The following is a 56,788-nucleotide window of genomic DNA, read 5'->3' as shown; positions in this document are numbered from 1 at the left end:
TCCTAGGAATCTTTTACGGAAAGCACGATAGCCTCAATAACAAGCCTGCCCTGGTCGCCCGGGAGACCGGCGAGTACTTTCACGTCCTCGTTGGGAAAGATCTCTGGGAATTCGTCACCGGGGTGCGCAATGCTCACATGGAGGTCTACCGGGCAATCCGGGAAGCCCAGAGCCGCTTCGCCATCGCACACGGCGGAAAGACATTCTTCGAACACTTCATCGAGGCGCGGCTGAAGCTCTCGCAATCCTTCCGGGACGAATTTGAGCTTATGGGCACCGAAGACGATATGTGGGAGATGATTTTCCGCAAGGCATTCTGAGCCAGGCGCGGGGGGGCAGAGCGGAAATTCTTCTCAGCCCTGCCCCCCATTCGCTTAGGGGGCCGACGCTCCAGCTACATCTGCTCGCACAACCGCCTTCCCGTCCTTCCACCACTGCCGCGTTCGCACATGCGACTGGAGGTAAACGCGGCGACTCGGGGGCACTTCGGAACCCGTCGCCACAGCGCCCGACAACGCGCGAGTCAAATGCTGCGCCACCACCTCGCCTGCAACCACACCAAGTCGCACAGGAACCGCGTTTCCCACCTGCTTCATCTGCTCGGCAGGGGCACCGCAGAAAGTCCACCCATCGGGGAACTCTTGAACCCGTGAAAACTCCCCTACGGACAGGACGCGCGTCTCTTCTGGGTGGCACATGCTCGTGCTTGAGTGGTTGGGAAGTGTTGTAACCGTTGGGCACGGCAAGTCCCACGATAGGCGGCGCCACCAGCCAGATCGCCCGCCCTTAGCATAGAACGCCTTGCCCATCGACGCTTTCGCCTCGGACTCTGGTAGCGCCCGCCAGTTCCCACCCGTCGGCACCATCGAGAGATAGTACTTCTTCCGCGGTGAGAAATCGACGAGCACCGGGTTCTCTTCGGTGAAGCCCTTGATTGCATCGCCGAGCGTCGCATAGGGTTTGAGGCCACTTCCAGAAGGCCCATGCGTAGGCTTCGGAAAGTCGACCACATCACCGAAACGGTTACCAATAAACAGAACCCGCTCTCGGAGTTGCGGCGCTCCATAGTTGACGGCATTTACTTCGTACACATCGACGCGGTATGCGCCGTTGTTAATCTTGCCTAGATCGTCAATCCAGGCGGCCACCGCCGAACCAGGCTGCTCTTCCTCGGACAGCGGAGGGCCGCCCTTGTCAGGGCGCAACGCAATCGGTCGGTGACGCAACGCACCGGACAAGAGCCCCCGGACGTTCTCCATGAGGAAGTACTTCGGTTGTAGCGCCTCGACAAACTTGAGATAGTCCCAAATCAGGAGACCACGAGGATCCTGGATCGTTCCTCGGCGACCTGCTGTGCTCCAGCTCTGGCATGGTGGTCCGCCTACAAGAAGATCGAGATCGCCCGGCTTCAGGTGAAGCTCGTCCATTAACGCGTAGGGGTCGAGTTGAGAAATGTCAGCTTGAATGATCGCCGTCCGATCTGATCCGAACCGGCCAGCGTCGCGATTCTCCACTAGCGTTTCGCAAAATCGCTGCTCAATCTCTACGCACGCCAGCAATTCAAACCTGCCGGTGCGGTCCAGGCCGACATCTAGGCCACCAGCCCCGGAGAAAAGCGATAGAGCTGTAAAGCGATCGTTCGGCATGCGGCTCATTGTATGCGCTCCACCCATGGCCCGATTCCCAACACGTGCCTGCAGGCTACGCCTGGGCACCGACAACGCGGCCTGTGCCATAAGGATCGGGTCCGGCAACGTGTGACTTGACTCACGGGCAAGCAGTAGCGCAACTGAAGCGTCGGCTTGATGGCACTGCCAACGACGACTCGCGCGCCCACGTAGGGGTTACGGCTTTTGGCGTGCCCGTCCTGACGCCGACGTCCGGTCGCCGTCCGCGTTGCTGATACCACTCGGCATCGCGTGGGGTGGAGGTCGCTTATCGACGCATGCCCCTGGAGGCTGGTCTACCGCCGCTCGCTCGAGTAGCTCAGCCCGAACCCGCGCTCGAACAGCGGGTTCCTGGTGTCGTCCGGCACGTCCCCGAGCTGCTCCTCCACCTCGGCCATGCTCGACGGCAGCTCGAACGGCAGCGTCCCGCCCGGCCGCTCCTTGCCCAGGATCGTGCGCAGCAGCACGTCGTCGGACACCCCGTAGTTGGCGAGCACGGCGTCGGAGTGCTCCAGCACGTTGCCGAGGATCAGCGGCCGCGACAGCTGCGGCGACGCCACCGTCGTCGTGCCCGCCTCGTGCGCCGCGACGAGCGCCTGGTAGTCCGGCTCGTCACCCGTGAAGTCGAGGCCGGTGAGGTCGTCCCCGCCGCGCGGGTCGGCCAGCCGCACGACGGCGAGGTCGGCGTCGGCCGGGTCCTGCACGACCCGCAGGCCGAGCGCCTCCGCGGCCTCGGGCGCCACGCCGTACAGGTACACCGCCAGCCCGTGCCGGCCCACCTTCACCGGCAGCGTGCGGTCGTCGTTCTGCAGCAGCGTCAGCGAGCGCGCCTGCATCGCCTCGCCGAGGCGGTGGTGCGGCTCCGCGCCCACGACCCGGTCGGCGGCGGCCGGGTCCACGTACGGGTCCTCGAACAGCCCGAGCTCGAACTTCTGCGCCAGCACGCGCCGCGCGGCGTCATCCACCCGGTCCTCGCTGAGCAGCCCCTGCTTCACCGCCTGGACGATGTACTCCGGGTGGTCGTCGCCGCCCACGATGTCGACGCCGGCGTTGATGGTGCTGGCGAACCGCTCCGCCCGGGTCAGGTCCTCCACGCCCCACGGCATGCCCACGCCCCACGGGCCGATGAACGACGCCGGCGGCCGGTTCTCCTGGCACGCCTGCGGGCAGTCGCCGGTGATGCCCCAGTCGCTGGTGATCACGCCGTCGAACCCGTACCGGCCGCGCAGCATGCCCTGCAGCAGCTGCTCGTTGTGCCCGGCGCCCACCTGCTCGAGCGGCTCCCCGTCGAGCCGCAGGTCCTTGAGGATCGAGTAGGTCGGCATGACGCCGGCCGCGTTCGTGCGGAACGCGGCCTCGAACGGCACCAGGTGCTCGGCGAAGTTGCCGCCCGGGAACGCCGCGAACCGACCGTAGTAGTAGTGGCTGTCGTAGCCGTTGACCTGCGCGCCGTAGCCCGCGAAGTGCTTGACCACGGTGACGACGCCGTCGCGCGCCACGCCGTCGTCGTCGCCCTGCAGGCCCTCGACGTACGCGGCGACGTGCCGCGCGGCGAGCCGGCCCGTGGAGCCGAAGGTGCCGTTGATGCGCGTCCAGCGCGGCTCGGTCGCGATGTCCGCCTGGGGTGACAGCGCCTCGTGGATGCCGACGGCGCGGTACTCGCGGCGGATCACGTCGCCCATCTGCTCGGTCAGCCGCGGGGAGTCGATCGCGCCGACGCCGATCGCGTCCGGGAACGCGGTGAAGTCGCCGTTGGAGACGGTCTGGCCCTCGGTGACCGTGAAGCCGTTGCGCGGGTCGGTGCTGATCATCAGCGGGATGCCGAACGGCTGGCCCTCGGCGGCGGCCTGCAGGTCGTTGTGCTCGGCGGCGAGCTCGGCCGCGCCGGCGCTCAGCCGCGAGATGTAGGTGGTGACGTGCTGGTCGAGCAGCGCCCCGAACGCGGCGCGGTCGTAGGTGCCCGAGCCGGTGAGGCTGCCGTGGATCAGCTGGCCGGCCTTCTCCTCCAGGCTGAGGCGCCCCACCAGGTCCGCCGCGCGCTCCTGGGGGCTGAGGCGCCAGTCCTCGTACGGCGTCAGGCGGCCGTTGCGGTCCAGGTCGCGGAACCGGGCGCCGTCGACCCGCAGCACGGGCGCGGACCGGCTCTCGAGCTCCGGCTGGTGGCGGCCGTGACCGTGGGCAGGCACCGCGACCGCCCCGAGCCCGAGCGCCGAGGGCGCCGCCACCGCGAGCGTCGCGGCCATCGCCGCGCACGCCGCCCCCGCCGTCACTGCCCGCACCGCACGCGTCGACCTCGTCGTCATCGCGAACACTCCCTCGTGTCGTCGGCGTCGGGTCGACCGTAAGAACGCGATCCGGGCGTTCGCACCTCGGACCGCTCCTTGGGCCGCGGCGCGGCAATCCGCTTGCCGGTGCGTCGCAGCCGCCCCCTAGAATCGTTTCGACCGATCGCCCGCGGATCGCGGGCCGGTCGCCCCGGCCGACCGATCCGTCGCCCGACGCGGACGACCCCGCCCGCACCGCGCCCGCGCGTCGTCGCACCACCAGTCCCCACCGCCGTCGGAGGCCCCCATGAGCACGCCCACCGCACCGCGCCCGTTCGTGCCCGTGGTGGACGAGCGGCGCGCCACCGTGATCCTCGTGGCGATGGCGGTCTCCACCTTCCTGTTCGTGCTGGTGGAGAGCCTGCCCAGCGGCCTGTTGACCCTCATGGCGCCCGACCTGGGCCGCTCGACGTCCCAGATCGGCCTGCTGGTCACCGGCTACGCGTTCGTCGTGCTCGTCGCGTCCGTGCCGCTGGCGCAGTGGACCAGGCGGGTGCCGCGCCGGTGGGTGCTCTCGGCCTGCGTGGGGGTCGCCGCGCTGGCCACCCTGTGGGCCGCGTTCGCGCCCAGCTACGAGCAGATCATGGCCGCCCGCCTCATCACCGCCCTGGCCCAGGCGCTGTTCTGGGTCGCCGTGATCCCCGCGACCACCGGCCTGTTCCGCCCCCGCGTGCGTGGCCGGGTGATGGCGCGGCTCGCCGTGGGCAACTCGCTCGCGCCGGTGATCGGCGTGCCCGCCGGCACGTGGCTCGGCCAGCAGGCCGGGTGGCGCACCACCTTCTGGGCCGTGGCCGCGCTCTCGGCGGTCATCTTCGTGATCGTCATCGTGATGTTCCCGATGGTGCGCCCGGAGGAGGGCGGCGCCTCGCGCGCCCCGTTCCCCAACCGGCGGCGGTTCTGGCCGCAGCTGGTCACCACGGCGCTGGTGGTCACCGGCTCCTTCGGCCTCATCACCTTCGTCACCCAGCTCATGCAGGACGTCGCGGGCTACCAGCAGGCCGACATCTCCTGGCTCCTGCTGGTGCAGGGCGGCGCCGGCGTGCTGGGCGCGCTGCTCGTGGCGCGGTTCCTCGACCGGCACTCCACCCAGGTGCTCATCACCGGCCTGACGGTCATCGCGCTCGCCCTGCTGATGCTGTCCGCCTTCGGCGAGAACAAGGTCGGGGCAGTGGTGTGCCTGGCGCTGTTCGGCTTCGCGTTCTCCACCATCCCGCCCACGCTGTCCCACCGGATCATGCTGGTCTCCCCCGGCTCCACGGACATGGGCATGGCGATGTCGTCGTCGACGTTCAACCTCGGCATCGCCAGCGGCTCCGGCCTCGGCGCGGCGCTGACGGCGAGCGTCGGGGTCCAGGCGGTGCCGGTCGTCGGCGCCGGACTGGTGGTGCTCGCGCTGGTGAGCACGCTGATCGAGGAGCGGGTCAACCCGCCGCTGCCGCACCACGCGCCCGAGGTCGACGCGACCCTGGGCACCGAGCCGGCCGCGCTGGCCACCGACTGACCGCCGAGATTCGGATTCCCGGGGGGTATCGGCCTCTGCGTCACCCCGAAGATCCGGGTCTCGGCGATCACGGTGCCGCGGCGCGGCGCGCGAGACTAGGGGCCGTGGCCCTCACCATCGCGGACTCCGACCGCTGCCCCTGCCTGTCCGGCGACACCTACGGCGCCTGCTGCGGCCCGATCCACCGCGGCGAGCGCCTCGCCCCCACAGCCGAGGCGCTGATGCGCTCCCGCTACAGCGCGTTCGCGGTCGGCGACGCCGCGTGGCTGCTCGCCTCGTGGCACCCGCGCACCCGGCCGGCCACCGTGGACCTCGACGACGACGTCGCCTGGCGCCGCCTCGACGTGCTGGCCACCCGCGGCGGCGGCCCGTTCGACGACCAGGGCGAGGTCGAGTTCGCCGCGTTCTGGCGCGACGGCGCCTCCGGCGAGCGCGGCCGGCTGCACGAGGTCAGCCGGTTCGTGCGTGAGCCCGCCGGCCCGGGCGGGCGCTGGCTGTACGTCGACGGCGACACGCAGCCCTGAGGCGGCGGCCGGCCCGCGCGACGCGTTGCCGGCGCGTCGGTCCGCGGCCGCCGCGGCCGGCGCGTCAGCCCGCGGCCGGCGCCTCGGCCTGGGCGCGCCGCGAGACACCCTCGAGGTGGCGCGCCATCGCCGCGACCGCCCCCGCCCGGTCGTCGGCCCGGAACGCGGCCAGGACCTGCGCGTGCTCGCGCAGCGCGTCGGCGGAGTCGGTGAGGCCCACGTCCATGCTCTGGCGCATCCGGTGGACGTTGACCCCGAGGATCGAGGCCATCTGCTCGATGAAGCGGTTGCCGCACCGCCGGATGATCGCCTCGTGGAACGCCCAGTCGGCGCGGAAGTACTCGAGGATGTGCTGCTGGGTCATCTCCCCGGTCGGCGCTTCGCGGTCCAGCCCGTAGCGCTCGATCACGGCCCGGTGCTCCGCGTGCGCCGCCTCCAGGCGCTCGACGAGCCCGTCGGCGCCGACCGCGCGCTCGACGGCGGCGAGCTCGATCACCTCGCGGGCGTCGACGAGCTCGGCCATCTGGGCGGCGGTGAGCGGCGCCGTCACGGTGTACCCCCGCAGCGCGGCCCGGACGACCAGCCCGGTGTGCTCGAGCTCCACCAGCGCCTCGCGCACGGGGGTCGGGGACACCCCGAGCTCGCGCGCCAGGGAGTCGATGCTGAGCGACTGTCCCGGCGTGAGCTGCTGCGTCATGAGCATCTCGAGCAGGGCGTCGTGCACGTCGTCCCGCAGGATCTTGCGCGTGAGCGGGACCGTCTTCGTCGACATGGTCGCCATCCGTCCGAGTTTCCGACCGTACCCAAAGATCCTATAGGAAAATGGATGGACGGTTTCACCCGATCGGAGCGCGGACGTCGGATCCGTCGGTGCGGGGCGCCAGGCGCCCGCTGGGCCGGTCAGCCGCCCCGCACGCCGCCGTCGAGCAGCCCGCAGAAGGCGCCGAGCTCGAGCAGCCGCTCCGGGCTGGTCGGCAGGTGTGCCGCGAGCGTGGGCGAGTGCACCACGTACGCGCACCACTGCCCGCGCGAGACCGCCACGTTGAGCCGGTTGCGGTTGAGCAGGAACTCGACGCCGCGCGGCACGTCCTCGGCCGACGACGCCGTCATCGACACGATCACCACCGGCGCCTCCTGCCCCTGGAACTTGTCCACGGTGCCGACCCGCACGTCGTCGTACCCCGCCGCCTCCAGCGCCCGCCGCACCGTGGCGACCTGCGCGTTGTACGGGGCGACGACCAGGACGTCGTCCTGCCCGAGCGGCCGCTCGCGGCGGCCCGGGTCGCGCTCGCCCGGGTCGGTCCAGGTGCGCCCGAGGTGGGACCGCACCAGGTCGACGACGGCGTCCGCCTCGGCCGGCGAGAACGTCGCGTCGCCGGGGTGCCACACCTCCACCGGGTGCACGCCGGGCGCGACGCCCTCCAGCGACCGGTCCTTGGTGGCCGGCGCGCTGTGCAGGCGCCGCTCGTAGCTGAGCGCGGACACCGCCTCGCACAGCGCGGGGTGCATGCGCCAGGAGGTGTCGAGGAACCAGCCGTGCGAGTCCGGCAGCGTCGCGTGGCCGCCCAGCAGCCAGGACAGCGCCGAGACCTCCACGTGCTCGGCGTGCGGGGCGGCGCTGACCTGCGGCAGCTGCTGCGGGTCGCCGAGGAACAGCACGCGCCGGGCGCGGCGGGCGGCGGCCAGCGTGGGCGCGAGCGAGAACTGCCCCGCCTCGTCGACCACGAGCAGGTCCAGGTCGTCGCCGCGGGCGAACAGCCACGCGGTGCCGCCCACCACGCAGCCCGTCCCGGACGCAGCGTGCTCGCCGAGGAACGCCGACGCGTCCGCGGGCTTCGCCAGCTCGCTCCACGGCCCCTCGGGCCGGCGCGTGTCCGCGCCCGAGCGGTACCGCGCCACCTGCTGGGGCCCGAGCCCCTTGCCCGCGACCGCGCGCAGGAAGTTCGCCACCGCCTCGTGCGACTGGGCCGTCACGCCCACGCGCCAGCCGTGCTCGGCCACCAGGCGGGCCACCACCCGCGACCCGGTGTAGGTCTTGCCCGTGCCGGGCGGCCCCTGCACCCCCAGGTAGGAGTCGTCGAGCGCGAGCAGCGCCTCGACGATCTCGTCCGCGGTGTCGCCGCCGTCGCGCCGGGCGTGCACCGGGGCGCCGTCGCTCGTGCGCGGCGGGCGGCGCAGCAGCACGTCCCACGCCAGGCCGCGCGGCACGTCGGGGAAGGCCGCCTCGACGTCGGCGGCGTACTCGAGCAGCACCGCCTCGAGCGGCACGGTGTTGATGCCGAGCGCGGCGGGTGCCAGCGCGTACGGCAGCTGCGCGTGCGTCGTCACGCCGTTCCTCAGGTCGGTGGCGCCGATCCGCTCCTCCACGACGACGACGTCGCGCCCGTCGTCGGCCGCCGCGACGTCGAGCACCGTGCCCTTCTGCGTCACGCCGTGCCCGCGGTCGCCGCCCTGGCTGGCGCACGGCGGCAGCGGCGGCGCGTACATCAGCCACACGTCGGTGCCGGCCCTGAGCAGGCTGCCGGGCGCGATCTGGCCCGTGACCTCGAGCAGGCGGCCGACGCCGCGGCGTCCGCCCAGGTCGCGCCAGTCCTCCACCACGCGCACCGACTGCGCGTCGCTGGCCACCACGGTGTCGCGCGTGTCGGCCCAGTCGTCCGGGTCGTTGCTGAGCCGGTCGTGGTGACCCCACCAGAACGGCTTGGCCTCCAGCTCCCAGTACAGCAGCGAGTGCGCCACCTGGGCGGCGACCTGCTGGGCGGCGGTGCGCTCGGCCGCCGGGGCGTCGCCGGCCAGGGCCAGGAGCCGGTCGGCCGCCTCCTGCACGGCGGTGCGGTGCTCCTGGCGGCGCTGCTGCTGCGGCGTCAGCACCTCGACGTCCGACGACGGCACGTCCGCGCCGCCGGGCGTGGCGCCGTCGGGCGCGGCCGCGTCGCCGGGCGCCGCATGGGCGGCGTCGTCGGCCAGGTGGCCGACATCCGGGCCGGCACCACCAGCCGCGGCGCCGCCCGCGCCCGCACCGGCGGCCGCGACCTGCCGCAGCCACGCGTGCAGCCGCAGCGTGGAGACGCAGTCGTACTCGTTGTAGTCGAGGATCGAGCGCATCGTGCGCTCGAACTCCTCAGGCTCGGACTCCCGCACGGCGCAGGCACGCCGGTACTCGACGACCGAGTCGGCGGCGTTGGTGACGCCCTCGGCGTCGCGCAGGTCGTCGCCCATGTAGAGCGGCTCGAGCTTCTTGATCGAGTACGACTCCGCCCCGACCCGCAGGCCGGCGCGCACGGTGGCGTACAGGTCCACCAGCACGCCGTCGCGCAGCAGCTGGTCCACCTCGTCCGCGCACACCCCGTGCCGGGCCGCGAGGCGCAGCAGCGCCGTCTTCTCGTAGGGCGCGTAGTGGTAGACGTGCATGCCGGGGTATCGGCGACGGCGCTCGACGACGTACGCGACGAAGTCGACCAGCGCCTGCTTCTCCTGGGTGCGGTCGTGCGCGACGAGCGCGCGGAACGGCGGCCTCGGGTTCGCCGCGGTCGGCCGCTCGACCCAGCCGAACAGGTACTCGAGCCCGTACTCGCGCCCCCACCGGTCGGCGTCCGTCCACAGCGGGTCGCCCTCGAAGTCGAAGTAGATGTCGCCCGGGTCCGGCGTCGGGAGCGCGTGGATCGGGGCGGCGTCGACCAGCTCGAACACCGGGTGCCCGGCCTCGGCCTGGCGCACCTGGATGGCGGCCTGGGCGCGCAGGTGCTCCCAGGCACCGGAGCCCATCACCAGGCCGGCCGGCAGCTCCTTCGGCGCGGCGGCGAGGTCGTGCACCGTGGTGATGCCGACCTGCCGCAGCCGCGCCCGCTGCGCGGTGGTCAGGTGCGCGACGAGCAGCACGTCGTCGGCCGCCCGGACCTGCGGCTCGCAGACGGCGCAGCGCCCGCAGGCGGTGTAGCGCCCGTCGCCCCACGCGACCGGGACGTCGCCGGCGCGGTGGGCGTCGAGGATGGCCTCGAGCCGTGCCCGGCGGCGCCGGTAGACCGGGGCGAGGTCGTCGAGCGCGAACCGCTCGGTACGGCCCGTGCCGAGCATGAGGCCGACCTGGTCGGCGACGCGCACGCCGGCCTCGCGCAGGCGCTCGGCGTAGGCGGTGACCTGCAGCAGCGCGGTCACGCGGGCGGTGCGGGCCAGCTTGGAGTCGAGGACGGCGAACTCGGGGCCGTCGGCGTCGCCGCCCTGGCGGACGATGAAGTCGGCGTACCCGCCGAACCGCCCGTCGAACAGGTAGCCCTGGGCGACGACGTCGACGCCTCCGCGCAGCGCGGCCAGCGTCAGCGCGTCGCGGTCGCGGTGCTCGACGGCCGACCGGCTGCCGCCCAGGTGCGCCACCTCGACGACGCCGCCGCGGCCGCCCGGCTCCCAGCGGCCGTAGGACTCGACGTAGCCGGCGAGGATGTCGGCCTCCTGCTGGGCGCCGAGCGCACCGGCGGCCGCCAGCAGCCCGTCGCCGTCGTCGGGCACGGGCTCGCCGCGGCCGAGCAGCACGTCGAGGCGGCGCAGCAGCGCGTACTCGCACTCCGCGGCGTGGGCCAGGTCCGTCGCGCTGTAGACCAGCGTGCCGTCGTCGAGCAGCTGCACCGACCACCTCCTCGCCCCACAGCATGCCCGCCACCGCCCACAACGGCCCAACCCACCCGCCGTCGGACCGGCGGCCGCCTCGCGCGCCGGCCCCGCTCCGCCACGCCGGCTCGCTCCGCCACGCCGGCCTCGCTCCGCCGCGCCGGCCCCGCTCCGCCGCGCCCAGCCGGCGCCGGCCGGGCGGGACAGCCCGCCCAGCGTCGCGACCCGCCGGGCCCGGCTACGCCACGTCTGTTCGGTGATTCGTTGGCTGATCGGTGATCCGGATCGCCGATCAGCCAACGAATCACCGAACAGACGTGCCGGGCGCGTGCGGCCGCCGCCAGCGGCCGGGCGCGGGCGGCGGCCCCGCAGGCTGCGCGGCGCGGGCGCCAGTCCTGCCGACTGCGCGGCTCGTGCGAAGCGCCGGCGGCCGACGCATGCAGCCCCCTCCCGCCGCGCGCCCCCTCCGCACCCGCGCCGCGCAGGCTTCCGCCGCCGTTCGCCGTCCGGCAACCGGGCCGCCGCCGGACGGCCACCGACACCTGCCTACGGTCGCGGCGACCGCATCGACGAAGGGACCACGATGACCCTCACGCTCACGCTCGTGCGCCACGGGCAGACCCACTTCAACGCCCGCCGCCTGCTCCAGGGCAGCAGCAACTCCCCGCTGACCCGCACCGGGCAGGAAGGCGTGCGCACCACGGCTCGCCACCTGGCCGGCACCGAGTTCACCGCCGCCTACTGCTCGCCGGCCGGCCGGGCCGTCACCACGGCCGTCGAGATCCTGCGCCACCACCCCGACCTGCGCCTGCGCGTCGACAAGGACCTGCGCGAGTTCGACTTCGGCACCTTCGAGCGCAAGCCCGAGCACGAGCTCGAGGCCGTCGAGCCGTGGGCCGACCTCATCGCCGGCGTGCTCGCCGAGTCCCACCCGGGCCTGCCGCGGGGCGAGTCGGGCGCCGAGTTCATGGGCCGCACCCGTGACGTGTTCGCCCGCATCGCGCAGGCCCACCCGGAGGGCGAGGTGCTGGTCGTCGGGCACGGGCTCACGCTGGGCGCGTACCTGTGGACGCTGCAGCCGACCGGGCTGGTGCCGCTGCCGAACGCGTCGGTGTCGCGGGTGCGCGTGCACCCCGACGGCACGACGGAGGTCCTGGAGATCGGCCGCGACGTCGCCGGCCACGGGGTCGCGGCACGGGTGCCGGCCGCGATCGCGCGGACCGTCGGCGCGGCGCCGCAGCCCGAGGCCCGCGTGGTCCCGACGCCGGAGCCGGCCGCCGTCTGAGCGGCCGACGTCGGACCGCTCAGCGCTGGACCAGCCGCGGGTCAGCGCTGGACCAGCCGCGGGTCAGCGCTGGACCAGCCCCGGACCGGCCCAGGGTCAGCCGTGCACCGGGCCGGCGGCCCGGCCTCGCACCGCCGCACGCCGCCCGACGGCGGCCGCCGCACCGGCCGTCACCAGCGCGCCCAGCAACCCGCCGGCGGTGTTGAGCACGAGGTCCTGGACCGTGCTCACCCGGCCCGGGATCGCGAGCTGGGACAGCTCGATCGCCGCCGAGAACGCGCCCGCGACCACCGTCACCGGCAGCACGAGCCGCCACGCCGCACCCGCGGCGCCGGCACCCGTGTCGGCAGCCCCGGCGCCACCGCCCGCCGACCGGCGTCGGGCGCCCCACCACAGCAGCAGCACGAGCACCCCGAACGGCACGAACATCACGAGGTTCGACGCCGCCTCGAGGAACGCCACGGTCAGCGAGATCCCCACCGCGCCGGCGGCCCGGACCACGCCCACGGCCCAGGAGGGCACCGACGTCTGCTCGAGCTGCGGCCACATCGTCAGGCACAGGACGGCGGCCAGGTAGACCACCAGGGCCGTGCGCAGGGCGAGGGTCCAGCGGCGATCGAGCACGGCCGCCACCCTATGCGCCCGGGCCTAGGCTGAGCCCGTGACGTCGTCGAGCACCCCGCTTCCGCCCTTCGCCTCCGACAACTACGCCCCCGCGCACCCCGACGTGCTGGCCGCGGTGGCCGCCGCCAACGAGGGGTACGCCGTCGCGTACGGCGACGACCCGTGGACGGCGCGCCTGGCGGAGCGGGTGCGCGAGCTGTTCGGCCCGACGGCGGTGGCGTTCCCGGTGCTCAACGGCACGGGCGCGAACGTGATCTCGCTGATGTCGGTCACGCCGCGCTACGCGGGCGTGGTCGCCTCCGACCTGGCGCACATCAACACCGACGAGAACGGCGCCCCCGAGCGCGTCGGCGGCCTCAAGCTGCTCACCCGCCCCACCACCGACGCGCGGCTCAGCGTCGACGACGTCACCGCGTGGGCCGGCGAGATCGGCGCCGTGCACCGCGCCCAGCCGGCCGTGCTGTCGCTGACCCAGTCCACCGAGCTCGGCACCGTCTACCCCGTCCAGGACCTCAAGGAGCTCGCCGCCGCGGCGCACGAGCTCGGCATGGCCGTGCACATGGACGGCTCGCGCCTGGCCAACGCCGCCGCGGCGCTCGGCACGAGCCTGCGTGCCCTGACCACCGACGTCGGCGTCGACGTGCTGTCCCTCGGCGCGGCCAAGAACGGCGGCATGATCGGCGAGGCCGTGGTGGTGCTCGACGCCGAGGGCGCCGGCCCCGGCGGGGCCGCCGCGGCGCGTGCCGTGCCGTTCCTGCGCAAGGCGTCGATGCAGCTGGCGTCCAAGGCGCGGTTCGTCTCGGCGCAGCTGCTCGCGCTGTTCGGCGAGCCGGGCGCCCCGGTGGGCACCCCGGCCGGGACGGACGCCCCGTCGTCGGGCGCCCCGCTGTGGCTGCGCAACGCCGCCCACGCCAACGCGATGGCCGCGCGGCTGCGGGCGGGCGTCGAGGCGCTCGACGGCGTCACGGTCACGCGCCCGACCGAGGCCAACGCCGTCTTCGCGACGCTGCCCCGCGACGCGGCCGAGCGGCTGCGTGCCCGCGCCCGCTTCTACGACTGGGCCGACGGCGAGGCGCGCGACCGCGTCGAGGTGCGCTGGATGTGCTCGTGGGACACCTCGGAGCAGGCCGTCGACGGGTTCGTCGCGGCGCTGGCCGAGGAGCTCGCCCGGGGCTGACGGCAGGGGTCCGGGCGCCGTCGACGACGATGCCCCGGGCACCCTCGCGGGCGCGACCGGGGTCACACCGTCCGGGGCCTGGGACGCCGCGCCGATTCGGCCGCGCCGGTCTACCGTCTCTGCATGACCGACCGCCACATCGCGACCGCCACCACCTTCGTCGCCGAGCCGCCCGAGCGGGTGTGGGCCGAGCTCCACCACCCCGGGGCGCGGTGGATGCTGGGGGCCAACATCGAGTCCGACTTCCAGCCGGGTAGCCCCATCACGTTCGAGGGGCACTTCTTCGGCCGCCGCTTCCAGGACCACGGCACGGTGATCGCCTACGAGCGCCCGCACCTGGTCCACTTCACGCACTTCTCCCCGCTGTCCGGGCTCGAGGACGTGCCCGAGAACTACCACGACATCCGCATCGAGCTGGACCCCGCCGACGGCGGCACCCGGGTCACGGTGGTGCAGGAGAACATCGACACCCCCGAGCACGCCGCGAACAGCCAGCTCCAGTGGGAGCAGGCGCTCGGCACGCTGGCGCACTCGGACGGGGCACGCCGGCGCTGATGCGGCGCGGGGACGGCCGTACGCCCGGGGCCGAGCGTCCCGGGCGCGCCCGCGCACGCCGGCGGCCGACGACGGTCGCCGCGGTCGCCGGGCTGGCGCTCGTCGCGCTCGGCGGCTGCACCGGAGGCGGCACCGCCGCGCCGACGCCGGCGGGGTCCGCGTCGTCCGGGTCCGCGTCGTCGGGCCCGACGGCGGGACCCACCGCCACGCCGTCGGCGACGCCGTCCGCCACGCCGTCGAGCGCGGCCCCCTCGCCCAGCCCGTCGGCGACCCGTGACCCGCTGGCCGGCTGGACCCTCGAGGAGAAGGTGGGCCAGCTGCTCATGGTCGGCGTGAACGTGGCCCGCCCGGGCGCCGCCACCCGCGCGGCGCTCGTGGAGGACCACGTCGGCGGGCTGTTCCTGCACGGCCGGTCGCAGGCGAGCGTCGAGGCGGTGCGCGAGCTGGTGGACGGCTACCGCACCGACGCTCGGGAGGGCTCGCGGGCACCGCTGCTGGTCTCGACGGACCAGGAGGGCGGGCAGGTCCAGGTGCTCCAGGGACCAGGGTTCTCCCGGATCCCGAGCGCCGTCGCTCAGGCCGGGCTCGACCCGGCCGCGCTGCGCGCCGACGCCGCCGGGTGGGGCGGCGAGCTGCGCGCCGCGGGCGTGGACGTGAACCTCGCGCCGGTGGCGGACCTGGTGCCCGAGGGCTCCGCGGCGGCCAACCCGCCGATCGGTGCGTTCGACCGCTCCTACGGCTTCACGCCCGCCTCCGTCGTGGCCGGGGCGGGTGCGTTCGCCGGCGGCATGCTGGACGCCGGCGTGGTGCCCACGATCAAGCACTTCCCCGGCCTCGGGCGGGTGGGCGCGAACACCGACACGAGCGCCGGGGTCACCGACGAGGTCACGACGGCGGACGCGGAGTCCGTGGACGTGTTCCGCGAGCTCGTCGACGCGGCGCCGGGCGCGTGGGTGATGACGTCGACGGCGGTCTACGCCCGGATCGACGACGGGGCGCCGGCGGCGTTTTCCCCCGCCGTCGTGGACGGCCTGCTGCGCGAGAAGCTGGGGTTCGACGGCGTCGTCGTCACCGACGACCTCTCCGCGGCCGAGCAGGTGCAGGCCTGGTCGCCCGGTGAGCGGGCCGTGCGGGCGATCGCGGCGGGCAACGACGTCGTGCTCGCGTCCGCGCGGCCGGGCGTGGTCGACGAGATGGCGGACGCCCTGGTGGACCGGGCCGAGGAGGACCCGGCGTTCGCCGAGCAGGTCGACGAGGCGGCCCGCCGCGTCCTGGCGTCCAAGGCGTCCCTGCCCCGCTGACGCGCTGACCTGCTGTCCTGCTGGCCCGCTGCCGCCCGCGCCGGGAACGCCGAGATAGAGAGGCCCCGCGCCGAGATAGAGAGGCCCCGCGCCGAGCTCTCTATCTCGGCGAGGGGCCTCTCTATCTCGGCGGGAAGGTCAGTGGCCGCCCGTGACCAGGAAGGTCAGGCCCAGCGCCAGCACGCCGACGACGACGCCCAGGCACAGGGTCGCGCCGACCACCCGCGGGACGGAGCGCCGCACCGGCTGCGCGGCCCCCTCGGCGCCGTCGGCCGCACCCGCCGCCCCGGCGGCCGGCTGGGTCAGCAGCCGCAGGCCCAGGGCGAACAGCGCCGGGATCCCGGCGCCCACCACGAGGCCGGCCACGGCCACCTGGGCGAGCGCGCCCCACTCGATGAAGTCGCTCATGCGTGCACGTTCTCCTTGGTCGTAGCGGCGTCGGTCGTGGCGGCGTCGACCACGGCGGCGAAGGCCTCCGGGTCGGTGAGGGGCGCGACCGCCGGAGCGGCGGTGGCAGCACCCGCGGCGGCAGCCTCCGCGGGGGCGGCCACGGCGTCGCCCTCCCACTCGTCGTTGACGTTGGTGTGGTCCACCGGCTTGCGGCGCGAGGCGAGCCAGATCGCGGTGGACGAGGCGACGAGCACGAACGCCACGGCGAGCACGCCGGCGGTGCCGCCGAGGCCGGCCTCGAGCCAGTGGCACAGCGCGCCGACGAGACCGGCGGCCGGGAGCGTGAGCAGCCAGGCCACGACCATGCGGCCGGCCACGCCCCAGCGGACCTTGGCGCCCGGCATGCCGACGCCGGAGCCGAGCACCGAGCCGGTGGCCACGTGGGTGGTGGACAGCGAGAAGCCGAAGTGGCTGGACAGCAGGATGACGGCGGCGGAGGACGTCTCGGCGGCCATGCCCTGGCGGGTGTCGATCTCGACCAGGCCCTTGCCCAGCGTCCGGATGACGCGCCAGCCGCCGAGGTACGTGCCGACGGCCATGGCCAGGGCGCAGGAGACGATCACCCAGAACGGCACCCCGGAGTCCTCGGGCACCGCGCCGCCGGCGATGAGCGCCAGCAGGATGATGCCCATCGACTTCTGCGCGTCGTTGGTGCCGTGCGCCAGCGAGACCAGCGACGCCGAGCCCACCTGGCCCCAGCGGAAGTGCCGGCTCGTGGTGTCCTGCGGCAGCCCGCGCGTCAGGCGCGCCACGAGCCACGTGCCGGCCGCCGCCACGCCGATCGCGATGGCCGGGGCGAGCAGCGCGGGCACCAGCACCTTGGACAGCACGCCGGTCCACAGCACGCCGCTGGTGCCGACGGCGGCCAGCACGGCGCCGATGACGCCGCCCACCAGGGCGTGCGACGAGCTGGACGGCAGGCCGAGCAGCCAGGTGACGAGGTTCCAGACGATGCCGCCGACCAGGCCGGCGAACACGACGGGGAGGGTGATGACGTCCGCGTCGACCAGGCCCTTGGCGATGGTGGCCGCCACGGCCAGCGACAGGAACGCGCCCACGAGGTTGAGCACCGCGGACAGCGCGACGGCTGTCTTGGGCTTGAGCGCACGGGTGGCGATGGAGGTGGCCATCGCGTTGCCGGTGTCGTGGAACCCGTTCGTGAAGTCGAACGCGAGGGCCGTCACGACGACGAGCACCAGGAGGATCGTCTCGGTCACGAGTCACCATGGTGGGGCGGGCGCAGGTCACACCGCGCACGTTTGCCCAGGTCGCGCCCCAAGGTTCCGCGAGAGTTCACCTGTTGTTCATGTTGATGCCGACGCTCGGCCCGTCCCGCCGGGTACGCGCGCTCAGCCCTCGGCCAGCCCCAGCACGCCGAGCAGCCAGGCGTTCTCCCAGGCCACCTGCTCCCAGCGCGCGTACCGGCCGGAGACGCCGCCGTGCCCGGCCGCCATCTCGATCCGCAGCAGCACCGGCGCGCCGGCCGCGCGCAGCCGCGCCACCCACTTGGCGGGCTCGACGTACAGCACGCGGGTGTCGTGGAACGACGTCGTGGCCAGGATCTGCGGGTAGTGCGCGGCGTCGTCGGGCACGTTCTCGTACGGCGCGTACCCCTTCATCACCGCGTAGATCTCCGGGTCGTGCAGCGGGTCGCCCCACTCCTCCCACTCGGTGACCGTCAGCGGCAGCGTCGGGTCCAGCATCGAGGTCAGCGGGTCGACGAACGGCACCGCCGCGTGGACGCCGGCGAACAGGTCCGGCGCGAGGTTGACCACCGCACCCATGAGCAGGCCGCCCGCGCTGCCGCCCTCGGCGACCATGCGCCCCGGCGCCGTCCAGCCCGCCGCGACGAGGTGGCGGCCGACAGCGACGAAGTCGGTGAACGTGTGCGGCTTGGCGGCCATCTTGCCGTCGTCGTACCAGCGCCGACCCAGCTCGCCGCCGCCGCGCACGTGCGCGACGGCGAACACCACGCCGCGGTCCAGCAGCGACAGCCGCGGCACCGAGAACCACGGGTCCATCGAGTACTCGTACGAGCCGTAGCCGTACAGCAGCAGCGGCGCCGGCTCCGCACGGGTGCCCGCGCCGTCGAGCGTCACGGCGTCGCGCCGCCACACCAGCGACACCGGCACCCGCGTGCCGTCCTCGGCGGTGGCCCACTCGCGCAGCTGCACGTAGCGCTCGGGGTCGTAACCGCCCAGCACCGGCTGCCGCTTGAGCAGCGTCAGCTCGCCGGTGGCGAGGTCGAGGTCGTGCACGCCCGGCGGCGTCACGAACGACTCGGTGACCACGCGCACCGTCGGCTGGTCCCACTCGGGGCTGGCGCCGAGGCCCACGGTGAACAGCGGCTCGTCGAGCTCCAGCTCGCGCACCGGCAGCGGCTCGGGCACGTCGGTGGGCACGACGCCGGACGCCGCGTCGAGCGCGGCGGCGCCGACGGCCGCGCGGGCGAGCGCCGCGACGTCGACCACGCCGACGCGCGTCAGCGCCTCGCGCCGGTAGCCGAGCACCACGTGGGTGGCGAAGGCCTCGACCGCGTCGAGGCGGACGGCCGGGTCGTGGGACAGCACGACGACGGCGTCCGCCGGGTCGAGCGGCGCGCCCGCTCCGGGGACCGGCGTCACGACCAGCTCGAAGTTCACCGCCCCGTCGTCGTGCAGCACGAGCAGCACGTCGCGCCCGGCGCCGTCCGCGTCGCCCGGCAGCACCGCGTGCTCCACGGTGTACTCCACGCCCTCGCGCCGGGCCCAGACCACCCTCGGCTCCGCCTCGGGCTCGGCGACGTCGATCAGCCGGACCTCGCTGGTGAGCTTCGCGGCGGCCTCGATGACCACGAACCGCTCCGAGCGGGTGACCCCCACGCCCACCCAGAAGCGCTCGTCGGGCTCGTGGAACACCACGACGTCCTCGCTCACCGGGGTGCCGACGCGGTGGCGCCACACCTTGTCGGGCCGCCAGGCCTCGTCGACGGTCAGGTAGAAGACGTACGCGCCGTCCGGGGTGAACGTCGCGCCCGGTGCTGTGTCCTCGACGACGTCGGGCAGCTCCTGGCCGGTGGTCAGGTCGCGCAGGCGCAGCGTGTACCGCTCGTCGCCCTGGGTGTCGACCTGGTACAGCAGCCGGGAGCCGTCGGCGGAGACGTCCGACCCGCCGAGGGAGAAGAAGTCGTGCCCGCGCGCCTCGACGTTCTCGTCCAGCAGCACCTGCTCGCCGGCCGGGACCTCGCCGGGCTCGACGCGCGGCGGCGTCCGGTCGCCGGCCTGCGCGACGGGCACCCGCGCGTGGATCGGGTACTGCTGCCCCTCCACCGTGCGCGAGTAGTACCAGTAGCCGCCCTGCCGCACGGGCACGGACAGGTCCGTCTCGAGCGTGCGCTCCTTGATCTCGGCGAAGAGCCGCTCGCGCAGCGGCGCCAGGTGCGCCGTCTGCGCCTCGGCCCAGGCCGTCTCCGCCTCGAGGTGGGCGACGACGGCGGGGTCCTCGCCGTCGCGCAGCCACTCGTAGTCGTCGGTGAACGTGTCGCCGTGGTGGGTGCGCGTGGTGGGGCGGCGCTCCGCCACGGGGGCGGCCGCCGGGGCGGCGGGCTCGGGCTGGAGGGCGGTGTCGGCGTCGGGCACGCGGCCAGGCTACGCGGCGGCGCCGTCGCGCTCCCCCGCAGCGGCCCGCCCTGCCGGCCGGCCCGACTCACGCACGTGACATGCCCGTGTCATGCCGGTCACACAGCGTTCCTACACTCGCGCCACGCTCGCTGCGGTACATGCCCCCTTCAGACCCGCTGAACGGACCGCTGGCCGCGGGCGCAGCCCCGGGAGACCCCCGAGGCGGAGGACGACTCGACGACGGAGGACCCCGCCGATGACAGCGGACCGACCGACCTGCCGCCCACGGGCAGGCACCCGGGGGCGACGCCTCCTGATCTTCCTCGCGGCCCTGGCCGCGCCCGCGCTGCTCGCGGTCGCGCCGGCGCAGGCGGCCACGGCGGCGACGGACGCCACGACGGCGGCCGCCGCGGCCGCCGCGTGCCGGCCCGACGACGCCACCGCGTGCGTCGCCGTCCTGGTGCTCGGGGCCGAGAACGCCCGGGTGCCCGACGCGCAGGCCACGATCACCGGCCCGGGCGGGTTCACGGCGGACGTGACGACGGCTGCCGACGCCGTGGCCGCCGTCGCCGTCCCGCAGCCGGGCACGTACACGGTGGAGCTCGACCCGGCCACGCTGCCGGACGACGCCCCGCTGCCGGACGGCGCCGCGACCACCGTCGAGGTGACGGCGCAGACCGGCTCGACGGCGCGGGCCGCGTTCCGCGTCGGCGAGGCCGCCGCCGCGCCGGCGCCCTCTGCGACGGCGTCGGGCCTTGCGTCGGGCTCGGGGTCGGGCTCGGGGTCCGGCTCGGCGTCGTCCGCGGCGCCGGGCGGCACGGCCGCCGACGACGCCGGCGGCGCCGCGTCGGAGGGCGACGCCGCGACCGGCTCGATCACCCCGGCCCAGGTGTGGCAGCAGCTCGGCTCGGGCCTGCGCTTCGGCCTGCTGCTGGCCCTGGCCTCCGTGGGGCTGAGCCTCATCTACGGCACGACCGGCCTGTCGAGCTTCTCGCACGGCGAGCAGGTCACCCTCGGGGCGCTCATGGCCTTCGTGACCATCAACGCCTGGGGGCTGCACCCGGTGCTCGGCGGCATCGTCACCGTAGCCGTGTGCGCCGCGACGGGCTGGCTGCAGGACGCCGGGATCTGGCGGCCGCTGCGCAGGCGCGGCACGCCGCTGACCCAGCTGATGATCGTGACCATCGGCCTGTCGATCACCCTGCAGTTCCTCATCCAGCTGGTGATCGGCGGCGGCTCGCAGCGGATCCTCACGTCGAACCCGCGCCCGGTGACCGTGGGGCCGTTCACCCTGACCGAGGCCTCGTGGTGGGCCATGGGCATCGCCCTCGTGGTCATCCTCGGCATCGCCGCCTTCCTCACCCGCACCCGCATCGGGCGGGCCACGCGCGCCGTGTCCGACAACCCGGCGCTGGCGTCGGCCACCGGCATCGACCCGCACAGGATCGTCCGGATCGTCTGGGTGATGTCGGCCGGCCTGGCCGGCCTCGCGGGCATGCTGCTCGGCATCGTCTTCGGCTCGTTCAACTGGATGATGGGCATGCAGATGCTGCTGCTCATGTTCGCGGCGACGACGCTCGGCGGGCTGGGCACCGCCTACGGCGCGCTCGTCGGGTCGATCGTCATCGGGCTCGTCGTCGAGCTGTCCAACCTCGTCCTGCCGAGCGACCTGCGCTACGCCTCGGCCCTCGTGATCCTCATCCTCGTCCTCCTCGTGCGACCCCAGGGCATCCTCGGGCGCCGCGAGCGGATCGGCTGAAAGGGGCCTCGCCATGGAGTGGAGCCGCATCCTCACCCAGGTGCTCGGCGAGCTGGTCGCCCCGACCACCGCCGCGTACGCGCTGGCCGCCATCGGCCTCAACCTGCACTTCGGCTACACGGGCCTGCTCAACATGGGCCAGGCCGGGTTCATGCTGCTCGGTGCCTACGGGTTCGCGATCGCCTCGATGCACGGCGCGAGCGTCGTCGTCGCGCTGCTGGTCGCGATCGCCTGCGGGGCGGTCTTCGCCGCGGTCCTGGGCATCCCCACGCTCAAGCTGCGGGGCGACTACCTCGCCATCGTCACGATCTCGGCCGCGGAGATCATCCGCATGGTCGGGCGGTCCACGATGTTCGACGACTGGACCGGCGGGTCCTCCGGCCTGCGCGGGGACCAGTACACCGCGGGCTTCCAGGCGCTGTCGCCGCTGCCGGACGGGCGCACCACCATCGGCCCGCTGACCTACCTCAACAACGGCTTCGACTCCTGGTGGCTGCGGCTGGTCGCCTGGGGCGTGGTGGCCCTGGCCGTCGTGTTCGTCCTGCTCGTGACCCGCAGCCCGTGGGGCCGCGTGCTCAAGGGCATCCGCGAGGACGAGGACGCCGTGCGGGCCCTGGGCAAGAACGTGTTCGCGTACAAGATGCAGGCGCTGGTGCTCGGCGGCGTGATGGGCGCCCTGGCCGGCGTGCTGTACACGCTGCCGCGGTCCGTGCAGCCCGACGGCATGGGCCGGTCGATGACGTTCTTCGTCTGGACCGTGCTGCTGCTCGGCGGCGCCGCCACCCTGTTCGGGCCGGTGCTCGGCTCGATGCTGTTCTTCGCCCTGTACATGCTGCTGCGCGCGGGCATGCGCGTGGCCCTGCCGGACGGGTTCGTCTCGGCCACCCAGATCGAGCAGATCGGCGGCATGCTCGTCGGCGTCACGCTGATGGCGCTGGTGATCTTCCGACCACAAGGGATCCTCGGGAACCGGAAGGAGCTGGCGTTCGATGTCCGCTGAGATGTCCTCCCCGACGACGGCGGTCGAGGCCGCCGCGGCGGCCGCCGCCGACCCGGCCTCGGCCGAGGCCGTGCAGGTAGCGCGCGACCTGACGTTCGTCGAGCCGCGCGTGGGCGTGGCCAAGCCCGACGCCGTCCTGGTCGTCGACGGCGTGCAGCGCCGCTTCGGCGGCATGACCGCCGTCGACGTCGACCACCTGGAGGTCCAGCGCGGCGCCATCACCGCGCTGATCGGCCCCAACGGCGCCGGCAAGACCACCCTGTTCAACCTGCTCACCGGCTTCGACACCCCGAACCAGGGCAGCTGGACGTTCGACGGCCGGTCCCTGGCCGGCAGGTCCGGCGCCGCCGTGGCACGGGCCGGCATGGTGCGCACGTTCCAGCTCACCAAGGCGCTGTCGCGCCTGACGGTGCTGCAGAACATGCTGCTGGCCACGCCGCGGCACCCCGGCGAGCGGCTCGGGCTGTCCTGGCTGCCGTTCCTGTGGCGCGCCCGCGAGCGCGAGGCCACCGAGAAGGCGCTGGAGATCCTGGCCCGGTTCAAGCTGGACGCCAAGAAGGACGACTTCGCCGGCGCGCTGTCCGGCGGCCAGCGCAAGCTGCTGGAGATGGCCCGCGCGCTGATGACGGACCCGACCGTGATCATGCTCGACGAGCCGATGGCCGGCGTGAACCCGGCCCTGGTCCAGTCGCTGCTCGGCCACGTCCAGGCGCTGCGCGACGAGGGCATGACCGTGGTGTTCGTCGAGCACGACATGCACGCGGTGCGGCACATCTCCGACTGGGTGGTGGTCATGGCCGAGGGCCGGATCGTCGCCGAGGGGCCGCCCGGCACCGTGATGCAGGACCAGGCGGTGGTCGACGCCTACCTCGGCGCCCACCACGACACCGACCTCGGGGACGACGCCCTGCTCGACCCCGCCGTGCTGGCCCGGCTCGAGGCCGAGGCGACCGGCCGGCAGAGCGCCCCAGAGACCGACCACCAGGAGGAGCAGCGATGACCGAGACCGCCACCGCCCCGGCGTCGGGCGCCGCACGGCCCGCGGCCGAGCCGCTGCTGCGCGCCGACCGCCTCGTGGCCGGCTACGTGCCCGGCGTGAACATCCTCGACAGCTGCTCGATCGAGGTGGGCAAGGGCGAGCTCGTGGGCATCATCGGCCCCAACGGAGCCGGCAAGTCCACGCTGCTGAAGTCCCTGTTCGGGCTGGTGCGGATCCACTCCGGGTCGGTCACCCTGGGCGGGGAGGACATCACGGGGATGCGGGCCGACCAGCTCGTGGCCCGCGGCGTCGGCTTCGTGCCGCAGACCAACAACGTGTTCCCCTCGCTCACCGTCGAGGAGAACATGCGCATGGGCGTCTACCTGCGGCCCAGGGCGTTCCAGGAGCGCTGGGGGTTCATCACCGACCTGTTCCCCACCCTCGGCGAGCGCCGCGCCCAGCGGGCCGGCGCGATGTCCGGCGGCGAGCGCCAGATGGTCGCCATGGCCCGGGCGCTGATGATGAACCCGTCGGTGCTGCTGCTCGACGAGCCGTCCGCCGGACTGTCCCCCGTGCGCCAGGACGAGACGTTCCTGCGCACCCGGATGATCAACAAGGCCGGCGTCTCGGTGGTCATGGTCGAGCAGAACGCCCGCCGCTGCCTGCAGATCTGCGACCGCGGCTACGTGCTCGACCAGGGCCGCGACGCCTACACCGGGACCGGGCGGGAGCTGCAGTCCGACCCCAAGGTGATCTCGCTGTACCTCGGCACGCTGGCCGAGGACGTCGAGAGGGCCTCCGGCCCGGCCGCCTGAGCCGGGCCCGCCCGGCGCGCCACGACGACGGCGCCGCACCCCTCGCGCGGGGGGGTGCGGCGCCGTCGTCGTCCCCCCGCTTCCCCGCCCCGCCGCTCCCCCGCCCTCCGCCCCTCAGGGTTGTCAGAACCAGCGCACGCCATAGCCCACCCTCGTACTGACAACCCGAGGGAGCCGCAGCCCTGTCAGAACCAGCGCACGCCATAGCCCACCCTCGTACTGACAACCCGAGGGGGCTGCCGGCGCGTCAGGGCCGGGGCACGGCGAACGGCCCGGCCGCCCCCTCGGGGCGACCGGGCCGTTCGTCGTCAGCGAGCCGTCGTCAGCGAGCCGTCGTCAGCGACCTGTCGTCAGCGACGCGACGACGGGGTCAGCCGACGCTGCCCTCGATGGCACGCGTCCACGACACGGTGTTGTCCGCCGCGTAGGCGTAGACACCGATGAACGCCGAGGACGGGTCGTTGTCCGCGTTGAGCGGGCCGATGCCCGACTTGCCCGTGTACTGGATCTCGTCGCCCGACTCGAGCGCGTCCACGCACTCGGCGAACGTGGTGCACTCGGTGCCGCCCTCGGAGCCGGAGACGGCCTGGATGTTGTCGGAGATCGTCTGGCCGTCGGTGGCGCCGCCGCGCACCGCGGCGAGCGCCGCGAGCATCACGGCGTCGTACGACTCGGCCGCGTACGAGAAGTCGCTCAGCGGCTCGCCCTCGTTCTCCTCCCACCAGCCGGAGACGGCCTCGCGGAACTCGCCCTCGGCCTGCGCGCCCGGGATGGTGCCGACGACGCCCTCCAGCGTGCCCGGGTCGAACTGGTCGGCGTACGAGGCGGTGTTGCCGTCGCAGAAGTACGTGGTGCCGTTGAAGTCCCAGCCCTGGGCCACCAGCTCGTTGACGATCGCGACGGTCTCCTCGAACGCGACCACCACGATCGCGTCCGGCTTCTGGGCCAGCGCCGCCGTGACGATGGCGGAGAAGTTCGACTCGCCCGGCTGGAACTCCTGCCCGGCGCCGGTCGCGCCGTAGACGACGGAGCCGCCGCCGGCCTCGATCGCCTTCTGCACGTTGTCGCGCAGGCCGGTGCCGTACGACTCGTTCTGGGCCAGGATCGCCACGTTGGTGTGGCCGTCGTCGAGCACCAGCGACCCGAGCGCCGAGCCCTGCACGGTGTCCGGCGGGGCGGTGCGGCTGAACAGCGGGTTCACACCGGACAGGTCGGTGGCCGTGTTGGCCGGGGAGATCTGCATGACGCCGGCCTCGTTGAGGGTCGGCTGCACGTTCTGCGACACCGAGGACGACGCGGCGCCGATGACCACGGACACGCCCTGGCCGATGAGGTCGGTCGCGGACTGGGAGGACACCGTCATGTCGGTGCTGTCCCCGGAGTCGGCCTGCGTGAGCTCGACCTCGCTGCCGAGCACGCCGCCGGCCTCGTTGATCTCGTCGACGGCGAGGCCGACGCCGGCGATCTCCGGCGGGCCGAGGAAGGCGAGCGTGCCCGTGACGGGCAGCAGGGTGCCCACCTTCAGCGGGTCGGCGGCGGCGCTGGAGCTCGCGCCCCCGGTCCCCTCCTCGGTGGAGCTGGAGCAGGCCGCGAGGCCCAGGCTGAGGACCGCGGCGAGCGCGAGCCCCCTGGCGGCCGTGGTGCGTCGGATCATGCTGGTTCCCTTCGGCGGGGTGCCATGTCCAGGCGGCGAATGCCGCATGTAGTGGCGCTGAAGGTAGCCAGCGTGTGTGTCGCCCGTGTGTCGCCTGCGTCACGTCTGCGGTCGTGACGAGACCGTGACACGAGCGGGCCCGACGCCGGCGCACCGGCGTCGGGCCGGGGGCACGGTCAGCGGTACTGCGTGAACTCCGCCGTGCGCGGGTCGGCGCCGATGCGCCCGGCCTCGCCCTGGTCGAGCCCGTCGATGCGGGCCATCTGCTCGTCGCTCAGCTCGAACGAGAACAGGTCGATGTTGGTGGCCTGACGCTCGGACGACATCGACTTGGGGATGACCACGCGACCCTGCTGCACGTGCCAGCGCAGCACCACCTGGGCCGGCGTCACGCCCAGCTGCCCGGCGATCTCGACGATCACCGGGTCCTCGAGGTCGCCGCCCTGGCCGAGCGGCGAGTAGGCCTCGACGACGATGCCGAGCTCGCGGCAGCGCTCCTGGACCTCGCGCTGCTGGAAGGTGGGGTGCACCTCGATCTGGTTCACGGCCGGCACGACGTCGGTCTCCTCGACGAGCCGGTCGAGGTGCTCCACCAGGAAGTTCGAGACGCCGATCGAGCGCACGCGCCCGTCGGCGAGCAGCTTCTCGAACGCCTTCCAGGTCTCGACGTACTTGTCCTGCGCCGGCGACGGCCAGTGGATGAGGTACAGGTCGACGACGTCGAGGCCGAGCGCGCGGCGGGAGTCCTCGAACGCCGCCAGGGCCGAGTCGTGGCCCTGGTCGCCGTTGCGGAGCTTCGTGGTGACGAACAGGTCACCGCGGTCCAGCCCGCTCTCGGCCAGGGCCGCGCCGACGCCGGCCTCGTTGTAGTAGGCGGCCGCGGTGTCGACGTGCCGGTAGCCCAGCCCGAGGGCGGAGCGGACGTTCTCCTGCGTCTCGACGTCGGGCACCTGGAAGACGCCGAGACCGACCTGCGGGATCTGGACACCGTTGTTCAGGGTGAGGGAAGGGACGCTCATGGGTCCCAGGGTGGCCGCCGTCGGGCGTGCGCGCCAGACGGAACGCCGTGCGGCGAATCCGCTGGCAGGGAAATTCGCGCCGGGGGCTGGCGACGGTGGGTCCGGTCGCGTAGCGTTACCGCCGTTGCAGTGTCTTGCTTGTCCCGGACCGTTCTCGGTCCTGCGTCGGAGGCCGCGCCGTAGGAGCGCGCGGCGGACGGCGAACCTTGTCTGACCAAGAGTTGACGACGAACACCGTGATGGAGCGGCCCCGGAAGTCGGGGTCGTCACTCTTGAAGGAGACAGGTTCCATGGCTTTCGGAACTGTGAAGTGGTTCAACGCTGAGAAGGGCTACGGCTTCATCGCCCCCGAGGACGGCTCGGCTGACGTCTTCGCCCACTACTCGGCCATCCAGTCGAGCGGCTACCGCTCGCTCGAGGAGGGTCAGCGCGTGGAGTTCGACACCACGCAGGGCCCGAAGGGCCCGCAGGCGGAGAACGTCCGCCCGCTCTGATCCACCCCGCCGGGCTCGTCCCGGACACGGATCGTGACGACGGCCGGTCGCCCAGCAGGGCGGCCGGCCGTCGCCGTGCCCGGCCGCGTGACCGTGGCCGCGTGACCGGGCGCGCGCCCGTGGCGGCACCCGCCCGTGGCCGCGCCCGGGAACCCCTCGGGGCCCGACGGCGTTGCACCGGTATGGGATTCCTCGACCGCCTTCTCGGTCGCGAGCCTCGCGACCAGCGCTACGGCTCCGCCACCGCACCTGCCGGCGGCGGCTACCCCGGCCAGGGCTACGCCCCGGGCAAGCCCGGGTACGGCACCACCGCCGGTCAGCAGCCGGCGGGCAGCCCGGCCGCCCCGACGTCGGCCGGCACCGCGTCCGGCCGCAGCGCCGACGACGTCGCGATCGAGCGCTACCGGTACCTGCTGCGCACCGCCCCGCCGGACGCCGTCGAGCAGGCGCACGCCGAGGCCTTCGCCCAGCTGACGCCGGAGCAGCGCCGCCGCGTGCTCGCCGAGCTCGGCTCGACGCTGCCGCCGGCCGAGCGCGCGACGTCCGACGACCCGCAGTCGCTCGCCCGCATGGCGACCCGCGCGGAGATGCGCAACCCCGGCACCCTCGAGCAGACGTTCCGGGGCCGCCAGGGCGCCGGGGCGATGGGCGGCCCGAGCTTCGGCTCGATGGTCGGCTCCAGCCTGCTCGGCACCGTGGCCGGCGTCGTGATCGGCTCCGCGGTGGCCAACATGCTGTTCGGCCCGGCGTTCGGCGACCCGTCGCAGGACTTCGCCGGCGACCAGGACGCGTCGGGCGACGCCGGTGACGGCGGGGACGGCGGCGATGCCGGCGGGGACGCCGGGGACGGCGGTGGCGGTGGCGATGCCGGTGACGCCGGCACGTACGAGGCGTCCGACGCCGGGGCGGACGCCGGCGGCGACGCCGGGGGCGGGTTCTTCGGCGGCGACTTCTTCGGCGGTGGAGGCGACTTCGGCGGCGGGGACTTCGGTGGAGACTTCGGGGGCGGCGACTTCTGAGGCATCGCCGCCCTCGAGAACGGGTCAGGCCCGGGTGCGCACCGCGCACCCGGGCCTGGCTCTTTCCCCGAGATAGAGACGTGGGCCGCCCCGAGAGAAATCCCCCCCCGGGGCCCTCGCAATATCGGGGGGCCCTCTTCCCCGGTGATCGCGCGGTCGTCCGCCTGGTTCTTGCGCCCCGGCCGGGGACCTCTCTATCTCGGCGGACGACCTCTCTATCTCGGCGGAGGAGCTCTCTATCTCGGCGGGAGAGCTCTCTATCTCGGCGGGAGGGTCACAGGACGTGGGCCAGGAAGTCCTTCGTCCGCTGCTCGCGCGGGGCGTCGAGCACCTGCTGCGGCCCGCCCTCCTCGACGATCACGCCCTCGTCCATGAACACGACGTGGTCGGCGACCTCGCGGGCGAAGCCGATCTCGTGGGTCACCACGATCATGGTCATGCCGTCGCGGGCGAGGTCCTTCATCACCGCCAGCACCTCGCCGACCAGCTCGGGGTCGAGCGCCGACGTCGGCTCGTCGAAGAGCATCAGCTCGGGGTCCATCGCGAGGGCCCGGGCGATCGCCACGCGCTGCTGCTGGCCGCCGGAGAGTTGGGCCGGGTAGTGGTCCACCCGGTCGGACAGCCCCACGCGGTCGAGCAGCTCGAGCGCCCGGGTGCGGGCCGCCGCCTTGCTCAGCCCGCGCACCTGGACGGGCGCCTCCATGACGTTCTCCAGCGCCGTCATGTGCGGGAACAGGTGGAAGCGCTGGAACACCATGCCGATGCGCTCGCGCTGCTTCGCGATCACCTTCGGGTGCAGCCGGTGCACGGTGCCGCCGTCGTCGCGGCGGTAGCCCATGAGCTCGCCGTCGACGACGACCGAGCCGCCCGTGATGTCCTCGAGCTCGTTGATGCAGCGCAGCAGCGTGGACTTGCCGGAGCCGGACGGGCCGAGGATCACGGTCACCGACCCGCGGGTGACCGTGAGGTCGACGCCCTTGAGCACGTGCAGGGAGCCGAACTCCTTGTGCAGCTCGCGGATCTCGACCATCGGCCGCTGCGCCGTCGCCGCCGACCGGGCGGAGGCCGCGGAACCGGCGGGCTGGGTGCCGGCCGGCTGGGCGGGCACGTTGGGCGTCGTCACGGGGTCACCTCCGAGAAGGGGTCGGTCGTGGTGCCCGACGCCTTGATCAGGTCCTGCTTGTTCGGGCGGCGGCGCTTGCGCCCCAGCCGGCCGCCGCCGGGCGAGGTGCTGAAGCCGCGGCCGTAGTACTGCTCGAGGTAGTGCTGGCCCACCATGAGGATCGACGTGATGACCAGGTACCAGATCGCGGCGATCACCAGGAACGGCACCGGCAGGAACAGGCGGTTCCCCATCGCGTTGGTCGTGTAGTACAGGTCCATCGTGAACGGCACGGCCACCACCAGCGAGGTGGTCTTGAGCATGGAGATCGTCTCGTTGCCGGTGGGCGGCACGATGACGCGCATGGCCTGCGGCAGCACGATGCGGCGCAGGATCTTCGAGTCCTTCATGCCGAGCGCCTTGGCGGCCTCCGTCTGCCCGGTGTCCACCGAGTTCAGCCCGGCGCGCACGATCTCCGCGAGGTAGGCCGCCTCGTTGAGCGACAGGCCGATGAGCGCGAGCCAGAACGCGCTGATGACGTCCTTGGTGGAGAACGAGAAGAACTCCGGGCCGAACGGGACGCCCAGGCTCAGGCGCGGGTACAGCACCGCCAGCAGGCCCCAGAAGACCAGCTGGGTGTAGATCGGGGTGCCGCGGAAGAACCAGATGTACACCCAGCTCACCCAGCGCATCACCGGGTTGTCGCTGCGACGCATCACGGCCAGCGTCACGGCCAGGACGATGGCGACGAGCATGGAGCCTGCCGTCAGCAGCAGGGTCCAGCCGATGCCGCGGAACACGAGCACGTCGCGCAGGTACGTCCACACGATGTCCCAGCGGAAGTTGGTGTTCGTGACCAGGCCGTTGATCGCCATCGCGGCCAGCACGAGCACGACGATCGCCGAGATGATGCGGCCCGGCCGCGGCACGGGACGCGCGTGGATGCGGTTGGGGACCGGGTCCCGGTGGGACTGCGGGTCGCTCATGGCGGCCCTCCTTCGTGCTCGTCGCGCCCGGCACCGCAGGCGCCGGATCTGCTCATGGTCTGCCGACGGCGCGGTCCTCGCGCGGGCGGGCGGGCGCCCGTCCGCGCGAGGACCGCGCGGCGCGTCAGCCGACGTTCGGGTTGACCTCGGCCGTGCTCAGGCCGCCCTCGCCCTGGCCCCAGGCGTCCAGGATCTGGGTGAACGTGCCGTCGTCCATCAGCTTCTGCAGCGCCGCCTGGACCGCCGAGGCGAGCTCGGGGTCGTTCTTGGCGACCACGACGCCGTACGGGGCGGCGTCGTCGATGCCGCCAAGCTGCTCGACCTGGCCGTTGGTCTGCTCGACGGCGTAGGCCACGATCGGCGAGTCGGCGTACATGGCCTGCAGCTTGCCGCCGGCGAGGTTGGTGGTGACGTCGGCCTGCGAGTCGTACGGCAGCAGGTCGATCGCCTCGTTGCCCGCGGCCTCGCAGCTCTTCGAGACCTCCTCGAGCTGGTCCTGCTGGATGGTGCCGGTCTGGACGCCGACGGTCACGCCGCACAGGGCGTCGCCCGCCACGTCGTCGGCCTTGATGCCGTCCGGGTTGCCCTTCTGCACCGCCAGCGCCGAGCCGGCCGTGAAGTAGCTGACCATGTTGACCTGCTTGAGGCGGTCCGGGTTGATCGTGAAGGACGAGATGCCGGCCTCGTACTTGGAACCGATGGCCGGGATGATCGAGTCGAACCCGGCGTTCTCGATCTGCGCCTCGAGGCCCATGGTCCGGGCGACGGCGTTGATGATGTCGATGTCGAAGCCGACCGGGGTGCGGCCGTCGGCGGCGACGAACTCGTTCGGCGCGTACTCGAGGTTCGAGGCGACGGTGAGCGTGCCGTCCGAGGAGATCGCCTCCGGCACCATCGCGGCGACGGCGTCGTCCTTGGCGATGCTCGAGGTGTCGAAGCCCTGCGCGGACGCGCTGGCGCTGCCGGAGGCGTCGCCCGACCCGGCGTCCTGGGACGCCGAGGTGCACGCACCGAGGGCAAGGGTCATCGCCGCGAGCGCGGCGGCAGGGAGGGCGAGCTTGCGCATGTCAGTGCTCCGAGTCGGTCGTGAGGTGGTGACGCGACCGCCCGCCTGGCGCCGCCCCTGCCCGCGGGCGGGCGTGGGGTCGGCGCACCGGCACCCGCCAAATCTCTGTCGTCAGGGGAGCAGAGGACCCGACGGCGCGACAGCGCCATGCATGAGTATGCATCCGAGGTTGAACATTCTCAAATTGCGGTGCGACCCACACCTGTCAGGTGTCGCGGATCCCCGGGGCGTCGTCGTCCCGGTCGTCGTCCACGCCGCCGGCCGGGTAGTCCGTCCGCTCCGGTCGCCGGCCGATCGCCACGATGCTGACCGCGAGACCGCCCCAGACGATCACGAGCGCCAGCACCAGCAGCACCGTCGCCGCGCCGCTCATCGCCGACCCTCCTTCCCGGCGTCCGTCGCGCCGGGACGCCTCTCGTCGGCCCCGCTGGCCGCGCCACCGGTGGTCGCGCCGATCATGGGCCACGGCTCGAACACGTCGGGATCGACCCGCCAGCGGATCCGCGCGAAGACGAACGCGCCCACGACCAGCACTCCGATCATGCCCCAACCGAACACGTTGAGGTACCAGGTGGCGTAGCCCTCGTAACCCTCGGCGACGAGCGAGACGATCCGGGACACCAGCATGAAGGCGAGGACGAACGGCACCACGACCCCGACGCAGGCGTACCACCACGGGCCGACCTGCGTGGTCGAGACGGCGTTGAGGTGCGCGCGCAGCAGCGGCGCCCGGCGCAGCACCCACACCACGAGGATGCAGGTCAGCACGGCCGACGCGACGATGCCGACGTTGTTGGCCCAGTTGTCGATCGTGTCCAGGGCGACCAGCCCGGTGGTGGTGCCCATGCCCACGATCGACAGCACGGCCGCCACGATGCCGATCCGCACCGGCGCCTGGCGGCGGCTGAGGCCGAACTTCTCCTGGAAGGCGGCCGAGACCACCTGCAGGATGGAGATGAACGACGTGAACCCCGCGATCGCCAGGGAGCCGAAGAAGAGGCAGCCGAACAGCGGCCCGGCGGGCATCTGCGAGACGATCGTCGGGAACGTGACGAAGGACAGGATCGGCCCCGTGAGGCCCTCGATGTCGCCGACCGCCACGCTCTGCTGGTGGGCCAGGAACCCGAGCGCGGCGAACACACCGATGCCGGCGAGGATCTCGAAGCTGGAGTTAGCGAACGCCACCACGAGCCCCGGCGAGGTCAGGTTCGCCCGGCGCCGGCGGTACGAGGAGTAGGTGATCATGATGCCGAACGCCACGGACAGCGAGAAGAAGATCTGTGCGTAGGCGGCGATCCACACGTCCGCGTCGCCGAGGGCTGCCCAGTTCGGGGTGAACAGCGCGTCGAGACCGTCGGTCGCGCCCGGCAGGGTGAGCGAGCGGACCACGAGGATCCCGAAGCCGACCACGAGCAGCGGGATGAAGATGACGTTGGCCCGCTCCAGGCCCTTGGCCACGCCGGCGACGAGCACGCCGATGGCCACGATCCACACGAGCACGAGCGGCACCAGCACGGCGGGGACGAAGTCGAGGGAGACCCACGGGTCCGCCCCGCCGACGTCGGCGAGCTGCAGGTAGCTGCCGGTGAAGAAGCCGGCCGGGTCGTCGCCCCAGCGCAGGTCGAAGGAGTAGACGAAGAAGCTCAGCGCCCATGCCACGACCGCGGCGTAGTAGACGGCGATGACGAAGCTGATGAGCACCTGGAACCAGCCGAGCGGCTCCAGCCAGCGCGCCAGGCGCCGGAACGCCGTGGGGGCCGAGCCCCGGTAGCGGTGCCCGACCGCGTAGTCGAGCAGCAGGATCGGGATCCCTGCGGTCAGGAGCGCCACGAGGTACGGCACCAGGAACGCGCCGCCCCCGTTCTCGTACGCGACGCCGGGGAACCGCCAGATGTTCCCCAGCCCGACGGCGGACCCGATCGCGGACAGGATGAACCCCGTCTGGCCGGTCCACTGCTCGCGAGGCTTGCCCTCGATCGTCGTGCTGCTCACACGCCAGACCCTTCCGTGCTCGTCACAGCCGGCTCAACGCCTGTCCACATGCTGGACAGGCGCTGAGCGGGCTGCGACGGCGCGCCAGGGCGGTCAGCCGCGCCGCAGCTCGAGCCCCCACCACGCGGCGGCCTCCGCGGCGCGCGCGGCCAGCGCGGCCTCCTCCGCCGGCGACGGCGGCCGCGCCCACACGGTGGCGACCTCGAGCCGCCGCGGGCCGGCGCTCCACCGCCAGCGCCCGGCCACGAGCCCGTCGACGGCCAGGACGTGCAGCAGCGCGGGCCGCGCCGCGAGCGGCTCCTCGCCGGCGACGGGGTCGCGCACGACGAGGCGGGAGGGGCCGTAGCCGACGAACAGCTCGTCGTAGCCCTGCATGAGGTCCACCCCCGGGCCGGCGCCGTCGGTGGCCGCGTCCTCCCCGGCCGCGTCGACGACCTCGGCCAGCCCGTGCAGCGTCAGCCCCTCGAGCGCGCCGGTGCCGGGCGCGTCGACGACCGCGCCCGGCTCGGCCTCCCGCAGCAGGTCCAGGCCGCGGCGGAGCTCGGTCAGGGTGAGCCCCGACCACTGGGCCGCGTCCTTGACGGTGGCCCACGCCCGCCCGCGCAGGTAGCCGCGCCACAGCGTGACGAGCGCCGCGTCGCGGTCGAACCGCTCGCCGAGCGGCCCGTACCCCGGTGCCACGCGGTCGTCGAACGCCGCGTAGGTGTGCTGGCGTCCGCGCAGCGGCCCGCTGATGACGGCGCGGCGCAGCTCCGCGGTCATGAGCACCTGGCCCACCTCGAACCCTGTCGCGCCCGGGGCGAGCAGGCCGCGTGCCACGAGCCCGTCCTTCACCTCGGCCCGGGTCAGCGGGCCGGCGGCGACGAGGTCGGCGACGGCGTCGAGGCAGCGGGCCGGGTCGGCGATCCCGTGGGCGCGCTCGGTGGACGCGGTGGTGCGCAGCACCCGCGCGGCGGTGAGCTCCAGCAGCCAGCGGGCGTCGCCGGGCAGCAGCAGGTGCCAGGTGGGCCGCAGCACGTGCGTGCGCAGCACCGCCCCGGCGTCGAAGTCCGCCACCGACGCGGCGGCGTCGGGTCGGGCGGCGGGCGCGACGCGCCGGCCGGCGCCCCACAGCGCGGGGAGGAACTCCTGCCCCTGCACGGCCAGCAGGTGCCCGACGACGGCGGGCAGCGTGGGCAGGTCGGGCCGCGCGAGCCGGTGGGCGGCCAGGCGGGCGCGGCGGACGGCGTCGACGCCGAGGGCGCCGGGCGGCGTGCCCGCACCGGGCGCGCCCCCCGTCGCCGCGCCGCGGGGCACGTCAGCCCTCCGCCGCCAGCGACGCGAGGTCGACGTCCTGCGCGGCCAGGGCGATCCGCAGCCCCTCGGGCTCGGCCGCCACCGACCGCAGCGCGACGCCGGCGGGCAGGTCCAGCGGCACCGCGATCTGCCGCACCCGGTCGCCGAGCCCGCCCGGCAGGTCGTCGGGGTCCAGCCGGGCGCCGGCCACGGTGACGGACCGGACGTCGAGGGTCACCGTGGACTCGTCGGTGACGGTCGGCACCGCCGTCGCCCCGACGTCGACCGTGGCGCCCAGCACGGTGGCCGGGAAGGTGACCTCCAGCGCGCCGGCGCCGTCCTCGGCGGGCTCGGCGGCGCCGACGCTCACGTCCGCGCCGACCTGGTCGGCCAGGGCCGCCTGGACGGACGCGTAGGTGAGCACGCCGTCCGCCTGCGCCGCGGAGGCGTGGTACGGCGCGCGCGGCTCGAGGTCCGACGTCGCGAACCGGACGTCGCGCAGCTCGTACGTGCCGAACGTGCCGGACCGCATCGTCCCCGTGACGTCGTCGAGGCTGCCGGCGGCGAGCTGGGTGAGGAACGGGAAGCCGTGCACGGACACGTCGGCGCCGGTGACCCCCTCGCCGCGCGTCTCGAGCGCCTGGGCGGCCGCGTTCCCGGCGAACCACGCGGCGGCGCGGTCGGCCGCGACCAGCAGCGCGGCGAGCACCAGCAGCGTGACGAGCGCGCGCACCCATCCCCGGCGGGGACGGCTCACGGGGCGCTCTCGGCCGTGCGGGTCACCGGGATGCGCCCGCCGATCCCCACCATGTCGAGCACCTCGACGACCGCTTCGGAGGGGTCGCGCAGGCTGACCGGTGTGCCCGTCTCCTGGCCCAGGACGTAGACCTGCAGGATGAACGCGACGCCGGAGGAGTCGATGAACGTGACGTCGCGGGCGTCGACGACGACGGGGCGGCCGGACCCGTGCGCGGCCAGGGTCGCCATCGCCTCGCTCGCCGCCTCGCGCAGCGACGCGTCGACCTCGCCCCACAGCGTCACGAGCGTGCCGCCCGGCGTGGACGTGCACGTGATCCCGGACCCCGTCTCGGTCCGCTGCTCGTTCTCGTCCAGGTCCATGTGGTCAGTCCCGCTCCGTGGTCGGTGTGGCTCGCCCCGGGCGCCGGAGCCCCGGGGCGGGCCGAAGTCTTGTCGTTGACGGTGGTGGCGTCCAGGCCCGGCGAACCTGGATCGGGCTGCGGGCCCTAGGTCAGGAGGAGCCCGCCTCGTCCGTGACGTCGGCTACCTGCGCGTCGAGCACGCGCACGAGGTCGTCACCGTCGACGGTGGCCGCCACGCCGTGGCCACCCGCCCCGATCGACACGCGTCCGGCGCCGGCCACGCGCGCGTCGGCGACCACGGGCCAGGCCCGCAGCGAGCCGAACGGCGTGATCGTGCCCCGCTCGTACCCGGTGACCTCCCGCGCCACCTCCTTGTCCGGCAGCGACAGCCGGGACACGCCCAGCAGCGCCCGCAGCCGCGGCCAGGAGATCTGCCGGTCCCCCGGCACGAGCACGAAGAGGAAGTCGTCGTCGCCGCGGCGCACCACGATCGTCTTGAGCACCCGGGCCGGCGCGACTCCCCGCGCCGCGGCAGCCTCCGCCAGGGAGCGGACGGGGCCGTGACGGGTCACCTCGAAGGCGATGCCCGACTCGCGCAGGCCGTCGAGCGCACGCCGCTCGGTGGGGCTCACGTCGGTCGGGCTGGTCATGGAAGCGACCGTACCGCGCACGCCGTCAGCGTTCAGTGTGGAAGCCCCCGTGCGGGGTGTGCCGCTCGTCTCCGTGCGGGTCGGCGGGCAGGTGGGTGCCCGCGGAGTGACCTACGTCACTGCGCGCGACGTCGCGGGGGTCCTCGGGCGTGTCGTCGTGCTCGGTGCGCTCGCCGCGCCAGTAGACGGAGCCGTCGCGCGCCCGCTGCACCAGCCCGAGGTCCACGAGCGCCCGCCGCATCGCCACCGGGTCGTCGACGACGGCGGCGAGCCGCCGCGTCAGCTCCCGCTCGCCGATCGGCTCGAGCAGCTCGGGCAGCACGCTGCTGGCCACGTAGCGGGCCACCGCGACTCGGTCCCGCCAGCGCCGCGGCATCGCCGTGAGGCGCCCGTCGCGGAAGTACCGTCCGACGTCGGGCACCGTCACGACCGGCGCCCGCGGCGGCCCGACGACGTCGGGGCGGAGGAGGTGGCGGGGGTGCCGGCCGGGGCGGACCGGTCGCCGGAGGGTGCGGGGCCCGGCTCGGCACCCGGGTCATCGGTCGGCGACGCCTCCTCCTCGGGACCGGTGGACACCACCAGCCGGGTCGTCGTCCCGGCCTCGACGGTGGCGCCGGGCTCCGGGCTCGTGCTGACCACGCGACCGTCCGGGACGTCCTCGCTCGGCTCGGCGTCGGTGCGCACCCCCAGGCCGGCGTCCTCCAGGGTGGCGGCCGCCTCGTCGCCGCGCTCGCCGACGACGTCGGGGACGGTGAGCGTGGCCGGCTCGGGCGCGGGCTCCGGCGACGGCGCCCCGCTCGGCCCCGCGGTCTCGGCCCGCGCCTCGGCCGGGGTCTCGGCCGGGGTCTCGGCCGGCGGCTCGCTCGCCGTCTCGAGCTCGCTCGGCGTCTCGGGCTCGCTCGGCGTCTCGTCCGACGTCTCGCTCGGGGCCTCGGCCGGGGTCTCCGTCGGCGGCTCGCCCGGGGTCTGCGGCTCGCTCGGCGCCTCGCCCGGGGTCTCGCTCGGTGGCTCCGGGCTCGTCGACGGGTCGGCCGGCGTCCAGGGGTCGGGGCTCGGCGACGGCGTCGGTGAGGGCGTCGGTGAGGGCGTCGGTCTCGGGGCGGGCTTCGCCGACGGCGTCGGCGTCGGCTTCGGTGCGGGCTTCGTCGCGGGCTTCGCCGACGGCTTCGGTGCGGGCTCGGCGGACGCGCGGGCGCCCGCCGGCGGCGACGTCGTCGTGCCCTGCTTCCGCGGCCCCTCGCCCGACGCCGCGACCACGGGGCCCGCGGGCGGCCGGGACACGATGTCCCGCTCCGACTCGGCGCGGTGCGGCACCGGGCCGCCTGCGAAGAACTCGAAGTGCCACGGCTCGGGCTTGCTGCCGTCGAGCCGCGCCCACGCGGGGTTGTCCCAGCCGTAGTCGGGGCCGTGCAGGCGCAGCCAGCGGTACTCCGCGGAGAGGCCGGTGCTGATCGGGTACCCGAGGTCCACGGCGATCCCCCACCCGTGGTTGGAGTAACCCGGCGTGGCCGCGAGGAAGCCCTTGGTCGCCTTGAGGCGGACCTGCGCGTCGAACGAGCGGTAGGAGTCGGTCATCGGGATCGGCCGGCCGAACCGCTCCTCGAACGCCGCGTCGAGAGCGGCCAGCCGGGCCGCGGCGTCGCAGCGCAGGCGGTGGCCCGGGGCGAACGGCAGCGGGCAGAGCACGTCGAGGGGGATGCGCCCGTTGAGGTAGCCGGCCGTGGACATGCGGTAGCGCTGGAGGTCGGAGAGGGCGCCGACGCTCGTCGACCCCAGGCCGGCCGACGCCGACCACGACGACGACCACGACGTCCCGAACCGGGGCGCGAGCCGCAGGGAGACCTCGTACGACTGCGCCGGGTCGAGCAGGTCGGCCAGGCGCGTGGCGGCGAGCGCCAGGTCGTCGAACGTCACCTCGCGCGACTCGTCCGGGTGCCCCGCGCCGCGCGACGCAGCGCCTGCCCCGACCGTCGCGGGGTCCGTGCCGGCGGGGTCCGCGCCGAGCGGCTCCTCCTCGAGCGGCGCCAGGTCCGCGTCCCGCGGCAGGGTGTCCGTGCCGGCCGGCACCTCCGGGGCTGCCTCGGCGGGCCCGGGAGGCGGCGCAGGAGACGGCGCAGGAGACGGCGCGGGGGCCAGCGCGGGGGCCAGCGCGGGGGCCGGTACGGCGGGCGCCGCGGCCCCCGGGTCGCTCGCCGCGTCCCGGCCGTCGTCCCGGCCGTCGTCCCGGCCGTCGTCCCGGCCGTCGTCCCCGCGGCGGCCGTCGGCGTCCGCCGGCCCACCCTTCCCGGACGCGGCGGCACGCGCGGCGGGGACCACCCACGGGTGCTGCGCCACGTAGGTGCTCAGCAGCGCGTCGAGCTCAGCGGCCGCTCGCTCCACCTCGGCCTCGGCGGCCCCGGACTCCGGCGCCGCGGAGGCCGAGGTGGAGCGCTCGGCGCGCTCCAGCAGCGCGAAGATCTCGTCGAGCGACTCCACGCCGACGCCCGTCCCGAGCCGCCCCACCGAGACCGCCGGCGCGGCCGCGGCCTGTCGGAAGCTCTCGGCGACCGCTGCGCGCGGCCCGGGCGACGGGCCCGTGGCCGGCACGCTCGCCGACGCCGTCGACAGCAGGCCGGCGGCGAGCGCGGCGGTCAGCCCGCTCGCCCCCGCGCGCCGCAGCGCCTGTCGCCGCCGGCCGCCCACGGCAGCCTGACGGACGGGACCGGGCGGCACAGACTCCCCCATGAACCGGACCTCCGGACGCGCACGACGACCGTCCCCCCGCGGCACAGGGGTCGGCAGTGCCCCCCGTGCCCAGGGTCCGGGGGAGCCGAGCGGCTCCCCACCGTCCCACTGTCGACCTCACCCCCGCGGCGCGCCACCCTCGGCGGCCAAGTTCACCGGAGGAATCACCCGCGCTCGCCGCGCCCAGACCGCCGCGCGCTCCGCGGGGAGGATCCCGCGCCCCCTGCCGACCAGGGCGCACACTGGCGGTATGACCGCCGTCGACCTCAACAGCGACCTCGGCGAGGGGTTCGGCCGCTGGACCCTGGGCGACGACGCCGCGATGCTCGCCGTCGTGTCGTCGGCCAACGTGGCGTGCGGGTTCCACGCCGGCGACCCGGCCTCGATCCGCCGCACCGTGCGCCTCGCCGTCGCACGCGGGGTCGCGGTCGGGGCGCACGTCGGCTACCGCGACCTGGCCGGCTTCGGCCGCCGCCGCATGGACGTGCCGAGCGAGGAGCTGCAGGCCGACGTCGTCTACCAGGTCGGCGCGCTGCAGGCGCTCGCCGCCGCGGAGGGCGGCCGCGTCTCCTACGTCAAGCCGCACGGCGCGCTCTACAACACCGCGGCCGTGGACGAGCGCGTCGCCACCGACGTCGCCGCGGCCGTGGCCGCCGTCGACCCGTCCCTGGCGGTGCTCGGCCTGCCGGGGTCGCGTGCGCTGGCCGCCGCCGAGGCGGCCGGGCTGCCGACCGTCGCCGAGGCGTTCGCCGACCGCGCCTACACGCCGGCCGGGACGCTCGTCCCCCGTCGTGAGCCCGGTGCCGTGCTCGACGACCCCGACGACGTCGCGCGACGCGTGCTGCGGCTCGTCACCGAGGGGGTCGTCGAGGCGGTCGACGGGTCGCTCGTGGCGGTGCCCGCCGGCTCGGTGTGCGTGCACGGGGACACGCCCGGCGCGGCGGCGATGGCCCGGCGGGTGCGCGAGGTCCTGGACGCCGCGGGTGTGGCGGTGCGCCCCTTCACGTCCGCCGGGGCCTGAGCGTGCGGATCCTGCCGGCCCGCGACGACGCCGTGCTCGTCGAGCTGGCAGACCTGGACCAGGCCGTCGCGCTGCTCGAGTCGTTGACCGACGACCCGGTCCCGGGCGTCGGCGAGCCGGTGGCCGGGGCGCGGACCGTGCTCGTGCCGTTCCGGCCGTCGGCGATGACGGCCGCGGCGCTCGCGGCCGAGCTGCGCCGGCGGCCGCTGGTGCGCCGGCCGGTCGGCCGCAGCCGGCGCGTCGAGATCCCCACCGTGTACGACGGCGCCGACCTCGCCGCGGTGGCTGCCCTGCTCGGGTGGTCGCCGGCGGAGCTGGTGCGGCGGCACACGGCCCTCACCTGGGTGGTGGGGTACATGGGCTTCGCGCCCGGGTTCGCCTACCTCACGGCGGAGGGCGGCCCCGGCGCCGACGTGCCCGCGTGGCCCGACGTGCCGCGCCGGCCCAGCCCCCGCACCCACGTGCCGGCGGGGTCCGTGGCGCTGGCCGGCCCGCACACCGGCGTCTACCCGCGCGAGAGTCCCGGCGGGTGGCAGCTCGTCGGGCGCACCGCGGCACGGGTGTGGGACACGTCCCGCGAGCCGCCGTCGCTCTGGCGGCCGGGCGACCTGGTGCGGTTCGTCGCGGTGCGCGAGCGTGCGTCGGCGGGCGGGCGGCCACCGGCGGCGACGGCCGAAGCCCGGCCGGCCGCCCCGGCACCGGCCTCGCGTGAGCCGACCTCCGGCGAGCCGGCCGACGCGCCGCTCGCCGGCGCCCTCGTCGTCGTCTCCCCCGGCGTGCAGACGCTCGTGCAGGACCTCGGACGACCCGGCCGGGCCCACCTGGGCGTCGCCGCGTCGGGCGCCCTCGACCCGGTGAGCCTGCGCGCGGCGAACCGCGCCGTCGGCAACCCGCCCGGCGCCGCGGCGCTGGAGGTGATCGGCCCGCTGCGGCTGCGCGCCCGGGGCCCGCAGGTCGTCGCGGTGGCCGGCGCGCCCGCGCCGGTCACGGTGCTCGGCCTCGCCCCGGACGACCACCCGGCCGGCCGCCCGCGGCGCACCCCCGCGACGGCGACAGCGGCCGGCCCCGCGGCGATCGCGCTCGACGACGGCGAGGAGCTGCGGCTCGGCACGCCCAGGCGCGGGGCCCGGACGTACGTGGCGGTGCGCGGCGGCGTCGCCGTCCCGCCGGTGCTGGGCTCGCGGTCCACCGACGTGCTGGCGGGCCTCGGCCCCGCGCCGGCGGCGGCCGGGGACGTGCTGCCGGTGGGCGCCGTCGGGCCGGGGCTGCCCGCCGCGGCGCCGGGCCTGCCCGACGTGCCCGGCCGGGCCGCCGCCGATGCCGCCCACGCCGACGCCGTCGACGCCATCGCGCCCCTGCCGTCCCCCGGCGGCGACGCCGTCGTGCTGCACGTGGTGCTCGGCCCGCGCGCCGACTGGTTCGGCGACGCCGGGATCGCCGCGCTGACGGACCAGGACTGGGAGGTCACGCCGCGCAGCAACCGCGTGGGGCTGCGGCTGGCCGGCGCGCCGGTGCCTTGGGCCCGTCCCGGGGAGCTGCCCAGCGAGGGCTGCGTGGTGGGCGCGCTGCAGGTGCCGCCCGACGGCCAGCCTGTGCTGTTCCTCGCCGACCACCCCGTGACCGGCGGCTACCCCGTGGTCGGCGCCGTCGTCGCCGCGCAGGCGCCGCTGCTCGGCCAGCTGCCCGCCGGCGCGCGGGTGCGGTTCGTCCCCGTCCCCCACGCCGCCCAGGGCGAGACCCCGAACGAGACCCTGGGCGAGACCCCGAACGAGACCCGGAGCGAGGCCCCCGCATGACGCTGACCCGGATCACCAAGGTGCTCGTCGCCAACCGCGGCGAGATCGCCGTGCGGGTCGCCCGCGCCTGCCGCGACCTCGACGTCGCCTCCGTCGCCGTCTACGCCGACCCGGACCGCGACGCCCTGCACGTGCGCGCCGCCGACGAGGCGTGGGCCCTGCCGGGGCGCACCGCGGCCGAGACGTACCTGGACGCCGCCGCCCTGCTCGACGTCGCGCGCCGCTCCGGCGCCGACGCCGTCCACCCCGGCTACGGGTTCCTCGCCGAGGACGCCGGCTTCGCCCGGGCCGTGCTCGACGCCGGCCTCGCGTGGGTGGGCCCCGCGCCGGAGACGATCGAGCTGCTCGGCGACAAGGTGGCCGCCCGGGCGCTGGCGCGGTCGGTGGGCGCACCGCTCGTGCCCGGCACCGACGGGCCGGTGGCGTCGGCGGCCGAGGCCGTGGCGTTCGCCGAGGCGCACGGACTGCCCGTGGCCGTCAAGGCCGCGCACGGCGGCGGCGGGCGCGGCCTGCGCGTCGCCCGCGAGCTCGACGAGGTGGCCGAGCTGTTCGAGGCGGCCCGGCGCGAGGCCACCGCGGCGTTCGGCCGCGGGGAGTGCTACGTCGAGCGGTTCCTCGAGCGTCCCCGCCACCTCGAGGCGCAGGTGCTCGCCGACGCCCACGGCACGGTCCTCGTCGTCGGCACGCGCGACTGCTCGCTGCAGCGGCGCCACCAGAAGCTCGTCGAGGAGGCGCCCGCGCCGTTCCTGCCCGACGGGGTGCGCGAGCGGGTGGCCGACGCCGCCCACGCCATCTGCGCCGCGGCGGGCTACCGCGGCGCCGGCACCGTGGAGATGCTGCTCGGCGCGGACGGCACGCTGTCGTTCCTCGAGGTCAACACCCGCCTGCAGGTGGAGCACCCGGTCACCGAGGAGACCACCGGCCTGGACCTCGTCGTCGAGCAGCTGCGCATCGCCGACGGGCAACCGCTGTCCGTGGTGGCGCCGCCGCCGGCGCGCGGGCACGCGATCGAGCTGCGGGTCAACGCCGAGGACCCGGCCCGCGGCTTCCTGCCCTCCCCGGGCCGCATCGAGCGGTTCGTCGCGCCGGCCGGGCCGGGCGTGCGGGTCGACGCCGGGGTGGAGTCCGGGTCGGCGGTGCCCGGCCAGTTCGACTCCCTGGTCGCCAAGGTGGTCGTGTGGGGGCCGACGCGCGCGGCCGCGCTGGCCCGGGCCCGGCGCGCCGTGGCCGAGACGCGGGTCGAGGGCGTGCCGACGGTGCTGCCGTTCCACCGCGCCGTGCTCGACGATCCCGCGTTCGCGGCACCCGGCGGCGCGGCGGACTTCGCCGTGCACACCCAGTGGATCGAGACCGAGCTGACCGCCCGGCTCGACGTGCAGGCGCTGGCCGACCCGGCGCCCGAGCCGGGCGTCATGGAGACCTGGGTGGAGCTGGACGGGCGGCGCACGCGGCTGCGGCTGCCGGCGTCCGCCGCCGCGGCGCTGGGCGGGATCGCCGGCGCTCCGGCGGGCGAGGCCGCCGGAGCGACGCCGGGCGAGGGTGCCGGCGCTCCGGCGGCGGACGGCCGCACCGCCGTCGTCGCGCCCGTCCCCGGCACGCTGGTGCGCTGGCTGGCCGACGACGGCGCGGCGGTCGAGGACGGCCAGCCGCTCGCGGTGCTCGAGGCCATGAAGATGGAGACCCGGGTCGTGGCCGAGGCCGCGGGCACGCTCGCCCACGCCGCCGCCCCGGGTGCCGCCGTCGACCCCGTGGCGCCCCTGGGGTGGATCGTCCCCTGACGCCGCGCGCCGGCACCGTCGCGCCGGCGCCGTCAGCCCGCGCCGCTCAGGCCAGGACGCGCAGGGGGCGGCCGGCGGCCCAGGCGGCGACGTCCTCGACGGCCTGGCGGTAGAAGACCTCGTAGGTGCCGTGCGTGACGTAGCCCAGGTGCGGCGTGAGCACGGTGCGCGGGGCGGAGCGCAGCGGGTGGTCGGCGGGCAGCGGCTCGTCGTCGTACACGTCCAGGCCCGCGCCCGCGATCGTCCCGGCGTGCAGCGCCTCGAGCAGCGCGGCGGTGTCCACGAGCAGCCCGCGCGAGGTGTTGACGAGGTACGCGGTCGGCTTCATCCGGGCGATGTCCTCGCGGCCCACGATCCCGCGGCTGCGCTCGCTCAGCTTGTAGTGCACGGTCACCACGTCGGACGTGGCGAACAGGTCCTCCTTGTCGAGCGGGGTCACGCCGAAGCCCCGGGCGACGTCCGGGTCCAGGTGCTGGGACCACGCCACGACGTCCATGCCGAACGCCGCGCCGATGGTCGCGACCTGCGCACCGAGGCGCCCGAGCCCGACGACGCCGAGCCGCTGCCCCGCCAGGTCGGTGCCGACCGTCCGCTGCCAGCCGCCGGCGCGCAGGCGCGCGTCCTCCTCCGGGACGTTGCGCACCAGCGCGAGGATCAGCGCCCAGGTCAGCTCGGGCGTCGCCGACGCCGGGGAGTCGGTGCCGCACACGACGACGCCGTGGGCGCGGGCCGCCTCGAGGTCGATCGCCGCGTTCTGCCGCCCCGTCGTGACGAGCAGCCGCAGGTCGGGCAGCCGCGCGAACCGCTCGGCGGTGAACGCCGTCCGCTCCCGCATGGCGACGACGACGTCGCAGCCCGCGAGCGCCGCGGCGACCGCGTCGTCGTCGGCCAGCGGCTCCTCGAGGAAGACGATCGGGGCGCCGAGGCTGGCCCAGTCGGCGTAGTTGTGGGCGACCTGCTGGTAGTCGTCGAGGACGGCGATGCGCACGGTTCGTCCTATCACGCGCGCCGGGGTCCCGGGGCGCGCCGGGTCACAGCGGGACGGCGTCGGCGGCGCGGGCCGCGAGCGCCGGCGCGTCGAGCAGGTGCTCGGCGTCGACGGCGACCTGCAGCCCGAGCAGCTCGACGAGCGCGCCCGCCAGCGCGGCGGCGTCGTGCGGGCCGGCGGACGCGGGCAGCCGGACCAGCAGCTCCAGCTCCGCGCCCGCCTCGCCGCGCGCCACAGCGCCCACGACCCGCACGTCCCGGGCCCGGTGCGCCTTGGCGGCCTCCAGCAGCGCGCGGCGGTGGGCGAGCACCGCCCGGCCGGAGGCGGTGCGCCCGAGCACGTCCTTGCGCGCCGTCGTGATCGCCTGGGACACCGCCGGCTGGGAGACGCCCATCGCCTCGGCGATGAGCGCCTGCCCGACCTTCGCGCTCGCCGCGCGCAGCAGCGCCCGCCGCAGCGCGCTCTCGACGGCGGCGCGCTGCTGGGCCAGCGCGGTGAGCTCGGCCGTGAGCTCGGCGACGAGCGCGGCGCGGGACGTGGTCACGCGGCCAGGCTAGAAGATCCGCACGCCGATCTCGGCGGGGGCCGCCAGGAGCCGCTCGATCTCGTCGTCGAGCCGCACCAGCGTCACCGAGGCGCCGGCCATGTCGAGGCTGGTGCAGTACTCGCCCACGTAGCTGCGCCCCACGGTGATGCCGCGGTCCGCGAGCTGCTGGTGCGCCCGCCCGTACAGCAGGTACAGCTCGCTGATCGGGGTGCCGCCCAGGCCGTTGATCATCAGCGCCACGCGGTCGCCGGAGGAGAACGGCAGGTCGGCCACCACGGGCTCGAGGATCTCCGCGAGCAGCTCGTCGGCCGAGGCCAGCTTGCCGCGCCGCCGCCCCGGCTCGCCGTGGATGCCGACGCCGATCTCGATCTCGTCCTCGCCCAGCTCGAACAGCGGGGAGCCCTTGGCGGGCGGCGTGCACGGCGTCAGCGCCAGGCCCATCGTCCGCGTCACGGAGTTGACCTTCTCCCCGACGCGCACCAGCTCGTCCAGGTCGGCCCCCTCCTCCGCGGCCGCCCCCACGGCCTTCATCACGAAGAAGTTCCCGGCCACGCCGCGCCGCCCCACGGTGTACGTCGAGTCCTGCACCGACACGTCGTCGTCGATGAACAGCGTCCGCACGGCCAGGCCCTCGGCCTCGGCCAGCTCGGACGCCATCTCGAACGCCATCCGGTCGCCCGTGTAGTTGTTGACCAGCAGCAGCACGCCCTTGGGCGACGCCAGCCGCTTGGCCGTCTCGTACACGTAGTCCATCGGCGGCGCGCTGAACACGTCGCCCGGGCAGGCGCCGTCGAGCATGCCGCGGCCCACGGTGAGCACGTGCGCCGGCTCGTGCCCGGAGCCCGACCCCTGGACGATCGACACCTTGTCCTCGCGGGGCGCGTCCTTGCGCATGATGAGGTTGAACTCCGGCACGTAGGTGAGGGTGTCCGGGTTGGCCAGGGCGATGCCCTGCAGCATCTCGGGGACGAACTGCTTGGGCTCGTTGACGAACTTCTTCACGGCGGTCTCCTTCGACGGCGGTGGTGGGGGTCCGGGCGGGGGCGCTCAGGCGGGGGCGGGCGCGCGCGTGGCCCACTCGGCGGCCAGGCGCTCGGTGATGACGGCGACCGCGACGGCGCCGGCGTCGGGCGAGCCGATGGAGCGCTCGCCGGTGTAGGCGGCGCGGCCGCGCCGCGCCTGCATGGTGGTCGTCGCGTCCGCGGCCTCGCGGGCGACGGCGGCGGCCCGGGCCAGGACGTCGGCGGCGGGCGCGCCGGCGGCGGGCGCGCCGGCGGCGATCGCCGCCTCGATCGCGTCGGTCGTCGGCACGAGCGCGTCCAGCAGCGTCTTGTCGCCGACGTCGGACGCGCCGCGCTGCTTGATGCCCTCGATCGCTGCCCGCAGCATGCGCACGACGTCGTCGCCGCTGAGCGTGGTCTGCCCCTTGACCTGCGCGGCAGCGCGCAGGAACGCCGTGCCCCAGATCGGGCCCGAGGTCCCGCCGATGCGGCTGGTGATGGTCACGGCGATCTTCTGCAGGAACGTGCCGATGTCGGTGCGGTCGAACGAGTCCCAGCCGCTGTCGACGATCTCGAACCCGCGGGCCAGCGAGTACCCGAAGTCGCCGTCGCCGACGACGGCGTCGAGCTCGCCGAACTCCTTCTCGTTGGCCAGGCAGGTGCGCGCGATGCTGCGGACGACGAACTCGACGTCGGCGAGGCGTGCGGTGGTCATGCGTCCTCCTTGAGCAGGTGCGCCAGCGTGGAGACGGTGACGGGCACGGTGCCGCCCTCCGGCGCCGGGCCGTGGTCGAGGTCGGGCACGACGAGCGCCGCGCCCGTGAAGTCGTCGTCGCCCGTGTAGGCGCTGACCGTGACCACCGTGGTCAGCCCCGCCGCGAGCGCCGCGGCGAGCCCGCCGGCGGAGTCCTCGACGACGACGGCGTCGTCCGCCGCCGCGCCGAGGCGGTCCAGGGCGAGCAGGTAGATGTCGGGCGCCGGCTTCTTGCGCGGCACGACGTCGCCGGCGAGCACCGTGAAGCGCTCGGCGAGCTCGGGCCCCACGGCGTGCGTGAGCACGGCGCGCACGCTCGGCTCCGCCGACGTCGAGGCGACGGCGAGCTGCCAGCCGGCCTCGTGCGCCTCCCCCGCGAGCCGCGCGACGCCCGGGCGCGGGGGCAGCTCGCCGGCGGCGACCATGTCCGTGTAGATCGCCGTCTTGCGGGCGTGCCAGTCCTTGAGCAGCGCGGCCTGGCCCTCGTCGTCCGTCGGCCAGCCCTGGGCCGCGACGCGCTCGGGCGTCAGCAGGGTGCGCATGCGCTCCTTGCCGCCGCCGATGCGCACCAGCTCGCGGTACTCGTCGTCGGACCACTGCACGGGCACGCCCAGCTCGGCGAAGGTGCGGTTGAACGCGACCAGGTGGCCGGTGCGCTCGGTGTCGGCCAGCACGCCGTCGCAGTCGAAGATCAGGGCGGGCATCGCGGCGCTCCCTCAGGCCCGCCCGGCCGAGCCGAACCGCTCGGCGAGCCCCACCGTCATGTCGACGACGGCCTGGCGCACGTGGCCGAACAGGCTGGGTGGGTCCCACCTGTCGGCGGGCTCGGCGACGTCGCGCAGGTAGGCCAGGTTGGCCTGCATGAAGGTGATCTTCAGCTGCGTGGAGATGTTGACCTTGGCCGCGCCGCGGGCGATGAGGTCCTTGAACTGGTCGTCGGCCAGGCCGCTGCCGCCGTGCAGCGCAATCGGCACGCCCGTGGCGTCGACGAGCTCGGAGACGCGCTCGAAGTCGAGGTCGGGCCGCTTGCTGTAGACGCCGTGCGCGTTGCCGATGGCGGGGGCGAACACGTCCACGCCGGTCTCCCGCAGGAACTCCAGCGACGTCTCGAGGCTGTGCCGGCGCGGCTCGGTGTCGGAGCCGATGCCGTCCTCCACGCCCTTGATCGACTCGATCTCGCCCTCGACGTGCGCGCCGTGGGCGCGGGCCTCGGCGACCACCTCGACGGTCTGGCGCTGGTTCTCCGCGACCGGCATCGTCGAGGCGTCGAAGAGCACCGAGTTCCAGCCGATGCCGAGGCACTCGGTGATGACGGCGCGCTCCGGGCAGTGGTCCAGGTGCAGCGTGACCGGCACGTCGACGCCCTCGGTCATGGACTGCCACATGGCGTACAGCACCCGCGCGCCGTAGGCCTTCACGGTCTTGACCGACGTCTGGACGATCAGGGGGCTGCGCGCCCGGACGGCGCCGGCGAGGACCGCCTCGAGCGTCAGGTCGTTGACGACGTTGATCGCCGGCACGCCGTACCGGTCCGCGAACGCGGCGTCGACGATCTCCTTCAGCGGGACGACGGGCACCGTGGCCTCCAGCGGGTCGCTCGGGCTTGCTCGGATCGCCTGGGCCGGCGCCGCGGCTGCTGCCGCGGCGCCGGCCTGCTCCGGACGCTAGGCGAGGCGGGCGCGCGCCCGGCATGGGGGCTTTCCCCCACGCCGGGGTGGGGTCCCCGTAGCCCCCTCGCGCCGGGCGGGCCGGGCGGCTCGGCGCGCCTACCGCGGCGGCAGGGCGTGCAGCGCCGCGCGGTTGGGGGCGCCGGTCTTGCGCAGGATCGCGCCCACGTGCTTCTCGACGGTCTTGATCGAGATGCCCAGGCGCGTGGCCACCTGCTTGTAGGCCAGCCCCTGCTCGAGCAGCGCGCGCACCTGCCGCTCCCGGGGCGTCAGCTGCCGCACGGCGCTGCCCGACGGCGCCGCGGCGGCGAAGAGGTCGGCCGCCACGAGCTGGTCGCCACGGGCGGCGGCGACGACCGCGCGCGCCAGGCCCGCGGCGTCGACGTCGTGCCCGACGAAGCCCACGGCGCCGCCCGTCGCCGCCTCGCGCACCCGGTCGTCGGCCACGGACCCCACCACCAGCACGACGGCGGCGTGCGGGTCGGCGGCGCGCAGGTACGACGTGAGCTGGACGCCGTCGACGTGCGGCATGTGCAGCGCGGTCAGCACCACGTGCGGGTGCAGCAGCCCGTACGCCTCGACGGCCTGGGCGGGGTCGGCGAGCTCGGCGACCACCTGCACGTCCGGCTCGGTGGACTCCAGCATCCGCACCAGGCCGGCGCGCACCACCGGGCTCGGGTGCACCACCAGCACGCGCCACCGCTCGCCCGTCCCGGCGCGGGCGCCCCCGGGCGCGTACGGTACCTCGGCCCGCACCCGTGTGCCCCAGCCGGGCGTCGAGTCCACCACCACCGTGCCGCCGAGGTGCTGCGCGCGGGCCGCGAGGCCCCGCAGCCCGAGGCCGCGGCGCACCGCCTGCGGGTCGAACCCGCGCCCGTCGTCCTCCACCAGCGCGGACACCGAGGTGTCGCCGTACACGAGCCCGACCCGCACGCCCGTGGCTGCGGCGTGCTCGACGACGTTGGTCAGCGCCTCCTGCACGATGCGGAACAGCTGGCGGGCGACGTCGGGGGCCAGCGCCCGCGGCTCGCCGACCGTGACCAGCCGCGCGGCGAGGCCCGCCGTCGACTTCACCCAGGCGAGCTCGAGCCCGAGCGCCTCGGCCAGCGAGCGCCCGTCGAGCAGCGAGGGGCCGAGCCCCAGGGCGGTGCGGCGGGTCTCGGCGAGCGCGGCCCGGGCCGCCGTGCGCGCCTCGGCGAGCGACCGGGCGGCCCCGCGCCGCGCCGCGCCGTCGTCGGATGCGAACCCCCGGCCGGCGGCGTCGAGGTGCAGCAGGACGGCGGCCAGCCCGCGCCCCACGGTGTCGTGCACGTCGCGGACCACCCGCTCGCGCTCGGCCCCCGCGGCCGCCTCGGACGCGCGCTCGGCGGCCTGGGCGTGCAGGCGCGCGTTGGTGATGGCGATCGCGGCGTGCGTGGCGAACAGCTCCAGCAGCGCGGCGTCGTCGGGCGTGAACCGGCGGCCGGGGTCGCGGCTGAAGACCACGCAGGTGCCGAGGATGGATCCGTTCCACCGGATCGGCACGCCGATGACGCCGTGCAGGGCGCTGCGCTCCGGCTCGGGGATGTGGCCGCCCGGCACCTGTGCGTACTCGTCGAGGATCACCGGCGCCCGGGCCCGCACGACGGCGCCCGTGACGCCCTCGGCGAGGGGGAAGGTGCGTCCGGCCTCGCAGACGACGCCGAGGTCGACCTCCTTGCGGTACGTGCCCGCTGCCTCGTCCACGGTGCACACCGAGCCGCTGTCGCAGCCCAGCAGGTCCACGGTGTGCCGCAGGATGCGCTCCAGCAGGGGGACCAGCTCGAAGTGCCCGGCCAGGTCGTCGGCCATCGCCGTCAGGGTGTCGAGGCGGCGCTCGGCGGCGCTCCGGCCGGGGCCGGCGCTCGCGGTGCCGGCCTCGGTGGTGGCCGCCTCGGTGGTGGCCGCCTCGGTGGTGCCCGTCATCGCGCACGCTCCCCTCACGGGCCCGCGCCGGCCCGTCCCGGCATTGTCGCTCGCGCGGAGGCGGCTGACCAGGACGAGACAGGACGGCCGGGCGGCCGGGCGGCGCGCGGGCCGGCGACGCGCGGGCCGCCCCGGCCCGACGTCACCGGGACCGCACGACCCCGCGCGACTCCTCGCCGACGTCGAGCCCGTCGACCGTGTAGACGGTCCCGGCCGGGGTGGTGACCCGGAGCTCCACGCTCGCCCCCGCGACCTCGGCCTCGCCCACCGCATTTCGCGGGAACCACGTCGTCATCACCACCGGGCCGCCGACGGAGCTGCTCCGCCCGTCCTCGGCTCGCAGCGCCGCCACCGACCGACCGTCGACGAGCAGCTCCAGCGCCGCCGGCTCGAAGGTCGTGCGCTCCCCCTTCGGGCCACCCTCGACCTGCTGGTCGACCAGGACGTAGTCGCCGCCCTCCTGGGCGTGGAAGGGGCCGTAGACCCGCCCGTCGGAGTCCCGGCCGCGCGCCCGGGCGGGCAGCACCTGCCCCGGCTCGAGCACGCGGACCGGCTCCTCCGGGGGCTGCGTGCCGACGACCGGGTCCGCGTCCTCGATCGGGACCGGCCGCTCGATCGACCCCCACACCTGCGCGACGCCCGTCAGCCCGAGCACGGCGATCAGACCGAAGAGCACCACCGGCACGTACCGGCGGCGACCCACGGGCGTGCGGCTCATCGAAGCGTCACCCGGCATCGACGACGAAGCTGTCCTCGATCTGCTGCACGAGCTGCGGGTCGAGGCTCTCGGACGTGAGCTGCGCCAGGACGGCGTGCTCGTCCTCGTCCGCCACGCCCCAGATCACCGCCTCGTACGTGGTGCCCTCCCCGTAGGTCGCGTCGGTGCGGGCGAACGTCCGGAAGTCGTCCTGGTCCTTGTTCTCCTCGCGCGGCACGATCTCGAAGCTCGGGTACTGGCCGAGCTGGACCAGCCCGACGAGGTCGGCGTTCGCCTCGCCCGCGGTGGAGTGGTCGCTGTACTCCGGGGCGAGCAGCAGCTGCGTGGTGCCCTGCGGGTCCTCGTACGAGACCTTCCAGAGGTCGTCCTGGCCCGCGTCGAGCGCGACCTCCCTCCAGTCCTCCGGCACGTCGAGCTGGACCCAGCCGGTCCGGACGCGCTGGAACCCGTCCGCCGGACCTGCGGAGGAGGCCCCGCCGCACGCCGACACCAGCCCGGTCGCGAGCGCGGCGACCCCCAGCGCCGCCCACGCACGCCACCTCGAGGCCGTCCTCACCCTCACGGTCTCGCCCCCCTGACGTTCTCCGTGCTCGCGACCCGCCCCCGCGCGGGCGCCGGCCGGCCGCGCTCGTGCCCCTCGCGCGCCGGACCGCAGCGTACCCAGGGCCCCCGGGCCGGGCGAGCGCGCCGGCGGCTCAGCGGAAGAACACCCGCAGGTCCGCCACGACGTCGTCCGGCACCTCCAGCGCGGCGTAGTGCCCGCCGCGGGGGTGCTCCGACCAGTGCTCGATGCCGGCGTTGTCCCGCTCGGCGAAGGAGCGGATCGTCTGGAAGTCGTCGGCGAAGACGGCGACGCCGATCCGCCCGGTGCTGACCACCGGCTCGGCGCCGGAGCGCTGCTCCGCGTAGTGGTAGCGCGCGGCCGTGGCGTAGGTGTTGGTCAGCCAGTAGAGGCTGGCCTGGGCGAGCACCTGCTCGGGCCGCACCAGGCTGGTGCCGTTGCCGAAGCTCTCGAACAGCTCGCCGTAGGCGAGGGTGGCCACGGGCGAGTCGGCCAGGCCGGCCGCCACGGTCTGCGGGCGCGAGGCGTTCATGACGTTGTACGCGCCCACGGACTGGAACCACTGCAGGTGCGCGAGCGCCGCGTACTCCGTCGGCCCGAACCCGTCCATCTCCCCCGGCGCGCCGCTGGGGAAGGAGAACAGCTGCAGCACGTGGGCGCCGCGGAACCCCTCGGGGTCGAGCACGGCGAGCTCGCGGCCGACCATCGCCCCGGCGTCGCTGCCGTGGACCCCGTAGGAGCCGTATCCCAGGCGGCGCATCAGCGTGTCGTAGGCCCGCGCCACGCGCGCCATGGTCCAGCCCTCGCCGACCAGCGGCGTCGACCACCCGAAGCCGGGCATCGACGGGACGACGACGTCGAAGGCGTCCTCCGGGCGGCCGCCGTGGGCCACCGGGTCCACGAGCGGCTCGATCATGTCCAGGAAGTCGAGCACCGAGCCGGGGTAGGTGTGCGCCAGCAGCAGCGGGGTGGCGTCGGCGTGCGGCGAGCGCACGTGCAGGAAGTGGATCCGCTGCCCGTCGACGTCGGTGACGAACCCCGGGTAGGCGTTCAGCCGGGCCTCGACGGCGCGCCAGTCGAACGCCTGCCAGCGACCGACCATGTCCCGCAGGTAGGACTGCGGGGTGCCGTAGTCCCAGGAGTCGCCGGGGGCGGCGGGAGCGAAGCGCGTGCGCGCGAGGCGCTCGTGCAGGTCGTCGAGGTCCGCCTGCGGGACCGCGACGGCGAACGGCCGGATCTCGGTGGTGGGCTCGGTGGTGGGCTCAATGGGCTCGGTGGTGGGCTCGGGGGTCCGGGTGCTGCGGGTGGTCTCGGCGTCCATGGCGGGCTCTCTTCGGCGAGGGGCGGGTGGTGCCTGACGAGAACGACGCTAGGAACCGTTCAGGAACCGTTCTTTCCTCTATCGTCGAGAGGGTTCGGGCGTCGTCGACGACGCCGTCGACGACGCCGGCAGGCGCCAGCTGACGCCGCCGCCCCGGCAGAGAGGCCACGCGATGAGCTCCACCTCCGCCCGCCTGCTGGCCCTGCTGGGCCTGCTGCAGTCCCGGCCCGACTGGTCCGGCGCCGAGCTCGCCGACCGGCTCGGCGTCACCGGCCGCACCGTGCGCAACGACGTCGCCCGCCTGCGCGACCTGGGGTACCCCGTCGACGCCGTGCGCGGGCCCGGCGGCCGGTACCGGCTCGGAGCCGGCGCCCGGTTGCCCCCGCTGCTCCTGGACGACGACGAGGCGGTCGCGGTCGCCGTCGGGCTGCGCGCCGCGACCGGGCTGGCCGGGTTCGAGGAGTCCGGCCTGACCGCCCTGACCAAGCTCGAGCAGGTGATGCCGGACCGGCTGCGCCGCCAGGTGGACGCCCTGCGGTCGGCGACGACGGCGGGACCCGCCAACACCGACTCCAACGTCGCGGACCCGCAGGTGGACGCCGCGCAGTTGACCGCCGTCTCGGTCGCGATCCGCGACCACGAGGGGATCCGCTGCTGGTACCGCGACGAGCCGCTCGAGCTCGAGCCGTACCACCTCGTCGCGTGGCAGCGGCGCTGGTACCTCGTCGCGCGCGACCCGCGCACCGCGGCGTGGGCGCCCTACCGCGTCGACTGGATGCGGCTGCGCACGCCGGGCGGGCGGCGGTTCCGGCCCGCGGACTTCCCCGGCGACCTCACCGCGTTCGTGGTGCGCGAGGTGGCGCGGGCCGGGTGGGCAGTGCACGCCCGCATCACGGTCGAGGCGCCCGCCGAGGACGTGCTGGCGCGCATCAACCCGGCCGTGGGCACGGTGGAGAGCCTGCCCGACGGCCGCAGCGTCCTGGTCACCGGCGGCGACAGCGTCGAGACGGTGGCGGTGTGGGTCGGCATGCTGGGGCTCGACTTCCGGGTGACCGACCCGCCCGAGCTCGTGGAGCACGTGCGGACGCTCGCCGACAGGTACGGGCGGGCCCTGCTCTGAGGCGGGCCGGCCGGTGCGGGGCCGGCCCCGCGCCGTCCGACCCCGTGCGACCCGGCGGCGCCCGGGGCCGCCCGGTTCGCGCAGCCCGGCCAGCCCGGCCCTGCCCAGCCCGGCCCTGCCCAGCCCGGCGGCGCCCGGGGGCGCTCGGGGTGCCCGGGGGGCCCGGGGGGCCCGGGGGGCCCGGTTCGACGCAGCCCGCCCCCGACCCGCGGAGGGGTGCGGGCACTGCCGCGGCGGCCGTAGCGTGGGGAGCCGAGAGAACCGTCAGACCCGGGAGGCCCCCATGGGCCCGGAATCACGCGGTGACGTGGCCCTGCTGCTCACGGGGGTCGCCTCGCTCACGCTGAGCGCCGGCAACGGCGTGCTCCTGGCGTGGAACCCGTTCCTGGTGGGCTTCGTCGCGCTCGGCCTCGTGCTGGTGGCGCTGGGCGTGTACGAGCTGCGCCACCACCGTCGCCGCCCCGCCGGCGGCCCGGGCCCGGCCCCCTCGACCCGCCGGGGGCCGCACCCGCCCCACCCCACACCCCCGTCGGTTCGGTGACTCGCCCCACCGAACGCCCCGTCCGTTCGGTGATTCGCCGGACCCAACACTCCCGTCTGTTCGGTGATTCGTTGGCTGATCGGCGATCCGGATCGCCGATCAGCCAACGAATCACCGAACAGACCGCCACGGGCGCGGCGCGAGCGCGCAGAGAACCGCTGGCCGGCCCGGGCCGCCGCTCCTCGCGCGTCCGTCCCGCGGCGCCCGTACGTTGACGGCATGAGCGACACCACCGACGGCACCATCAAGGACCCCGAGGACTGGACGACCGGCGAGGAGCCCGCCACCGGCGCCCAGCTCAGCTACCTGCAGACGCTCGCGCGCGAGGCGGGCCGCGAGGTCCCCGAGAACCTCACCAAGGCGCAGGCCTCCGAGCTCATCGACGAGCTGCAGGGCCAGAGCGGGCGGCTGTCCGGCGACGCCTGAGCCGCCCGCCCGTCGTCTGTTCGGTGATTCGTTGGCTGATCGGCGATCCGGATCGCCGATCAGCCAACGAATCACCGAACAGACCGCCCAGGGAGCCAGGGAGCCAGGGAGCCAGGGAGCTAGGGAGCCAGGGATGAGCGTCGGGCACCGCGGTCGCCGTGCCGCGACGGCCCGTCCGCACCGCGAACCCGCGCGTCGCGACCCGGCCCGTCTCAGTCCGGGTCGGTCGGGTCCAGCGGCAGGTGGTGGTCGAGGTTCACCACGCCGCGGCGCCAGTACCCCGAGATCGACAGCTGCTCCGGCCCCACGCCGAGCTCGCGGCGCAGGTACCGCCGCACCGGCACGAGCTCGCCCGCCTCGCCGAGCGCCACGAGGAGCTCGTCCGCCTCGAGCCCGCCGAGCGAGCGCACCGCCTCCTCGACCTGCCCCGGGCCGTCGGTCCGGTAGAGGATCTCGACGGACGCCCGGCCGAGCTCGGCCTCCACGTGCGCCTCGTCGACGTCGTCGCCGATCTCCACGATCGCCGTGACCGGCACGCCCGGCCCCACCGCGTCGACCCACCGAGCGGCGGCAGGCAGCCCGGTCTCGTCGGCGACGACGGTGAGCCGGCCGAGCCCCTCGGGCACCCCGAGGCTGCCGCGCGGGCCGGCGAGCACGATCTCGTCGCCCTCCTGCGCGCGGGCGGCCCAGGCCGACGCCGGCCCCTCGTCGCCGTGCAGCACCCAGTCGACGTCGAGCTCGGCGACGCCGTCGACGGTCCGGGTGGCCCGCACCGTGTAGTCGCGCGAGATCGAGACGCCGTCGGCCGGGCGCTGCAGGCCGCCGTCCGCCGCGATCCACGGCGCGTGCAGGACGCCGGTGGCGGGGTCGGGCAGGAAGACCTTGACGTGGTCCTCGGGGCCGGGCGCCCGCAGCGCGGCGAGCGACGTCGGCGCGGCAGGGTCCGCCCCGTCGACGTCGCGGAACGTGGTGCGCCGCAGCGAGCCGGACAGCTCGCGGACGGCGTGCACGCGCACGCGGCGGGGGATCAGGTCGAAGCGGGTCCGGGGGCGGGTGAGCACCCGTCGATTCCACCACGACGGGGCAAGGCGGCCCCCGGGCGCCCGTCGGGACCGACCCCGCACCCGCCGCGACCCGTCCGGCGGTTTGAGGTTGCGCCGCTTGAGAGAATGGAACGTCGTGAGCACCGATCCCGCCTCCCCCACGCCCGCCGCGAGCGAGCGCGCCCCCGAGCGCACCCGGCGCCGGGGCGGGAGAGGCCGCCGCGGCGGCCGCGGCCCGGCGGCCCAGGCGGCCCCGGAGAACGGCACGGCCGCCCCGTCGGAGCGGGGCGCCGACCAGCCCCGCGAGCGCGGCCCGCG

Annotated in this window: 51 protein-coding genes and 1 pseudogene (1 of these 52 cut by a window edge); 20 read left to right on the top strand and 32 right to left on the bottom strand. The window is 75.0% G+C overall.

The window, feature by feature from the left end; translation table 11 throughout:
- On the top strand, positions 1-320 hold the end of the coding sequence (locus GSF02_RS05410) for a PmeII family type II restriction endonuclease (RefSeq protein ID WP_159793543.1). 589 nt of this gene lie to the left of the window's left edge; 320 of the gene's 909 nt are visible here — the last part of the coding sequence; its start codon lies off the left edge, out of view; its stop codon occupies positions 318-320.
- A gap of 54 nt (positions 321-374) precedes the next feature.
- Here the strand turns inward: GSF02_RS05410 and GSF02_RS05405 are convergent, their stop codons facing one another.
- Both GSF02_RS05405 and GSF02_RS05400 read right to left on the bottom strand, forming a co-directional pair.
- The gene (locus GSF02_RS05405; RefSeq protein ID WP_201308808.1) at positions 375-1,646 is read right to left on the bottom strand and encodes a DNA cytosine methyltransferase; all 1,272 of its coding nucleotides are present in this window, start codon (positions 1,644-1,646) and stop codon (positions 375-377) included.
- Between the two features lie 317 nt (positions 1,647-1,963).
- The gene (locus tag GSF02_RS05400; protein WP_201308807.1) at positions 1,964-3,970 is read right to left on the bottom strand and encodes a glycoside hydrolase family 3 protein; all 2,007 of its coding nucleotides are present in this window, start codon (positions 3,968-3,970) and stop codon (positions 1,964-1,966) included.
- A 268-nt stretch (positions 3,971-4,238) separates the two neighbouring features.
- Here GSF02_RS05400 and GSF02_RS05395 point away from each other — a divergent pair, with 268 nt between their 5' ends.
- On the top strand, positions 4,239-5,492 hold the full coding sequence (locus tag GSF02_RS05395; protein ID WP_159793539.1) for an MFS transporter: 1,254 nt from the start codon (positions 4,239-4,241) through the stop codon (positions 5,490-5,492).
- A gap of 104 nt (positions 5,493-5,596) precedes the next feature.
- The gene (locus GSF02_RS05390; RefSeq protein WP_235915384.1) at positions 5,597-6,016 is read left to right on the top strand and encodes a YchJ family protein; all 420 of its coding nucleotides are present in this window, start codon (positions 5,597-5,599) and stop codon (positions 6,014-6,016) included.
- Positions 6,017-6,080: 64 nt separating this feature from the next.
- Here the strand turns inward: GSF02_RS05390 and GSF02_RS05385 are convergent, their stop codons facing one another.
- On the bottom strand, positions 6,081-6,788 hold the full coding sequence (locus GSF02_RS05385; protein WP_201308806.1) for a GntR family transcriptional regulator: 708 nt from the start codon (positions 6,786-6,788) through the stop codon (positions 6,081-6,083).
- 128 nt (positions 6,789-6,916) lie between these two features.
- Positions 6,917-10,636: a TM0106 family RecB-like putative nuclease gene (locus GSF02_RS05380; protein ID WP_159793535.1), complete on the bottom strand. Its 3,720-nt coding sequence runs from the start codon at positions 10,634-10,636 to the stop codon at positions 6,917-6,919.
- A 565-nt stretch (positions 10,637-11,201) separates the two neighbouring features.
- Here GSF02_RS05380 and GSF02_RS05375 point away from each other — a divergent pair.
- Positions 11,202-11,903, top strand: a complete 702-nt coding sequence (locus GSF02_RS05375; RefSeq protein ID WP_159793533.1) for a histidine phosphatase family protein — start codon at positions 11,202-11,204, stop codon at positions 11,901-11,903.
- A 96-nt stretch (positions 11,904-11,999) separates the two neighbouring features.
- On the opposite strand, the gene GSF02_RS05370 is transcribed toward GSF02_RS05375, so the two are convergent.
- Positions 12,000-12,527: a VanZ family protein gene (locus tag GSF02_RS05370; RefSeq protein WP_235915383.1), complete on the bottom strand. Its 528-nt coding sequence runs from the start codon at positions 12,525-12,527 to the stop codon at positions 12,000-12,002.
- 37 nt (positions 12,528-12,564) lie between these two features.
- On the opposite strand from GSF02_RS05370, the gene GSF02_RS05365 reads away from it, so the two are divergent.
- From GSF02_RS05365 to GSF02_RS05355, 3 genes are all read left to right on the top strand, one after another.
- Positions 12,565-13,704, top strand: a complete 1,140-nt coding sequence (locus GSF02_RS05365; RefSeq protein WP_159793531.1) for a threonine aldolase family protein — start codon at positions 12,565-12,567, stop codon at positions 13,702-13,704.
- A gap of 123 nt (positions 13,705-13,827) precedes the next feature.
- A complete protein-coding gene (locus tag GSF02_RS05360) occupies positions 13,828-14,259 on the top strand; it encodes an SRPBCC family protein (protein WP_159793529.1) in 432 nt (143 codons plus the stop codon).
- Positions 14,259-15,560, top strand: a complete 1,302-nt coding sequence (locus GSF02_RS05355) for a glycoside hydrolase family 3 N-terminal domain-containing protein (protein WP_159793527.1) — start codon at positions 14,259-14,261, stop codon at positions 15,558-15,560. Before GSF02_RS05360 ends, GSF02_RS05355 begins: the two co-directional genes overlap by 1 nt.
- A 138-nt stretch (positions 15,561-15,698) precedes the next feature.
- Here GSF02_RS05355 and GSF02_RS05350 read toward each other — a convergent pair whose 3' ends face one another.
- The 3 genes from GSF02_RS05350 to GSF02_RS05340 form a co-directional block, all read right to left on the bottom strand.
- On the bottom strand, positions 15,699-15,968 hold the full coding sequence (locus GSF02_RS05350) for a hypothetical protein (RefSeq protein WP_159793525.1): 270 nt from the start codon (positions 15,966-15,968) through the stop codon (positions 15,699-15,701).
- Positions 15,965-17,227, bottom strand: coding sequence for an inorganic phosphate transporter (locus GSF02_RS05345; RefSeq protein WP_159793523.1), 1,263 nt, complete (start codon positions 17,225-17,227; stop codon positions 15,965-15,967). The genes GSF02_RS05350 and GSF02_RS05345 overlap by 4 nt, the downstream gene beginning before the upstream one ends.
- Before the next feature lie 132 nt (positions 17,228-17,359).
- On the bottom strand, positions 17,360-19,627 hold the full coding sequence (locus GSF02_RS05340; protein ID WP_159793521.1) for a S9 family peptidase: 2,268 nt from the start codon (positions 19,625-19,627) through the stop codon (positions 17,360-17,362).
- Between the two features lie 238 nt (positions 19,628-19,865).
- On the opposite strand from GSF02_RS05340, the gene GSF02_RS05335 reads away from it, so the two are divergent.
- From GSF02_RS05335 to GSF02_RS05320, 4 genes are read left to right on the top strand one after another with little or no spacing between them, the layout of a single operon-like run.
- The gene (locus GSF02_RS05335) at positions 19,866-21,368 is read left to right on the top strand and encodes a branched-chain amino acid ABC transporter permease (RefSeq protein WP_159793519.1); all 1,503 of its coding nucleotides are present in this window, start codon (positions 19,866-19,868) and stop codon (positions 21,366-21,368) included.
- A 13-nt stretch (positions 21,369-21,381) separates the two neighbouring features.
- Positions 21,382-22,368, top strand: coding sequence for a branched-chain amino acid ABC transporter permease (locus GSF02_RS05330; RefSeq protein WP_159793517.1), 987 nt, complete (start codon positions 21,382-21,384; stop codon positions 22,366-22,368).
- Positions 22,358-23,368, top strand: a complete 1,011-nt coding sequence (locus GSF02_RS05325) for an ABC transporter ATP-binding protein (RefSeq protein ID WP_159793515.1) — start codon at positions 22,358-22,360, stop codon at positions 23,366-23,368. Before GSF02_RS05330 ends, GSF02_RS05325 begins: the two co-directional genes overlap by 11 nt.
- Positions 23,365-24,162: an ABC transporter ATP-binding protein gene (locus tag GSF02_RS05320; protein ID WP_159793512.1), complete on the top strand. Its 798-nt coding sequence runs from the start codon at positions 23,365-23,367 to the stop codon at positions 24,160-24,162. The genes GSF02_RS05325 and GSF02_RS05320 overlap by 4 nt, the downstream gene beginning before the upstream one ends.
- Positions 24,163-24,532: 370 nt before the next feature.
- Here GSF02_RS05320 and GSF02_RS05315 read toward each other — a convergent pair whose 3' ends face one another.
- A complete protein-coding gene (locus GSF02_RS05315) occupies positions 24,533-25,816 on the bottom strand; it encodes an ABC transporter substrate-binding protein (protein ID WP_159793510.1) in 1,284 nt (427 codons plus the stop codon).
- Between the two features lie 176 nt (positions 25,817-25,992).
- Positions 25,993-26,835 (bottom strand): aldo/keto reductase, encoded by an 843-nt coding sequence (locus GSF02_RS05310; protein WP_159793508.1) that lies wholly within the window; start codon positions 26,833-26,835, stop codon positions 25,993-25,995.
- Between the two features lie 290 nt (positions 26,836-27,125).
- Here GSF02_RS05310 and GSF02_RS05305 point away from each other — a divergent pair, with 290 nt between their 5' ends.
- A complete protein-coding gene (locus GSF02_RS05305) occupies positions 27,126-27,329 on the top strand; it encodes a cold-shock protein (RefSeq protein WP_069982863.1) in 204 nt (67 codons plus the stop codon).
- 182 nt (positions 27,330-27,511) lie between these two features.
- Positions 27,512-28,348 (top strand): hypothetical protein, encoded by an 837-nt coding sequence (locus tag GSF02_RS05300; RefSeq protein ID WP_159793506.1) that lies wholly within the window; start codon positions 27,512-27,514, stop codon positions 28,346-28,348.
- A 274-nt stretch (positions 28,349-28,622) separates the two neighbouring features.
- Here the strand turns inward: GSF02_RS05300 and GSF02_RS05295 are convergent, their stop codons facing one another.
- From GSF02_RS05295 to GSF02_RS05245, 11 genes are all read right to left on the bottom strand, one after another.
- Positions 28,623-29,378, bottom strand: coding sequence for an amino acid ABC transporter ATP-binding protein (locus GSF02_RS05295; protein ID WP_159793678.1), 756 nt, complete (start codon positions 29,376-29,378; stop codon positions 28,623-28,625).
- 89 nt (positions 29,379-29,467) lie between these two features.
- Entirely contained in the window at positions 29,468-30,436 is a 969-nt protein-coding gene (locus GSF02_RS05290; protein ID WP_159793504.1) for an amino acid ABC transporter permease, read from the bottom strand.
- A 124-nt stretch (positions 30,437-30,560) separates the two neighbouring features.
- The gene (locus GSF02_RS05285; protein WP_159793502.1) at positions 30,561-31,502 is read right to left on the bottom strand and encodes an ABC transporter substrate-binding protein; all 942 of its coding nucleotides are present in this window, start codon (positions 31,500-31,502) and stop codon (positions 30,561-30,563) included.
- A 205-nt stretch (positions 31,503-31,707) separates the two neighbouring features.
- On the bottom strand, positions 31,708-31,875 hold the full coding sequence (locus GSF02_RS05280; RefSeq protein ID WP_159793500.1) for a methionine/alanine import family NSS transporter small subunit: 168 nt from the start codon (positions 31,873-31,875) through the stop codon (positions 31,708-31,710).
- Complete coding sequence (locus tag GSF02_RS05275) at positions 31,872-33,494, bottom strand: sodium-dependent transporter (RefSeq protein ID WP_159793498.1); 1,623 nt, start codon at positions 33,492-33,494, stop codon at positions 31,872-31,874. The genes GSF02_RS05280 and GSF02_RS05275 overlap by 4 nt, the downstream gene beginning before the upstream one ends.
- A gap of 93 nt (positions 33,495-33,587) precedes the next feature.
- On the bottom strand, positions 33,588-34,790 hold the full coding sequence (locus tag GSF02_RS05270) for a DNA glycosylase AlkZ-like family protein (RefSeq protein ID WP_159793496.1): 1,203 nt from the start codon (positions 34,788-34,790) through the stop codon (positions 33,588-33,590).
- A 1-nt stretch (position 34,791) separates the two neighbouring features.
- Positions 34,792-35,526 (bottom strand): LmeA family phospholipid-binding protein, encoded by a 735-nt coding sequence (locus tag GSF02_RS05265; protein WP_159793494.1) that lies wholly within the window; start codon positions 35,524-35,526, stop codon positions 34,792-34,794.
- Entirely contained in the window at positions 35,523-35,888 is a 366-nt protein-coding gene (locus tag GSF02_RS05260; RefSeq protein WP_159793492.1) for an STAS domain-containing protein, read from the bottom strand. The genes GSF02_RS05265 and GSF02_RS05260 overlap by 4 nt, the downstream gene beginning before the upstream one ends.
- 130 nt (positions 35,889-36,018) lie before the next feature.
- Positions 36,019-36,519 (bottom strand): aminoacyl-tRNA deacylase, encoded by a 501-nt coding sequence (locus GSF02_RS05255; protein ID WP_159793490.1) that lies wholly within the window; start codon positions 36,517-36,519, stop codon positions 36,019-36,021.
- A gap of 25 nt (positions 36,520-36,544) precedes the next feature.
- Positions 36,545-36,940, bottom strand: a complete 396-nt coding sequence (locus GSF02_RS05250) for a DUF2087 domain-containing protein (protein ID WP_235915382.1) — start codon at positions 36,938-36,940, stop codon at positions 36,545-36,547.
- Between the two features lie 2 nt (positions 36,941-36,942).
- Entirely contained in the window at positions 36,943-39,243 is a 2,301-nt protein-coding gene (locus GSF02_RS05245; protein ID WP_159793488.1) for a PASTA domain-containing protein, read from the bottom strand.
- Between the two features lie 250 nt (positions 39,244-39,493).
- Between GSF02_RS05245 and GSF02_RS05240 the strand changes: the two genes are divergently transcribed.
- From GSF02_RS05240 to GSF02_RS05230, 3 genes are read left to right on the top strand one after another with little or no spacing between them, the layout of a single operon-like run.
- Entirely contained in the window at positions 39,494-40,264 is a 771-nt protein-coding gene (locus tag GSF02_RS05240) for a LamB/YcsF family protein (protein WP_159793486.1), read from the top strand.
- 2 nt (positions 40,265-40,266) lie between these two features.
- Complete coding sequence (locus tag GSF02_RS05235) at positions 40,267-42,060, top strand: 5-oxoprolinase subunit B/C family protein (protein ID WP_159793484.1); 1,794 nt, start codon at positions 40,267-40,269, stop codon at positions 42,058-42,060.
- Positions 42,057-43,838, top strand: a complete 1,782-nt coding sequence (locus GSF02_RS05230; protein WP_201308805.1) for an acetyl/propionyl/methylcrotonyl-CoA carboxylase subunit alpha — start codon at positions 42,057-42,059, stop codon at positions 43,836-43,838. The genes GSF02_RS05235 and GSF02_RS05230 overlap by 4 nt, the downstream gene beginning before the upstream one ends.
- A gap of 46 nt (positions 43,839-43,884) precedes the next feature.
- Here the strand turns inward: GSF02_RS05230 and GSF02_RS05225 are convergent, their stop codons facing one another.
- The 10 genes from GSF02_RS05225 to GSF02_RS05180 all read right to left on the bottom strand — a co-directional run bounded on the left by GSF02_RS05225 (position 43,885) and on the right by GSF02_RS05180 (position 53,340).
- Positions 43,885-44,826, bottom strand: a complete 942-nt coding sequence (locus GSF02_RS05225) for a D-2-hydroxyacid dehydrogenase family protein (RefSeq protein ID WP_159793482.1) — start codon at positions 44,824-44,826, stop codon at positions 43,885-43,887.
- Between the two features lie 43 nt (positions 44,827-44,869).
- Complete coding sequence (locus GSF02_RS05220) at positions 44,870-45,370, bottom strand: hypothetical protein (RefSeq protein ID WP_159793480.1); 501 nt, start codon at positions 45,368-45,370, stop codon at positions 44,870-44,872.
- Between the two features lie 9 nt (positions 45,371-45,379).
- Positions 45,380-46,375, bottom strand: coding sequence for a dihydroxyacetone kinase subunit DhaK (dhaK, locus tag GSF02_RS05215; protein WP_159793478.1), 996 nt, complete (start codon positions 46,373-46,375; stop codon positions 45,380-45,382).
- A gap of 45 nt (positions 46,376-46,420) precedes the next feature.
- Entirely contained in the window at positions 46,421-47,089 is a 669-nt protein-coding gene (dhaL, locus tag GSF02_RS05210) for a dihydroxyacetone kinase subunit DhaL (protein WP_159793476.1), read from the bottom strand.
- Positions 47,086-47,832 carry an HAD-IA family hydrolase gene (locus tag GSF02_RS05205; RefSeq protein WP_159793474.1) on the bottom strand — a complete coding sequence of 249 codons (747 nt, stop codon included), beginning with the start codon at positions 47,830-47,832 and terminating at the stop codon, positions 47,086-47,088. The genes dhaL and GSF02_RS05205 overlap by 4 nt, the downstream gene beginning before the upstream one ends.
- Positions 47,833-47,844: 12 nt before the next feature.
- Positions 47,845-48,705, bottom strand: a complete 861-nt coding sequence (locus tag GSF02_RS05200) for a class II fructose-bisphosphate aldolase (RefSeq protein ID WP_159793472.1) — start codon at positions 48,703-48,705, stop codon at positions 47,845-47,847.
- A 189-nt stretch (positions 48,706-48,894) separates the two neighbouring features.
- Positions 48,895-50,739: a GAF domain-containing protein gene (locus GSF02_RS05195; protein WP_159793470.1), complete on the bottom strand. Its 1,845-nt coding sequence runs from the start codon at positions 50,737-50,739 to the stop codon at positions 48,895-48,897.
- 142 nt (positions 50,740-50,881) lie between these two features.
- Positions 50,882-51,457: a hypothetical protein gene (locus GSF02_RS05190; RefSeq protein ID WP_159793468.1), complete on the bottom strand. Its 576-nt coding sequence runs from the start codon at positions 51,455-51,457 to the stop codon at positions 50,882-50,884.
- A 7-nt stretch (positions 51,458-51,464) separates the two neighbouring features.
- A complete protein-coding gene (locus GSF02_RS05185) occupies positions 51,465-52,019 on the bottom strand; it encodes a hypothetical protein (protein WP_159793466.1) in 555 nt (184 codons plus the stop codon).
- 133 nt (positions 52,020-52,152) lie between these two features.
- Positions 52,153-53,340 carry an epoxide hydrolase family protein gene (locus GSF02_RS05180; protein ID WP_159793464.1) on the bottom strand — a complete coding sequence of 396 codons (1,188 nt, stop codon included), beginning with the start codon at positions 53,338-53,340 and terminating at the stop codon, positions 52,153-52,155.
- Between the two features lie 172 nt (positions 53,341-53,512).
- On the opposite strand from GSF02_RS05180, the gene GSF02_RS05175 reads away from it, so the two are divergent.
- The 3 genes from GSF02_RS05175 (at position 53,513) to GSF02_RS05165 (ending at position 55,427) form a co-directional block, all read left to right on the top strand.
- Positions 53,513-54,460 carry a helix-turn-helix transcriptional regulator gene (locus GSF02_RS05175; protein WP_159793462.1) on the top strand — a complete coding sequence of 316 codons (948 nt, stop codon included), beginning with the start codon at positions 53,513-53,515 and terminating at the stop codon, positions 54,458-54,460.
- Between the two features lie 283 nt (positions 54,461-54,743).
- A complete protein-coding gene (locus GSF02_RS05170; RefSeq protein WP_159793460.1) occupies positions 54,744-55,001 on the top strand; it encodes a hypothetical protein in 258 nt (85 codons plus the stop codon).
- Positions 55,002-55,220: 219 nt separating this feature from the next.
- The gene (locus tag GSF02_RS05165) at positions 55,221-55,427 is read left to right on the top strand and encodes a DUF3072 domain-containing protein (RefSeq protein WP_159793458.1); all 207 of its coding nucleotides are present in this window, start codon (positions 55,221-55,223) and stop codon (positions 55,425-55,427) included.
- A gap of 212 nt (positions 55,428-55,639) precedes the next feature.
- Here GSF02_RS05165 and GSF02_RS05160 read toward each other — a convergent pair whose 3' ends face one another.
- Entirely contained in the window at positions 55,640-56,488 is an 849-nt protein-coding gene (locus GSF02_RS05160; protein ID WP_159793456.1) for a siderophore-interacting protein, read from the bottom strand.
- A 118-nt stretch (positions 56,489-56,606) separates the two neighbouring features.
- Between GSF02_RS05160 and GSF02_RS05155 the strand changes: the two are divergent.
- Positions 56,607-56,788, top strand: a pseudogene (locus GSF02_RS05155) (hypothetical protein); the annotation flags it as partial.

The sequence above is a fragment of the Puerhibacterium puerhi genome, assembly GCF_009846865.1.
Lineage (GTDB): Bacteria > Actinomycetota > Actinomycetes > Actinomycetales > Cellulomonadaceae > Puerhibacterium > Puerhibacterium puerhi.
This window is presented reverse-complemented; position numbering and strand designations above follow the sequence as displayed.

Excerpts from the sequence above, each read along its gene's own strand:
- GSF02_RS05405 (WP_201308808.1), bottom strand. The coding sequence starts at position 1,646 with ATGCCGAACGATCGCTTTACAGCTCTATCGCTTTTCTCCGGGGCTGGT.
- GSF02_RS05255 (WP_159793490.1), bottom strand. The coding sequence starts at position 36,519 with ATGACCAGCCCGACCGACGTGAGCCCCACCGAGCGGCGTGCGCTCGAC.
- GSF02_RS05335 (WP_159793519.1), top strand. The coding sequence starts at position 19,866 with ATGACAGCGGACCGACCGACCTGCCGCCCACGGGCAGGCACCCGGGGG.
- GSF02_RS05305 (WP_069982863.1), top strand. The coding sequence starts at position 27,126 with ATGGCTTTCGGAACTGTGAAGTGGTTCAACGCTGAGAAGGGCTACGGC.
- dhaL (WP_159793476.1), bottom strand. The coding sequence starts at position 47,089 with ATGACCACCGCACGCCTCGCCGACGTCGAGTTCGTCGTCCGCAGCATC.
- GSF02_RS05175 (WP_159793462.1), top strand. The coding sequence starts at position 53,513 with ATGAGCTCCACCTCCGCCCGCCTGCTGGCCCTGCTGGGCCTGCTGCAG.
- GSF02_RS05320 (WP_159793512.1), top strand. The coding sequence starts at position 23,365 with ATGACCGAGACCGCCACCGCCCCGGCGTCGGGCGCCGCACGGCCCGCG.
- GSF02_RS05330 (WP_159793517.1), top strand. The coding sequence starts at position 21,382 with ATGGAGTGGAGCCGCATCCTCACCCAGGTGCTCGGCGAGCTGGTCGCC.
- GSF02_RS05385 (WP_201308806.1), bottom strand. The coding sequence starts at position 6,788 with ATGTCGACGAAGACGGTCCCGCTCACGCGCAAGATCCTGCGGGACGAC.
- GSF02_RS05355 (WP_159793527.1), top strand. The coding sequence starts at position 14,259 with ATGCGGCGCGGGGACGGCCGTACGCCCGGGGCCGAGCGTCCCGGGCGC.
- GSF02_RS05400 (WP_201308807.1), bottom strand. The coding sequence starts at position 3,970 with ATGACGACGAGGTCGACGCGTGCGGTGCGGGCAGTGACGGCGGGGGCG.
- GSF02_RS05350 (WP_159793525.1), bottom strand. The coding sequence starts at position 15,968 with ATGAGCGACTTCATCGAGTGGGGCGCGCTCGCCCAGGTGGCCGTGGCC.
- GSF02_RS05240 (WP_159793486.1), top strand. The coding sequence starts at position 39,494 with ATGACCGCCGTCGACCTCAACAGCGACCTCGGCGAGGGGTTCGGCCGC.
- GSF02_RS05180 (WP_159793464.1), bottom strand. The coding sequence starts at position 53,340 with ATGGACGCCGAGACCACCCGCAGCACCCGGACCCCCGAGCCCACCACC.
- GSF02_RS05325 (WP_159793515.1), top strand. The coding sequence starts at position 22,358 with ATGTCCGCTGAGATGTCCTCCCCGACGACGGCGGTCGAGGCCGCCGCG.
- GSF02_RS05245 (WP_159793488.1), bottom strand. The coding sequence starts at position 39,243 with ATGGGGGAGTCTGTGCCGCCCGGTCCCGTCCGTCAGGCTGCCGTGGGC.
- GSF02_RS05205 (WP_159793474.1), bottom strand. The coding sequence starts at position 47,832 with ATGCCCGCCCTGATCTTCGACTGCGACGGCGTGCTGGCCGACACCGAG.
- GSF02_RS05165 (WP_159793458.1), top strand. The coding sequence starts at position 55,221 with ATGAGCGACACCACCGACGGCACCATCAAGGACCCCGAGGACTGGACG.
- GSF02_RS05315 (WP_159793510.1), bottom strand. The coding sequence starts at position 25,816 with ATGATCCGACGCACCACGGCCGCCAGGGGGCTCGCGCTCGCCGCGGTC.
- GSF02_RS05360 (WP_159793529.1), top strand. The coding sequence starts at position 13,828 with ATGACCGACCGCCACATCGCGACCGCCACCACCTTCGTCGCCGAGCCG.
- GSF02_RS05300 (WP_159793506.1), top strand. The coding sequence starts at position 27,512 with ATGGGATTCCTCGACCGCCTTCTCGGTCGCGAGCCTCGCGACCAGCGC.
- GSF02_RS05170 (WP_159793460.1), top strand. The coding sequence starts at position 54,744 with ATGGGCCCGGAATCACGCGGTGACGTGGCCCTGCTGCTCACGGGGGTC.
- GSF02_RS05260 (WP_159793492.1), bottom strand. The coding sequence starts at position 35,888 with ATGGACCTGGACGAGAACGAGCAGCGGACCGAGACGGGGTCCGGGATC.
- GSF02_RS05395 (WP_159793539.1), top strand. The coding sequence starts at position 4,239 with ATGAGCACGCCCACCGCACCGCGCCCGTTCGTGCCCGTGGTGGACGAG.
- GSF02_RS05295 (WP_159793678.1), bottom strand. The coding sequence starts at position 29,378 with ATGGTCGAGATCCGCGAGCTGCACAAGGAGTTCGGCTCCCTGCACGTG.
- GSF02_RS05310 (WP_159793508.1), bottom strand. The coding sequence starts at position 26,835 with ATGAGCGTCCCTTCCCTCACCCTGAACAACGGTGTCCAGATCCCGCAG.
- GSF02_RS05195 (WP_159793470.1), bottom strand. The coding sequence starts at position 50,739 with ATGACGGGCACCACCGAGGCGGCCACCACCGAGGCGGCCACCACCGAG.
- GSF02_RS05375 (WP_159793533.1), top strand. The coding sequence starts at position 11,202 with ATGACCCTCACGCTCACGCTCGTGCGCCACGGGCAGACCCACTTCAAC.
- GSF02_RS05285 (WP_159793502.1), bottom strand. The coding sequence starts at position 31,502 with ATGCGCAAGCTCGCCCTCCCTGCCGCCGCGCTCGCGGCGATGACCCTT.
- GSF02_RS05230 (WP_201308805.1), top strand. The coding sequence starts at position 42,057 with ATGACGCTGACCCGGATCACCAAGGTGCTCGTCGCCAACCGCGGCGAG.
- GSF02_RS05290 (WP_159793504.1), bottom strand. The coding sequence starts at position 30,436 with ATGAGCGACCCGCAGTCCCACCGGGACCCGGTCCCCAACCGCATCCAC.
- GSF02_RS05280 (WP_159793500.1), bottom strand. The coding sequence starts at position 31,875 with ATGAGCGGCGCGGCGACGGTGCTGCTGGTGCTGGCGCTCGTGATCGTC.
- GSF02_RS05190 (WP_159793468.1), bottom strand. The coding sequence starts at position 51,457 with ATGAGCCGCACGCCCGTGGGTCGCCGCCGGTACGTGCCGGTGGTGCTC.